This is a genomic window from Kitasatospora sp. NPDC094028 (genome assembly GCF_049543595.1).
Lineage (GTDB): Bacteria > Actinomycetota > Actinomycetes > Streptomycetales > Streptomycetaceae > Kitasatospora.
The window spans coordinates 1-57,671 of the sequence record NZ_JBMVFA010000010.1 but is presented as its reverse complement, the minus strand read 5'-3'; the positions used below and the strand labels follow the sequence as shown (position 1 = coordinate 57,671).

General features: G+C 73.4%; 41 protein-coding genes, 1 tRNA gene and 1 pseudogene (1 of these 43 running past the window's edge). 14 read left to right on the top strand and 29 right to left on the bottom strand.

Translation table 11 applies throughout. The annotated features are described in order from the left end of the window. The 11 genes from prmC to ACPC54_RS17295 all read right to left on the bottom strand — a co-directional run. Nucleotides 1-395 carry the 5' end (the start) of a peptide chain release factor N(5)-glutamine methyltransferase gene (prmC, locus tag ACPC54_RS17345; protein WP_498965662.1) on the bottom strand. Its footprint begins 472 nt before the window's first position, so the window shows 395 of its 867 coding nt (coding positions 1-395); the start codon lies at nt 393-395; its stop codon lies off the left edge, out of view. Between the two features lie 61 nt (nt 396-456). Next, nucleotides 457-1,533 (bottom strand): peptide chain release factor 1, encoded by a 1,077-nt coding sequence (gene prfA, locus ACPC54_RS17340; RefSeq protein ID WP_498965661.1) that lies wholly within the window; start codon nt 1,531-1,533, stop codon nt 457-459. Nucleotides 1,534-1,699: 166 nt separating this feature from the next. Beyond that, nucleotides 1,700-1,921, bottom strand: coding sequence for a 50S ribosomal protein L31 (gene rpmE, locus ACPC54_RS17335; RefSeq protein WP_329489607.1), 222 nt, complete (start codon nt 1,919-1,921; stop codon nt 1,700-1,702). Nucleotides 1,922-2,059: 138 nt separating this feature from the next. Next, on the bottom strand, nt 2,060-3,160 hold the full coding sequence (locus ACPC54_RS17330) for an LCP family protein (RefSeq protein ID WP_498965660.1): 1,101 nt from the start codon (nt 3,158-3,160) through the stop codon (nt 2,060-2,062). Between the two features lie 139 nt (nt 3,161-3,299). Further along, entirely contained in the window at nt 3,300-5,411 is a 2,112-nt protein-coding gene (rho, locus tag ACPC54_RS17325; RefSeq protein WP_498965659.1) for a transcription termination factor Rho, read from the bottom strand. Between the two features lie 581 nt (nt 5,412-5,992). Further along, on the bottom strand, nt 5,993-6,931 hold the full coding sequence (gene thrB, locus ACPC54_RS17320; protein ID WP_498965658.1) for a homoserine kinase: 939 nt from the start codon (nt 6,929-6,931) through the stop codon (nt 5,993-5,995). A gap of 366 nt (nt 6,932-7,297) precedes the next feature. Then, nucleotides 7,298-8,395: a threonine synthase gene (gene thrC / locus ACPC54_RS17315; protein ID WP_498965657.1), complete on the bottom strand. Its 1,098-nt coding sequence runs from the start codon at nt 8,393-8,395 to the stop codon at nt 7,298-7,300. 9 nt (nt 8,396-8,404) lie between these two features. Beyond that, the gene (locus tag ACPC54_RS17310; RefSeq protein ID WP_498965656.1) at nt 8,405-9,697 is read right to left on the bottom strand and encodes a homoserine dehydrogenase; all 1,293 of its coding nucleotides are present in this window, start codon (nt 9,695-9,697) and stop codon (nt 8,405-8,407) included. A gap of 137 nt (nt 9,698-9,834) precedes the next feature. After that, nucleotides 9,835-11,226, bottom strand: a complete 1,392-nt coding sequence (gene lysA, locus ACPC54_RS17305) for a diaminopimelate decarboxylase (RefSeq protein ID WP_498965655.1) — start codon at nt 11,224-11,226, stop codon at nt 9,835-9,837. 165 nt (nt 11,227-11,391) lie between these two features. Beyond that, nucleotides 11,392-13,053, bottom strand: coding sequence for an arginine--tRNA ligase (argS, locus tag ACPC54_RS17300; protein ID WP_498965654.1), 1,662 nt, complete (start codon nt 13,051-13,053; stop codon nt 11,392-11,394). A gap of 84 nt (nt 13,054-13,137) precedes the next feature. Next, the gene (locus tag ACPC54_RS17295; RefSeq protein ID WP_498965847.1) at nt 13,138-13,554 is read right to left on the bottom strand and encodes a response regulator; all 417 of its coding nucleotides are present in this window, start codon (nt 13,552-13,554) and stop codon (nt 13,138-13,140) included. 214 nt (nt 13,555-13,768) lie between these two features. On the opposite strand from ACPC54_RS17295, the gene ACPC54_RS17290 reads away from it, so the two are divergent. After that, nucleotides 13,769-13,840, top strand: a tRNA-Arg gene (locus ACPC54_RS17290). A gap of 113 nt (nt 13,841-13,953) precedes the next feature. Here ACPC54_RS17290 and ACPC54_RS17285 read toward each other — a convergent pair. The 3 genes from ACPC54_RS17285 to ACPC54_RS17275 form a co-directional block, all read right to left on the bottom strand. Further along, a complete protein-coding gene (locus tag ACPC54_RS17285) occupies nt 13,954-14,949 on the bottom strand; it encodes a trypsin-like serine peptidase (RefSeq protein WP_498965653.1) in 996 nt (331 codons plus the stop codon). 174 nt (nt 14,950-15,123) lie between these two features. Continuing rightward, nucleotides 15,124-16,644: an MFS transporter gene (locus ACPC54_RS17280; RefSeq protein WP_498965846.1), complete on the bottom strand. Its 1,521-nt coding sequence runs from the start codon at nt 16,642-16,644 to the stop codon at nt 15,124-15,126. Between the two features lie 260 nt (nt 16,645-16,904). After that, the gene (locus ACPC54_RS17275) at nt 16,905-18,611 is read right to left on the bottom strand and encodes a DUF885 domain-containing protein (protein WP_498965652.1); all 1,707 of its coding nucleotides are present in this window, start codon (nt 18,609-18,611) and stop codon (nt 16,905-16,907) included. A 165-nt stretch (nt 18,612-18,776) separates the two neighbouring features. Here ACPC54_RS17275 and ACPC54_RS17270 point away from each other — a divergent pair, with 165 nt between their 5' ends. Further along, a complete protein-coding gene (locus ACPC54_RS17270) occupies nt 18,777-19,532 on the top strand; it encodes a TetR/AcrR family transcriptional regulator (protein WP_498965651.1) in 756 nt (251 codons plus the stop codon). A gap of 46 nt (nt 19,533-19,578) precedes the next feature. On the opposite strand, the gene ACPC54_RS17265 is transcribed toward ACPC54_RS17270, so the two are convergent. Then, the gene (locus ACPC54_RS17265; RefSeq protein ID WP_498965650.1) at nt 19,579-20,430 is read right to left on the bottom strand and encodes a fumarylacetoacetate hydrolase family protein; all 852 of its coding nucleotides are present in this window, start codon (nt 20,428-20,430) and stop codon (nt 19,579-19,581) included. A 247-nt stretch (nt 20,431-20,677) separates the two neighbouring features. On the opposite strand from ACPC54_RS17265, the gene ACPC54_RS17260 reads away from it, so the two are divergent. Then, on the top strand, nt 20,678-21,376 hold the full coding sequence (locus ACPC54_RS17260; RefSeq protein ID WP_498965649.1) for an MBL fold metallo-hydrolase: 699 nt from the start codon (nt 20,678-20,680) through the stop codon (nt 21,374-21,376). Here ACPC54_RS17260 and ACPC54_RS17255 read toward each other — a convergent pair. The 6 genes from ACPC54_RS17255 to ACPC54_RS17230 all read right to left on the bottom strand — a co-directional run bounded on the left by ACPC54_RS17255 (nt 21,332) and on the right by ACPC54_RS17230 (nt 27,143). After that, entirely contained in the window at nt 21,332-22,543 is a 1,212-nt protein-coding gene (locus tag ACPC54_RS17255; protein ID WP_498965648.1) for a serine/threonine-protein kinase, read from the bottom strand. The genes ACPC54_RS17260 and ACPC54_RS17255 overlap by 45 nt on opposite strands. Before the next feature lie 98 nt (nt 22,544-22,641). Further along, complete coding sequence (locus tag ACPC54_RS17250; RefSeq protein WP_498965647.1) at nt 22,642-23,631, bottom strand: ABC transporter substrate-binding protein; 990 nt, start codon at nt 23,629-23,631, stop codon at nt 22,642-22,644. A gap of 67 nt (nt 23,632-23,698) precedes the next feature. Beyond that, nucleotides 23,699-24,451 (bottom strand): amino acid ABC transporter ATP-binding protein, encoded by a 753-nt coding sequence (locus ACPC54_RS17245; RefSeq protein WP_498965845.1) that lies wholly within the window; start codon nt 24,449-24,451, stop codon nt 23,699-23,701. A gap of 62 nt (nt 24,452-24,513) precedes the next feature. Further along, complete coding sequence (locus ACPC54_RS17240; protein WP_498965646.1) at nt 24,514-25,545, bottom strand: amino acid ABC transporter permease; 1,032 nt, start codon at nt 25,543-25,545, stop codon at nt 24,514-24,516. A gap of 49 nt (nt 25,546-25,594) precedes the next feature. After that, nucleotides 25,595-26,545: an ABC transporter substrate-binding protein gene (locus ACPC54_RS17235; protein WP_498965645.1), complete on the bottom strand. Its 951-nt coding sequence runs from the start codon at nt 26,543-26,545 to the stop codon at nt 25,595-25,597. Nucleotides 26,546-26,555: 10 nt separating this feature from the next. Further along, nucleotides 26,556-27,143 (bottom strand): GNAT family N-acetyltransferase, encoded by a 588-nt coding sequence (locus ACPC54_RS17230; protein WP_498965644.1) that lies wholly within the window; start codon nt 27,141-27,143, stop codon nt 26,556-26,558. 680 nt (nt 27,144-27,823) lie between these two features. Here ACPC54_RS17230 and ACPC54_RS17225 point away from each other — a divergent pair. After that, entirely contained in the window at nt 27,824-28,795 is a 972-nt protein-coding gene (locus ACPC54_RS17225) for an amino acid ABC transporter permease (RefSeq protein WP_498965643.1), read from the top strand. Beyond that, nucleotides 28,792-30,717, top strand: a complete 1,926-nt coding sequence (locus ACPC54_RS17220; protein ID WP_498965642.1) for an FAD/NAD(P)-binding protein — start codon at nt 28,792-28,794, stop codon at nt 30,715-30,717. Before ACPC54_RS17225 ends, ACPC54_RS17220 begins: the two co-directional genes overlap by 4 nt. Nucleotides 30,718-30,729: 12 nt before the next feature. Here the strand turns inward: ACPC54_RS17220 and ACPC54_RS17215 are convergent, their stop codons facing one another. Together ACPC54_RS17215 and ACPC54_RS17210 are read right to left on the bottom strand one after the other, a co-directional pair. Further along, a complete protein-coding gene (locus ACPC54_RS17215; RefSeq protein WP_498965641.1) occupies nt 30,730-32,550 on the bottom strand; it encodes a serine/threonine-protein kinase in 1,821 nt (606 codons plus the stop codon). A 61-nt stretch (nt 32,551-32,611) separates the two neighbouring features. Then, nucleotides 32,612-34,474 carry a serine/threonine-protein kinase gene (locus tag ACPC54_RS17210; protein ID WP_498965640.1) on the bottom strand — a complete coding sequence of 621 codons (1,863 nt, stop codon included), beginning with the start codon at nt 34,472-34,474 and terminating at the stop codon, nt 32,612-32,614. 143 nt (nt 34,475-34,617) lie between these two features. On the opposite strand from ACPC54_RS17210, the gene ACPC54_RS17205 reads away from it, so the two are divergent. After that, nucleotides 34,618-36,903 carry an FdhF/YdeP family oxidoreductase gene (locus ACPC54_RS17205; protein WP_498965639.1) on the top strand — a complete coding sequence of 762 codons (2,286 nt, stop codon included), beginning with the start codon at nt 34,618-34,620 and terminating at the stop codon, nt 36,901-36,903. A 55-nt stretch (nt 36,904-36,958) separates the two neighbouring features. Here ACPC54_RS17205 and ACPC54_RS17200 read toward each other — a convergent pair whose 3' ends face one another. Then, the gene (locus tag ACPC54_RS17200; protein ID WP_498965638.1) at nt 36,959-38,488 is read right to left on the bottom strand and encodes a C40 family peptidase; all 1,530 of its coding nucleotides are present in this window, start codon (nt 38,486-38,488) and stop codon (nt 36,959-36,961) included. A 391-nt stretch (nt 38,489-38,879) separates the two neighbouring features. On the opposite strand from ACPC54_RS17200, the gene ACPC54_RS17195 reads away from it, so the two are divergent. Together ACPC54_RS17195 and ACPC54_RS17190 are read left to right on the top strand one after the other, a co-directional pair. After that, entirely contained in the window at nt 38,880-40,067 is a 1,188-nt protein-coding gene (locus tag ACPC54_RS17195) for an inorganic phosphate transporter (RefSeq protein ID WP_498965637.1), read from the top strand. A gap of 19 nt (nt 40,068-40,086) precedes the next feature. Continuing rightward, on the top strand, nt 40,087-40,332 hold the full coding sequence (locus ACPC54_RS17190; RefSeq protein WP_498965636.1) for a hypothetical protein: 246 nt from the start codon (nt 40,087-40,089) through the stop codon (nt 40,330-40,332). A gap of 75 nt (nt 40,333-40,407) precedes the next feature. Here ACPC54_RS17190 and ACPC54_RS17185 read toward each other — a convergent pair. Then, nucleotides 40,408-41,898, bottom strand: a pseudogene (locus tag ACPC54_RS17185) (MDR family MFS transporter); the annotation flags it as partial. Between the two features lie 248 nt (nt 41,899-42,146). Between ACPC54_RS17185 and ACPC54_RS17180 the strand changes: the two are divergent. Further along, nucleotides 42,147-43,196, top strand: coding sequence for an ABC transporter permease (locus ACPC54_RS17180; RefSeq protein ID WP_498965635.1), 1,050 nt, complete (start codon nt 42,147-42,149; stop codon nt 43,194-43,196). A gap of 41 nt (nt 43,197-43,237) precedes the next feature. On the opposite strand, the gene ACPC54_RS17175 is transcribed toward ACPC54_RS17180, so the two are convergent. The 4 genes from ACPC54_RS17175 to ACPC54_RS17160 all read right to left on the bottom strand — a co-directional run bounded on the left by ACPC54_RS17175 (nt 43,238) and on the right by ACPC54_RS17160 (nt 48,450). After that, nucleotides 43,238-44,479, bottom strand: coding sequence for an ROK family transcriptional regulator (locus ACPC54_RS17175; RefSeq protein WP_498965634.1), 1,242 nt, complete (start codon nt 44,477-44,479; stop codon nt 43,238-43,240). A gap of 36 nt (nt 44,480-44,515) precedes the next feature. Next, nucleotides 44,516-45,058: a GtrA family protein gene (locus ACPC54_RS17170; protein WP_498965633.1), complete on the bottom strand. Its 543-nt coding sequence runs from the start codon at nt 45,056-45,058 to the stop codon at nt 44,516-44,518. A 48-nt stretch (nt 45,059-45,106) separates the two neighbouring features. Next, entirely contained in the window at nt 45,107-47,503 is a 2,397-nt protein-coding gene (gene lon / locus ACPC54_RS17165) for an endopeptidase La (protein ID WP_498965632.1), read from the bottom strand. 161 nt (nt 47,504-47,664) lie between these two features. Beyond that, on the bottom strand, nt 47,665-48,450 hold the full coding sequence (locus tag ACPC54_RS17160; RefSeq protein WP_498965631.1) for a rhomboid-like protein: 786 nt from the start codon (nt 48,448-48,450) through the stop codon (nt 47,665-47,667). Between the two features lie 567 nt (nt 48,451-49,017). Here ACPC54_RS17160 and ACPC54_RS17155 point away from each other — a divergent pair. From ACPC54_RS17155 to ACPC54_RS17135, 5 genes are all read left to right on the top strand, one after another. Further along, a complete protein-coding gene (locus ACPC54_RS17155; RefSeq protein ID WP_167352983.1) occupies nt 49,018-49,755 on the top strand; it encodes a response regulator transcription factor in 738 nt (245 codons plus the stop codon). Nucleotides 49,756-49,836: 81 nt separating this feature from the next. Then, on the top strand, nt 49,837-50,967 hold the full coding sequence (locus tag ACPC54_RS17150) for a sensor histidine kinase (RefSeq protein WP_498965630.1): 1,131 nt from the start codon (nt 49,837-49,839) through the stop codon (nt 50,965-50,967). 310 nt (nt 50,968-51,277) lie between these two features. After that, entirely contained in the window at nt 51,278-55,030 is a 3,753-nt protein-coding gene (locus ACPC54_RS17145) for a multifunctional oxoglutarate decarboxylase/oxoglutarate dehydrogenase thiamine pyrophosphate-binding subunit/dihydrolipoyllysine-residue succinyltransferase subunit (RefSeq protein WP_498965629.1), read from the top strand. 270 nt (nt 55,031-55,300) lie between these two features. Beyond that, a complete protein-coding gene (locus tag ACPC54_RS17140) occupies nt 55,301-57,271 on the top strand; it encodes a serine/threonine protein kinase (RefSeq protein ID WP_498965628.1) in 1,971 nt (656 codons plus the stop codon). A gap of 46 nt (nt 57,272-57,317) precedes the next feature. Further along, nucleotides 57,318-57,497 carry a DUF6104 family protein gene (locus ACPC54_RS17135; RefSeq protein ID WP_030235677.1) on the top strand — a complete coding sequence of 60 codons (180 nt, stop codon included), beginning with the start codon at nt 57,318-57,320 and terminating at the stop codon, nt 57,495-57,497. Nucleotides 57,498-57,671 lie beyond the last annotated feature (174 nt).

Here is a 57,671-nt window from a genome sequence, read left to right as displayed (position 1 = left end):
TCCTGGGCGAGCGCGAGCGCGATGGCGCCGGAGCCGGAGCACAGGTCGACGACCAGCGGCTCGGCCACGTCCATCTCGCGCACCGCCTCTATGGCCCACTCGACGACCGTCTCGGTCTCCGGCCGGGGCACGAACACCCCGGGGCCGACCGCGAGTTCGAGGTAGCGGAAGAACGCCCGCCCGGTGATGTGCTGCAGCGGCTCGCGCGCCTCGCGGCGGGAGACGGCCTCCCAGTAGCGGGCGTCGAAGTCCGCGTCCTTCACGGTGTGCAGCTGGCTGCGCTTGACGTTGTGGACGTAGGCGGCGAGTTCCTCCGCGTCGAAGCGCGGCGACGGCACGCCGGCCGCGGCCAACCGCTGGGTGGCCTGGGCCACCTCGGCGAGCAGCAGGTTCATCCGTACGACCTCTTGTTTCTGCGCTCCGGCTTCGGACGTGTCGGGCTGGGGCGCGCCGGTCTCAGTTCTGTTGGGCCGCGGCGAGCTTGGCCGCGGCGTCCGCGTCGACGCAGGACTGGATCACCGCGTTCAGGTCGCCGTCCAGGACCTGGTCCAGGTTGTACGACTTGAACCCCGTGCGGTGGTCCGAGATGCGGTTCTCCGGGTAGTTGTACGTCCGGATGCGCTCGGAGCGGTCCACCGTGCGGACCTGGCTGCGACGCGCGTCCGAGGCCTCGCGCTCGGCCTCCTCCTGCGCGGCGGCCAGCAGCCGCGAACGCAGGATGCGCATCGCCTGCTCCTTGTTCTGCAGCTGGCTCTTCTCGTTCTGGCAGGACGCCACGATACCGGTCGGCAGGTGGGTGATCCGGACCGCCGAGTCCGTGGTGTTGACCGACTGGCCGCCGGGGCCCGAGGAGCGGTAGACGTCGATCCGCAGGTCGTTGGCGAGGATCTCGACCTCGACCTCCTCCGCCTCGGGGGTGACCAGCACGCCCGCCGCGGAGGTGTGGATGCGGCCCTGCGACTCGGTGGCGGGGACGCGCTGCACGCGGTGCACGCCGCCCTCGTACTTCAGCCGGGCCCAGACGCCCTGGCCGGGCTCGCTGCTGCCCTTGGTCTTCACGGCCACCGAGACGTCCTTGTAGCCGCCGAGGTCGGACTCGTTGGAGTCGATGATCTCGGTCTTCCAGCCGATCCGCTCGGCGAAGCGCAGGTACATCCGGAGCAGGTCGCCGGCGAACAGCGCGGACTCCTCGCCGCCCTCGCCCGCCTTGATCTCCAGGATGACGTCCTTGTCGTCGCTCGGGTCGCGCGGGACGAGCAGCAGCCGCAGTTCCTCGGTCAGCTCCTCGCGGCGCGCCTCGGAGTCCTTCACCTCGGAAATGAACTCCGGGTCCTCCGCGGCGAGTTCGCGCGCGGCCTCGATGTCCTCGCCGGCCTGCCGCCACTCCCGGTAGACCCGGGTGATCGGGGTCAGCTCGGCGTAGCGCTTGGCCAGCTTGCGGGCGTTGGCCTGGTCGGCGTGGACGGACGGGTCTGCCAGCCTCTTCTCGAGGTCGGCGTGCTCGACGAGGAGCTCTTCGACTGCCTCGAACATGGGGTGGCCTTCTTCCCGGGGGCTCGGAACGTGCGGATGGGGAACGTACGGGGCTGGGAGCGCGCGCGGGGCGCGCGGGGGCGGCGTCGGGGGGACGCGAACGGCGCCGGTCCCCAGCGCCCCCGGAACGAGTACGGGGACGCCGGGAACCGGCGCCGAGGGAGCGCTAGGCCTTCGCGCTGTGCTGCTTGCCGAAGCGGGCCTCGAAGCGGGCGACGCGGCCGCCGGTGTCGAGGATCTTCTGCTTGCCGGTGTAGAACGGGTGGCACTGCGAGCAGACCTCGGCGCGGATCTCGCCACTGGTCTCGGTCGAGCGGGTGGTGAACTCGGCGCCGCAGGTGCAGGTCACGTGCGTGACCACGTACTCGGGGTGAACGTTGGGCTTCAAGGGGTTCTCCTAGGTTTCGGGAGGGCACCGGGTCGGCGGCTGGAATGCCGCTCGTGAACCGGGACCGACGAACCAGTCTGCCAGGACCGGCCGCATCTTCCCAAACCGGGTCGGGTCCGCGGGTATTCCTGGCCCCGCTCAGCGCCCGGCGCCGGCGGTCGGCGAGGCGGTCGGGGCGGCGGTCGGGGCGGCCTGCGCCGGGTTCTCCGGCTGGGCGGAGACGACGGACTGCGGGATCGGCTGGTCGGCCTTGAGCGCCGCCCACACCTGCCCGGCCTGCGGCTGCTGCTCGACCACCCGGTTGGGGTCGCTGGGAGCGGTGACCACCGGCAGGGTGACCATGCTCAGCCGGTCCGGCCCGATCCCCTTGAGTTCCTGCACCAGCCCGACCAGGGAGTTGACCGAGCCGAGCGCGGAGTCGGTGGTGATGCTCTTGGTCACGGTGTCGCCGAGCGTCCACGCCTTGACCGGGTTGGTGAACAGTCCCGCTCCCCCGGCCTGCTTGAGCAGCGACTTGACCATCTGCTTCTGCAGCTCGATCCGGCCGAGGTCGCTGCCGTCGCCGACGCCGTGCCGGGTGCGGACGAAGGCCAGTGCCTGCTGGCCGTTCAGGTGGTGCTCGCCGGGCGGCAGGTCCAGGCCGCTGTCCTTGTCGTGGATGGCCACCGTGGTGGTCACGGTGGCCCCGCCTATCGCGTCGACGACCCGGGCGAAGCCGGCGAAGTCGATCTGCACGTAGTGGTCCATCCGCAGCCCGGTGAGCTGTTCGGTGGTCTTGACCGCGCAAGCCGCGCCGCCGACCTCGAAGGCGCTGTTGTACATCGCGCGCTTCATCGCCGGGACGGCCTTGCCGCTCGGGTCGGTGCAGTCCGGCCGGTTGACCAGGGTGTCGCGCGGGATCGAGACGACCGAGGCCCGGCTGTGGTCCTGGCTGACGTGCACCACCATCGCGGTGTCCGAGCGGGCGCTGTCGCCGGTGTCGCCGCCGGCCAGGCTCCCGTTGTCCCCGGACCGCGAGTCGGAGCCCAGGACGAGGATGTTGAAGGAGCCGTCGGTGGCGGCCGGCGGCCGGGCGTCGCCGAGCCGCTCGTCGATGTCGACGGTCTTGATGTTGCCGTTCAGCCGGACATACGCGTACACGGCCGCTCCGGCGCCCAGGACGACGAGCGCGACGAACGCGCAGGCGGCCACCCGCAGGACCTTGCGGCGGCGGCTGGGAGTGCTCTTGTGCTCGGCCATACGGTCCAGAATAAATCGGACAAGTAGCCGGAAAAGCCCAAAGTCGTCCCGATCGTGAAACAGTGCCCGGCCGGACGCACCGAACCCCGGACCGCTCGCGCGATCCGGGGTTCGGTGTCCGACAGCCGTCCGGCTACGGTCAGTCGCCGGAACCGGGGGTGGTCTTGGCGATCTGCATCAGGAACTCGGCGTTGCTCTTGGTCTGCTTCATCTTGTCCAGCAGCAGCTCGATCGCCTGCTGCGAGTCGAGCGCGTGCAGCACCCGGCGCAGCTTCCAGACGATGGCCAGCTCCTCGCTGCCGAGCAGGATCTCCTCCTTGCGGGTGCTGGAGGCGTCCACGTCGACGGCCGGGAAGATGCGCTTGTCCGAGAGCTTCCGGTCGAGCTTGAGCTCCATGTTGCCGGTGCCCTTGAACTCCTCGAAGATCACCTCGTCCATCCGCGAGCCGGTCTCGACCAGCGCGGTGGCCAGGATGGTCAGCGAGCCGCCGTTCTCGATGTTGCGCGCGGCACCGAAGAACTTCTTCGGCGGGTACAGCGCGGTCGAGTCGACACCACCGGACAGGATGCGGCCGGAGGCCGGCGCCGCCAGGTTGTAGGCGCGGCCCAGGCGGGTGATCGAGTCCAGCAGGATGACCACGTCGTGGCCCAGCTCGACCAGGCGCTTGGCGCGCTCGATGGCCAGCTCGGCGACGGTGGTGTGGTCCTCCGCCGGGCGGTCGAAGGTCGAGGAGATGACCTCGCCCTTCACCGACCGCTGCATGTCGGTGACCTCTTCCGGACGCTCGTCGACCAGGACGACCATCAGGTGGCACTCGGGGTTGTTGTGGGTGATCGCGTTGGCGACCGCCTGCAGCACCATGGTCTTGCCGGTCTTCGGCGGCGCGACGATCAGACCGCGCTGGCCCTTGCCGATCGGCGACACCAGGTCGATGATCCGGGTGGTCAGCACGCCCGGGTCGGTCTCCAGGCGCAGCCGCTCCTGCGGGTACAGCGGGGTCAGCTTGTTGAACTCGGGGCGGCCACGGCCGCTGTCCGGGTCCATGCCGTTGACGGAGTCCAGCCGCACCAGGGCGTTGAACTTCTCGCGGCGCTCGCCGTCGCGGGGCTGGCGCACCGCACCGGTGATGGCGTCACCCTTGCGCAGGCCGTTCTTGCGGACCTGGGCGAGCGAGACGTAGACGTCGTTCTGGCCCGGCAGGTAGCCGGAGGTGCGCACGAACGCGTAGTTGTCGAGGATGTCGAGGATGCCCGCGACCGGGATCAGGACGTCGTCCTCGCCGATCTGCGTCTCGACCGGACCGACGGCCTCGAAACCGTCACGGCCGCGACGGCCACGACGGTCGCGGTAGCGGCCGCGACGGCCACGGCGGCCCTCGCCGAACTCGTCGTCGTCGTAACCGCCCTGCTGGGCCTGCGGCTGCTGCTGCGCGGCCGGCTGGCCGGCCTCGCGGCGCTGCTGGCCGTCGCCCTGGCCGGCCTGCTGCTGGCCGCCCTGCTGGGTCTGGCGGTCGGCACGGTCGCGGCGGTTGCGGCGGTCACGGCGGGACTCGCGGCCCTCGCCGTCCTGACCGGCCTCGGCACCGTCCTGGCGCTCGGTGCGCTCGGCACGCTCGGTGCGCTCGCCGCGCTCACGGCGCTCGCGGCGGTCGCGGCGGGTCTCGCGACCCTCCTCGCGGCCCTCGAAGGCACGGGTCTCGGCCGGGCGGGCCTCGGCCTGCTTGGTCTCGGCGACCACGACGGCGGCGTCGGCAGCGGCGGCGGCCTCGGCGGTCGGGGCACCGGCGGCCGAGGTGGCACGGCGGCGGGGGCGCTCGGCACGGGCCGGCGCGGCGGTCTCGGCGGCGGCCTGGACCGGGATGTCGATCTGGGCGGCCTGCTGGGCCTGCGGCTCGGCGGCGGCCGGGGCCTCGGCGGCAGCGGCGGCGGCCTTGGTGCGGCGGGCCGGCTTCTCGGTGGCCTCGGCGTCCGCCTTCGCGGCGGTGCGCTTGGCGGCCGGGGCGCCACCGGCGGCGAGCAGCGGGTCCCCGCCGCTCTTCTCCTTGATGGTCTCGATCAGCTGGCTCTTGCGCATGCGTCCGGTACCGGTGATGCCCAGGTCCGCGGCGAGCTTCTGCAGCTCGGCCAGGACCATGCCGTCCAGGCCCGCGGCGGCACTGCGGCGGCGCCGCGCCGGGGCAGCGGGTGCGGCGGCTGCGTCGGACGCCTCTGCGTCCGGGCGCGCGCCCATCAGATCGGTGGAGTCGCTCACTAAGGGTCCTTCCCTGGAGCGGACGTCGGCCTGTCTGGCTCGGCGACCGGTTGTGCTGTCCTGACCAACGCTCGACTGCGTCGGTCCGAGGCGGTGATCCCCTCGAATGGCGGGAGCCCGTCGAGGGAGAGCTGGGAGGTGCGGTGCATGAAGCACGGTGGTGCTGAGTGGCGCGGTGGGCCGGTCGAGTGTCGACCTCCCCTGAGGGCGTTGCGCCCCCACGCTGCCTGTGAATCCCGGGCCCCCGTCGCGTGACGGTGGCCCGCGCTCCGCCCGTCCTGGCCTCCAGTGGGGAGGCCGCGGGTGGGAGTCAGGTGCCGTCACGGCTTCGGGATGCGGCCGCATGTCGCGCAGGCAGGCTGCGTACGCGCTGCGGTGGGCTCCCGGAGAATCGTCGCCCCGGACATCGCCTGGACTCCACGGCAGTGGAGTGCTGGGATCGGGACGCGGCGCACCGAGCCCCGGAGGGCACCTGGTGCAGCAATGAGGTTAACACTACCGACCCCCTCAGACATTCCCCGGCCTTGCCCTTGCCAATCGTGTCCGGACGGCCCGGCTCGCGCCGGGTCGAGACCAGCTGGTCAGACGTCCAGCGGGAGCACGGTGGCCCCGGCGCGGTCGACGTTCAGCCGGTGCGCGGCGAACGTCGGGTCGCCGCCGTGGCCGTGGTGCCCGGCGAAGGAGAGCACCTTGTCGGCGCCGGCCTCGTCGGTGAGCGCGAGGACGGTCGGGCCGGCCCCGGAGATGACCGCCGGGACGCCCTCCGCGCGCAGCGCGCCGACCAGGGCCGCGCTGTCCGGCATCGCGGAGGAGCGGTAGTCCTGGTGCAACCGGTCCTCGGTGGCGGCGAGCAGCAGCTCGGGGCGCCTGGTCAGCGCCTCCACGAGCAGCGCGGAACGGCCGGCGTTGGCGGCGGCGTCGGCCAGCGGGACGGTCTTCGGCAGCAGGCCGCGGGCGGTCTCGGTGAGCACCGCGCCGGCCGGGACGAACACCACCGGGACGACCTGCTCGGAGGGCTCCAGCGCGATCGCCCTGGCCGTCTCCTCCTCGGTCCACGCGATGGTGAAGTTGCCGCGCAGGCAGGCCGCGACGTTGTCCGGGTGGCCCTCCAGCTCGGAGGCGAGGGCCAAAAGCGCGTCGTCGTCGAGCGCGGTCGGGCCGCCGATGGTGACGGCCCGGGCGGCCACGATGCCGGCGCAGATCGCGGCGGACGAGGAGCCCAGGCCACGGCCGTGCGGTATCCGGTTGGCGCAGACCACTTCGAGGCCGCGTGGCTGCCCGCCGAGACGGTCGAAGGCGGCCCGCATCGAGCGGACCAGCAGGTGGCGCTCGTCGCGCGGCAGCGTCTCGGCGCCCTCCCCGGCGATGTCGACGGCGAGTCCGGAGTCGGCGACCCGGACGACCACGTCGTCGTACAGACCCAGCGCGAGCCCGAAGGCGTCGAAGCCAGGGCCGAGGTTGGCGCTGGTCGCGGGAACCCTGACCCGGACGGCGGCGGCACGGAACGCAGGACCGGCCATGCGGTGGACTCTCCTGGGGAAATCGGGCGGCGCGGAGCGCGTCGTCAGGTGCGAGGGTGGGGATGGAGCCGCAGGCCCCCTCGGGGGCGGGCGGTCACGGTCGTCGGCGCGGCCCCTGTGAGGCCGAGCCCGGGGCAAGTGCCAGACGGCCGGAGCCAGACTATCGAAGAGAGGTTCCCCAGTGGTACACCCCGTGGGCCTTCGATCTGGTGTGTTGCCGCTTCTGGCCGGAATGCGCCCAGAAATCGGATCGGAATGCGCGACCGAATTGACACAAAAGTGTCAGCGGAGAACGTCGACGGGTCGACCCCCGAAAGGGTCGACCCGTCGAACCGTCAGTCCCCGTACGGGGTGGGGGGAAGACGGTCAGTCGAGCAGGCCGAGGCGCTGCGCGGCGGCCTCCGGGTCGACCGGGACGACCTGCGGCTGCGGCGCGCCGGCCACCGCCCAGTCCGGGTCCTTGAGTCCGTTGCCGGTCACGGTGCAGACGATCCGCTGGCCCGGGTCGACCAGGCCGGCCTCCGCCTTGGCCAGCAGGCCGGCCACCGAGGCGGCCGAGGCGGGCTCCACGAAGACGCCCTCCTGCGAGGCCAACAGCCGGTAGGCGGACAGGATCTGACGGTCCGTAACCTTGTCGATGAGGCCGCCGGACTCGTCCCGCGCGGCGAGCGCGAAGTCCCAGGAGGCCGGGTTGCCGATCCGGATCGCGGTGGCGATGGTCTGCGGCTGCAGCACCGGGGCGCCGTCCACGATCGGGGCCGAGCCCGCGGCCTGGAAGCCCCACATCCGCGGGGTGCGGGTGGCCATCCGGTCGGTGGCGTACTCGCGGTAGCCCTTCCAGTAGGCGGTGATGTTGCCCGCGTTGCCGACCGGCAGGACGTGGATGTCCGGGGCGTCGCCGAGCATGTCCACGATTTCGAAGGCGGCGGTCTTCTGACCCTCGATCCGCACCGGGTTCACCGAGTTGACCAGCGCCACCGGGTACTTCTCGGACAGTTCGCGGGCGAGCGTCAGGCAGTCGTCGAAGTTCCCGTCGACCTGCAGGATCTTCGCGCCGTGCACCAGCGCCTGGCCCATCTTGCCGAGGGCGATCTTGCCCTGCGGCACGAGCACCGCGGAGACCATCCCGGCGCGCACCGCGTACGCGGCGGCGGAGGCCGAAGTGTTGCCGGTGGACGCGCAGATGACGGCCTGCGCGCCCTCCTCCTTGGCCTTCGAGATGGCCATCGTCATCCCGCGGTCCTTGAAGGAGCCGGTCGGGTTGGCGCCCTCGACCTTGAGGTAGACCTCGCAGCCGGTGCGCTCGGACAGGACCTGGGCGGGGACGAGCGGCGTACCGCCCTCCAGCAGGGTGACCACCGGGGTGGCCGCGGTGACCGGCAGGCGGTCCCGGTACTCCTCGATCAGGCCGCGCCACTGGTGGGTGTGCGCGCCTCGGACGACGTTCTCGGCAACGGCGTTCATGGCTGTTCCTTATTCCCCTTCGACCCGCATGATGCTGGCCACGTCCCGCACGCTGTCCAGCGCGCGGAGCTTGTCGACCGTCGCCGACAGCGCGGCGTCGGTGGCGCGGTGGGTGACCACGACGAGCGAGGCGTCGCCGTCGCGGCCCTGCTGGCGCACGGTGTCGATGGACACGCCGTGCTCGGCGAAGACGGACGCCACCTGGGCGAGCACGCCCGCGCGGTCGTCCACGTCCAGGCTGACGTGGTAGCGGGTGACGACCTCGCCCATCGGCTTGGCCGGCAGCCGGGTGTACACCGAGTCGCCGGGGCCGGTGGCGCCCGCCAGCTTGTTGCGGCAGACCGCGACCAGGTCGCCGAGCACCGCGGAGGCGGTCGGCGAGCCGCCCGCGCCCGGGCCGTAGAACATCAGCCGGCCGGCCGCCTCGGCCTCGACGAACACCGCGTTGTACGCCTCGCGGACGGAGGCCAGCGGGTGCGAGAGCGGGATCATCGCCGGGTGGACCCGGGCGGTGACCGACTCGCCGTCCTTCGCCCGCTCGCAGATCGCGAGCAGTTTGACCACGCAGCCCATCTCCTTGGCCGAGGCGATGTCCGCGGCGGTCACCTCGGTGATGCCCTCGCGGTACACGTCCGCGGCGGTCACCTTGGTGTGGAAGGCGATGCCGGCCAGGATGGCGGCCTTGGCGGCGGCGTCGAAGCCCTCCACGTCGGCGGTCGGGTCAGCCTCGGCGTAACCGAGCGCGGTGGCCTCCTCCAGCGCCTCCGAGTAGCCGGCGCCACTGGTGTCCATCTTGTCGAGGATGAAGTTGGTGGTGCCGTTGACGATGCCCAGCACCCGGTCGACCTTGTCCCCGGCCAGCGACTCGCGCAGCGGGCGCAGCAGCGGGATCGCACCCGCGACCGCGGCCTCGTAGTACAGGTCCACCCCGGCCTCGGCGGCCACGGCGTGCAGCTCGGTGCCGTCCTGGGCGAGCAGCGCCTTGTTCGCGCTGACCACCGAGGCGCCCTGCTTGAAGGCGGACAGGATCAGGGACTTGGACGGCTCGATGCCGCCCACCACCTCGACCACGACGTCGATGTCGCCCCGGTTGATCAGGGCCTCGGCGTCGGTGGTGATCAGGTGCTCGGGCACGCCGGGGCGGACCCGGCCGGCCCGGCGGACCGCGATCCCGGCGAGCTCGACCGGAGCGCCGATGCGAGCCGTGAGGTCGTCGGCCGTCGTCGTCATGATGCGCGCCACCTCGGAGCCCACCACACCACAACCCAGCAACGCCACCTTCAGCGGGCGCGTACGCATCATCCGACTCCGCTCTGCATTCATCGTGCTTCGGTGTTTCCGGCGGATTTTCGGGGCCGCCGGAAACTTCGGTCCGTACCAGTCTCGGGGACTTTCCGCACCGATCTACGGTCGTTCCATGATCTGAGACGAGAATTTCGTCATCCGATATCCAGGCGCAGGAGATCCTCCTCCGTCTCGCGCCGGACGATCACCCGGGCCGCGCCGCCCTCGACGGCGACCACGGGGGGCTTGAGGGCGTGGTTGTAGTTGCTCGCCATCGAGCGGCAGTAGGCTCCGGTGGCGGGCACCGCGATCAGGTCGCCGGCGGCCAGATCGGCCGGCAGGAAGGCGTCCCGGACGACGATGTCGCCGGACTCGCAGTGCTTGCCGACCACCCGGACCAGCATCGGCTCGGCCGCGCTGGTGCGCGAAACCAGCGCCACCGAGTACTCGGCGTCGTACAGCGCGGTGCGGATGTTGTCCGACATCCCGCCGTCCACGCTGACGTAGGTGCGCAGGCCCTCCAGCGGCTTCACGGTGCCGACCTCGTACAGCGTGAACATGGTCGGGCCGACGATCGCCCGGCCCGGCTCCACGCTCAGCCGGGGGACGGCCAGGCCCGCGCCGGCGCACTCGCGGCGGACGATCTCGGCCAGCGCGGCCGCGATCTCGGCCGGTTCGCGCGGGTCGTCCTCGCTGGTGTAGGCGATGCCGAGGCCGCCGCCGAGGTCGATCTCGGGCAGCTCGACGCCGTGCTCGTCGCGGATCCCGGCCAGCAGGCCGACCACCCGGCGGGCGGCCACCTCGAAGCCCGCCATGTCGAAGATCTGCGAGCCGATGTGCGAGTGGATGCCGCGCAGCTCCAGGCTGTCGTGGCCGAGCACCCGGCGCACCGCCTCGGCGGCCGCTCCCCCGCTCAGCGACAGCCCGAACTTCTGGTCCTCGTGCGCCGTGGCGATGAACTCGTGGGTGTGCGCCTCGACGCCCACGGTGATCCGGATCAGCACCTGCTGGCGCACGCCCTGCCGGGCGGCGATCGCGGCCAGGCGCTCGATCTCCTGGTAGGAGTCGACCACGATGTGGCCGACGCCGGTCTTCACCGCGTGCTCCAGCTCGTCCGCCGACTTGTTGTTGCCGTGCAGCGCGATCCGCTCCGGCGGCATCCCGGCCGCCAGCGCCACCGCCAACTCGCCGGTGCTGCACACGTCGAGGTTCAGGCCCTCCTCGAACAGCCAGCGCACGACCGCCTTGGACAGGAACGCCTTGCCCGCGTAGTAGACGTCCGCCTCGGTGCCGAAGGCCTCCCGCCAGGCGCGGGCCCGGGAGCGGAAGTCCTCCTCGTCCAGCACGTAGGCCGGGGTGCCGAACTCGGCCGCCAGCCGCTTGACGTCGACGCCGCCGACGACGGCCACGCCCTCGCCGTCGCGGGTGACGGTGCGCGACCAGACCTTGGGGTCCAGCGCGTTCAGGTCGGCCGGCGGGGCCTGGTAGTGCCCCTCGGGCAGGACGTCGCCGTGCCGGGGGCCTGCGGGGTGTGCGGAACGACTCATGCGGCCACCTCGCTACGCTCGGCGGGGCATTCGCCACACGCGGCTCTCATGATTCGCTCGCTTCGCTCGCTCATGCTGGGCTTGTCCTTCGAGACCTATGGCGAGGGGCGGCGACGGTCACCGTTGACCGTCAGCCGCCCCCCGCAGTGCGCTTGGGGGTGGTTCCTACATCCGCTCGGGCGCCGACACGCCCAGGAGCGTCAGGCCGTTGGCGACGACCGTGCGCGTCGCGTCGGCCAGCCAGAGGCGGGCGCGCGTGAGGTCCGTGACCTCCTCGTCGCCGCGCGGGAGGATCCGGCAGTTGTCGTAGAAGCGGTGGTACTTGGCGGCCAGCTCCTCCAGGTACACGGCGACGCGGTGCGGCTCGCGCAGCTCGCCGGCCGAGGCCAGGACGCGGGGGAACTCGCCGAGGTGGCCGAGCAGGTCGGACTCCCACTCGGTGCTCAGCAGCTCCGGTTTGAAGTCCTCGGCCGCGCCGCGCGTGATGCCCTGCTCGTCGGCGTTGCGCTGGACGGCGCACATCCGCGAGTGGGCGTACTGGACGTAGTAGACCCGGTTCTCGTTGGTCTGGCTGGTCAGGATGTTGATGTCCAGCGTGATCGTCGAGTCCGTGGACGAGCGCGCCAGGGTGTAGCGGGCGGCGTCGACGCCGATCCACTCGACCACGTCGTCGATCGTGATGATGTTGCCGGCCCGCTTGGACATGCGGACCTCTTCGCCGTCGCGAAGCATCTTCACGAACTGGCCGATCTTCACCTCGATGTTGTGGTTCATGTCGTCGCCCGCGCAGGCCGAGATGGCCTTGAGGCGGTTGACGTAGCCGTGGTGGTCGGCGCCCAGCATGTAGAGCGCGACCTCGGCGCCGCGGTCCCGCTTGGACAGGTAGTACGCGGCGTCGGCGGCGAAGTAGGTCTTGTCGCCGTCCGCCTTGATCAGGACGCGGTCCTTGTCGTCCCCGAAGTCGGTGGTGCGCAGGAAGACCGCGCCGTCCTGCTCGAAGACGTGGCCCTGCTCGCGCAGCCGGTCGATGGCCTTCTCGACGGCGCCGGAGTCGTGCAGCGTCTTCTCGGAGAACCAGACGTCGAAGTGGGTGCCGAACTCGTCCATCGAGCGCTTGATCTCGGACACCATGAGCTTCAGGCCCTCGGTGCGGAAGACCTGCAGCTGCTCGTCCTCGGGCAGGTCGAGCACGCCGGGGATCGCGTCGGTGAGCGCCTTGGCGATGTCGACGATGTACTCGCCGACGTAGCCGCCCTCGGGCACCTCGCGGCCGTTCGCGGCGGCCTGCAGCGAGGCGGCGAACTTGGTGATCTGCACGCCGGCGTCGTTGAGGTAGTACTCGGTGGTGACGTCGGCGCCGGAGGCCCGCAGGACGCGGGCCAGCGAGTCGCCGACCGCCGCCCAGCGGACGCCGCCGATGTGGATCGGGCCGGTCGGGTTGGCGGAGACGAACTCCAGGTTGATCTTCAGGCCCTTGAGGGCCTCGTTGCGGCCGTAGGCCTCGCCCGCCTCGACGATGGTGCGCGCGAGCGCGCCGGCGGTGGCGGTGTCCAGGGTGATGTTCAGGAAGCCCGGACCGGCGATGTCGACCTTGGCGACGCCGGTGATCCCTCGCAGGCGGTCGGCCAGCAGCTCCGCGATGGCTCGCGGCGGCTTGCCGGCCGCCTTGGCGAGCTGGAGGGCCACGTTCGTCGCGTAGTCGCCGTGGTCCCGGTTCTTGGGCCGCTCGACCGTCACGTGCTCGGGCACGGCGACGGTCAGCTCGCCCGCCTCGACGGCGGCGCTCACTGCGGCCAGGACTGCCTGGGAAAGGTCTGCGGGGGTCACGACGCCAAGCGTAGGCGAGACGGGGTACCCGCCCGCCACCCGGTTTACCCGTTGAGACGGCGCCGCGCCGCCCCGCCCGGGTTGTCAGCCGCGATCCGTGCGCTCCGTTCGCTCAGGGCGAAACCCGCCGGAGCCCTCCGGCCGCATCAGCCGCCGGACCAGCGCCACCAGATCGGCCGGGTCGAAGGGCTTGCCGAGGTAGCCGTCCACGCCGACCGTCTCCCCGAGGTCCAGGTCCGCCGGGGTGCAGGCGCTGACGATCGCGATCGGCAGCCCGCGGGTGTCCGGGGTCGCGCGCAGCCGGGCCGCCGTCCGCAGGCCGTCCAGCCGCGGCATCACCACGTCCAGCGTGATCACGTCGGGCTTCACCCGGCGGACGACCTCCAGGCACTCGGCACCGTCGGTCGCGGTCACCACCTCGAAGCCTTCGAGCTCCAGGTTGACCCTGATCAGCTGGCGGATCACCTCGCTGTCGTCCACCACGAGGACCCGCCCGGACACTCCCGACACCTCACCGAGGGTATCGGCGGGCCCGCCGCCCCGTCCGGCCTTTGGGCACTTCTGCCTCCCGCCGCCCGCCCCGACGATCTTCCGGCCGCCCCGAGTGGATCTCCCGGCCCCGCTGACTGGATCTTCTGGAAGCCGTGCACGGAGCACGGCCGGAGCCTGGTAGTGTTCTCAACGTCGGAAGCGCGAGCGGACGACAGGCCAACAGGCCCCCGTAGCTCAGGGGATAGAGCACCGCCCTCCGGAGGCGGGTGCGTAGGTTCGAATCCTACCGGGGGCACTTCGCAGCAGGTGCAACCGAGGCCCAGATCAGTGGAGTCGATCCACGGATCTGGGCCTTCTTCGTGTTCCGGGGCCGGTCGCGCGACGACCCGCCCGGCCGGCCGTCGCGGATCAGGCCTTGCCCTCGACCTCGGAGTAGAGGGACGCGATGGTGTGGTCGAAGTACGCGCTGTACGAGATGTCGTCGCTCTCGCCGCCCTGCTGGTAGCCGCCGATCGCGCCGACCACGTCGCCGGTGGCGGTGTTGATCCACGGGCCGCCGCTGGTGCCGGCCGGGTAGGCCGGACAGTGCACGACCCGCTGGTAGGTGCTCTGCTGGTCGGTGGAGTTGGTGCAGAGGCTCGGCTCCTCCGAGTCGCCCGGGTAGCCGTAGAGCCGGACGGTCGCGCTGAACGGCTCGTCGGTGCCGAGCTTGTTGCCGCCGACCACGTCCTCGACCTTGCGGCCGCCGTCGTTGGGGGCGGTCTCCAGGATCGCGTAGTCCTCGTCCACGTCGCCCTTCTGGGACCAGTCGGCGGTGGTGTGGATCGCGGTGACCTTCCAGGTGCCGTACGGGGCGTTGCCGTCCCGGTAGCCGGGGGCGAAGACGACGCCGTCGGTGCTGGTGAGGCAGTGCGCGGCGGTCAGCAGCAGGTTGTGGGTGGGGCTGTGCAGCACGCTGGCGGTGCAGAAGTGGTTGCCGGCCGCGACCGAGCCCTGGAACAGCGCGCCCACGGTGGAGATCTCGGGGGCGTCGCCGGGGGCGGTGGCGGTGGTCCCCATGACGACGCCCCGCCGGCTGGGGGTGCCGGTCGGGGCGGTGCTCGGGGTGTCGGTGGCGCTCGGGGTGTCGGTCGGCGTCGGGGCGGCTCCGGTCGGGGTCGCCGTGGGGCTCGGGGTCGCCGCCGGGGTGGAGACCGGCGCGGGCTGGGCCGGCGGCGCGCTGCTCGGCGCGGTGGTGAGCGCGGGCCGGGCGCTGCGGGCCGCCTTCCCGGCGGCCGACGCGTCGTTCAGGCTGAGCCCGTGGGTGCCGACGACGACCGCGGCGACGGCGGCGGCCGACAGGGCGGTGAGCAGGGTCGGGGCCAGCACGCGGCGGCTCGCCTTCTTACGGCGGTGCTGACCCATGGCCTTGCTCTCCTGTCGTCGAACGGTGGAGGTACCGGTCACTGACTATGACGCGTTCGACTGCAAAGGTTGTTACTCGCGCCTTGGAGAGTCATGAGAAAAACGTCACCCGGCCCCGGGTAAGCGTATCGACCCCGCCCCGAACGGGGTCGACACGTCTTCCAACCCGGGCTTTCAGCCTGCCCGTTGGTGATCCGATGGGGCGGCGGGGGCCTTGCCGGTCGGCTGCCCGTCCACCGCGGCGGCCTGGGGCCGGTGCGTCGCGGCGACCTCGGCCGGTTCGACGGCCTCGGTCGGCGGGGCGGCCCCGCCGGGGACGGTGGTGGCCTCTCCGGGGGCCGGCCGGTGGTCGATCATCAGGAAGGCGACCAGGGCCGCCAGGAACAGCACACCCATCGCCACCCAGGTCGCGACCACGTAGCCGTGCACCGCGCCCTGGGCCCGGACGGCGGGGTCGCTCGCGAGCCGGGTGGCCAGCCAGCTCGCGGTGGCGCTCGCGGCGATCGTGTTCAGCAGTGCCGTGCCGATCGAACCGCCCACCTGTTGGGCCGAGTTGATGGTGGCCGAGGCCGCGCCGGCCTCGTTCGGGGCGACCCCGAGGGTGGCCAGGCTCATCGCCGGCATGAACACCAGGCCCATCCCGAAGCCGATCAGCAGCACGGAGGGCAGCACCATCGCGGCCCACGGGCTGTCCACCTTCATCTGGGTCAGCCAGGCCATGCCCGCGCCGGCCAGCAGCAGCCCGGGGGCGATCAGGTTCCGGGACGGCACCCTGGTCATCAGCCGGGCCGCGACGCCGGTCGAACTCACGATGATGGCGGCCGTCATGGGCAGGAACGAGACACCCGAGACCACGGGCGAGAAGTGCTTGATCGCCTGCATGTAGTAGGTGAGGAACAGGAACAGGCCGAACATGCCGACCATGGCCAGGCCCACCGAGAGCGCGCCGCCGCCGCGGTTGCGGTCGGCCACGATGTGGGTCGGCAGCAGCGGGTGCGAGGAACGCTTCTCGACCAGGAGGAACACTCCGAGCAGCGCCACTCCCAGCAGCAGCGAGCCGATCACCAGGCCGTCTCCCCAGCCCCGGGCCACGGCCTCGGAGGTGCCGAAGACGATGGCCAGCAGACCGCCGCAGCCGAGCAGCGCCCCTGGCAGGTCGAGCTTGATCCGGCGCCCCTTGGCGATGTGGTCGCGGTTGAGCACCCGGAACGCGGCGAAGGCGGTGGCCACCGCGATCGGGGTGTTCACGAACAGGCACCAGCGCCAGTTCAGGTACTCGGTGAGCAGGCCGCCGGCGATGAAGCCGATCGCGGCGCCGCCGCCGGCGATCGCGCCGAAGATGCCGAAGGCCGTACTGCGCTCCTTCGGGTCGGTGAAGGTGGTGGAGAGCAGCCCCAGCGCGGAGGGGGCGAGGACGGCGCCGAACCCGCCCTGCAGGGCGCGGGCGCCGAAGAGCATGGCCGGGCTGGCCGCCGCGCCGCCGAGGGCGGAGGCGAGGGCGAAGCCCAGGAGGCCGATGGTGAACACGCGCTTGCGGCCGAAGAGGTCGCCGAGGCGCCCGCCGAGCAGCAGCAGGCCGCCGAAGGCGAGCGTGTAGGCGGTGATCACCCACTGCCGGTCCGCGTCCGAGATCCCGAGATCCCGCTGGGCGGACGGCAGGGCGATGTTCACGATGGTGATGTCGAGGACGATCATGAGCTGGGCGATGGCGATGACGGCCAGCGCCCACCAGCGGCGACGATCCGCGTTCTCATGACCGGTGGCGGGTTGCGCAGACACTGGTCGAGCCTTCCGTTGGGGGCGGAGAGGTCACGCAGTCGCCTTCCAGTCGACTACCGTCCCGAACGAATCGCAAGGAAAGACCTTGCCAAATCGACCTTTATCGGACAAAAGGACCAGGCCCTGGGACTTCCGGCGGAGGTCCCGGGCCCGGCCCCACGGCCGGCTCTTCCGCGTCAGAGCGCGGACAGCTCCGCGACCAGGTCGTCCAGCCCCAGCGAGCCCTGCGACAGCGCCGCCATGTGCCAGGCCTTGAGGTCGAACTCCGCGCCGCGCGCCTCGTGCGCCGCCCGCGCCGCCGCCCGGCCGCGCAGCCAGGCGCGCTCGCCGAGCTTGTAGCCGATCGCCTGGCCGGGCAGGCCCAGGTAGCGGACCAGCTCGCTGTCCAGGAAGTCCGAGGACAGGCCGCAGTACAGGCCGAAGAACTCGCGGGCGTGGTCCGGGGCGACCGGCTCGCCCGGGCGGTACGGGGAGTCCGCGGGGAAGTCCAGGCCGGCGTGCATGCCGATGTCGACGATCACCCGCAGCGCGCGCATCATCTGCGCGTTGAGGTAGCCGAGGCGGTGGCCCGGGTCGGTGAGGTAGCCGAGCTCGTCCATCAGGCGCTCGGCGTACAGCGCCCAGCCCTCCATGTTGGCGCTGACCCCGCCCAGGGTCACCTGGTACGTGGAGAGCCGGTCGGCGACGTACACCCACTGCGCGAGCTGCAGGTGGTGGCCCGGGACGCCCTCGTGGTACCAGGTCGAGACGAGGTCCCAGACCGGGAAGCGCTCCTCGCCGAGCACCGGCAGCCAGGTCCGCCCGGGGCGGCTGAAGTCCAGCGACGGCTGGGTGTAGTACGGCGCGGCGGCGCTGCCGGGCGGGGCGATCCGGGACTCGACCCGGGTGATCGGCTCGGCCAGGTCGAAGTGGGTGCCCTGGAGGTCGCGGATCGCCTGGTCCATCAGGCCCTGCAGGTACTCGCGGGCGGCGTCGGAGCCCTCGATGGCCGGGCCGTCCGACTCCAGCCACTTCATCGCGGCCATCGGGCCGACGCCCGGGCGGACCTTCTCCGCCTCGGCCTCCATCTGCGCGCGCAGGTCGTGGAACTCGCTCCAGGCCCAGGCGTAGGCCTCGTCCAGGTCGAGGTCGGCGCCGGTCCAGTAGCGGACGAAGCGGCCGTAGCGCTCCCGGCCGACCGGGTCCGGGGTGTCGGCGGCGGCCGGCCCGTACACGTCGCGCAGCCAGTCGCGCAGCGCGGCCAGCGCCTCGGCGGCGGCCACCGCGTGGCCGTCCAGCTCGGCCCGCAGGGCCTGCGGCGCGTCCTCGACGAACGTCCCGAACCAGCCGCCGGGGACCTCGCCGTCCAGCCAGTCGCCGAACTGCCCGACCACCGTGGTGACCTGGCGCGGGCCGGAGAGCAGGCCGCGCTCGATGCCCTCGGCCAGGGTCTGCCGGTACTGCTCCAGCGCCACCGGCACCCGGGCCAGCCGGCCGGCGACCACCCGCCACTCGGCCTCGGTGTCGGTGGCCATCAGCGTGAAGCACTCCCGCACGTTGTGCACCGGGGAGCCGAGGTTGCGCAGCGAGCGGTAGTCCTCGCCCGCGTCGTGGACGGCGAGTTCGGCGGTCAGCCGCTCGCGCAGCAGCCGGGCGCAACGGCGCTCGGCCTCGTCCTCGACGGCGCCGTCCCGCTCGGCCTCGTCCAGCCGGGCGAGGGTGCGGCGGCCGAGCTCGGCCAGCTTCGCGGAGCCGGCCGGGGAGAGGTCGGGCAGCCGGTCGTCCTCGGGGTTGACGCCGAGGTAGACCGCGATCAGCGGGTCCAGTTCGGCGAGTTCGCGGACGTAGTCGTCGGCGATGCGGCGCGGAGTGGTGCCGCCGGACGTGATCAGTTCTTCAGCCATTCGCACATCATCGCGTGGCCTCCGACGATTGCAAGACCCCGGCGATCACGAGCGGTGACCGGTCCGAGTCCGACCGGGGTCTGCCCCACCGCGCCCGCACCCCCTGCGGAAACGACCGTGCGAGGACAGGACCGGATCGGCCCGATGCCCATTACGCTGACGGCCATGGAAGCCCGCCCCACCACGGCAGACGACCCGACCACCGCCCCGCCCGCGCCCGAGCCGCGCCCGCGGCGCACCGGCTACCGGCGGCTGCCGGTCCAGCAGCGCCGCGAACAGCTGATCACCGTCGCGCTGGAGCTGTTCGCCTCCCGCCCGCCGGAGGAGGTCGGCCTGGACGACGTCGCCGAGGCCGCCGGGGCGTCCCGCCCGCTGGTCTACCGCTACTTCGCGGGCGGCAAGCAGCAGCTGTACGAGGCCGCGCTGCGCACCGCGGCGGACGAGCTGACCAGCCGCTTCACCGTGTCGGCGACGGGCACGCCGTCCGAACAGCTGGCGACCGTCCTGGACGGCTACTTCGCCTTCGTGGCCGAGCACGACGCCGGCTACTCGGCGCTGCTGCGCGGCGGTTCGGTCGTGGAGACGGCCCGCACCTCGGCGATCGTCGACGACGTCCGGCGGGTGGCGCTCCGGCGGACCCTGCGCCACCTGGGGGTCCGGGAGGCCGGGCCGCGGCTGACGCTGCTGGTGCGCTCGTGGATCGCGGTGGTCGAGGGCGCGTCGCTGAGCTGGCTGGACGAGGGGCGCGCGCTGCCTGTGGAGGAGCTGCGCGACTGGCTGGTGGACCAGTTCACCGCGATGGCGGCGGCGACGGCGCTGCACGACCCGCAGACGGCGGAGGTGCTGGCGGCGGTGCTGGCGCTGGAGGGCCCGCAGGCGGAGCGGGCCGGGCGGCTGCGCGTGGCGCTGGGCGGTTCGTAGCCGCGGGGTCTCCCGACCCCCGTGCCAAGGGTCGGGACGGCCCGGGCTACGCCTTGCCGAGCACCTGGCGCTGCCGGCCGAGGCCGTCGACCTCGATCTCGACGACGTCACCGGGGGCGAGGAACGGCGTGCCGGGACGGCCCAGGGTGACCCCGGCCGGGGTGCCGGTGATGACCACGTCGCCGGGGTCGAGCACCATGAAGTGGCTGACGTAGCGGACGAGTTCCAGCACCGGGAAGATCATCTGCGCGGTGCTGCCGTCCTGCCGCAGCTCGCCGTTGACCCACAGCCGCAGTGCCAGGGCCTGCGGGTCGGCCACCTCGTCGGCGGTGACCAGCCAGGGCCCGAGCGGGGTGAAGGTCTCCGCCGACTTGCCCTTGTCCCACTGGCCGCCGCGCTCGAACTGGAAGGCCCGCTCGGTGACGTCGTTGGCGATCGTGTAGCCGGCGATCACCCCGGCCGCCTCGGCGTGCGAGTCCAGGTAGCGGGCGGTGCGGCCGATCACGACGGCCAGCTCGGCCTCGTAGTCGGTCTTCTCGCCGCCGCGCGGCACCAGCACCTCGTCGTACGGGCCGACCACGGTGTTGGCCGGCTTGAGGAAGACCATCGGCTCGGCCGGGATCGCGGCGCCGGCCTCGGCGGCGTGGTCGCGGTAGTTGAGCCCGATGCCGACCACCTTGCCCGGCCGGGCGACCGGGGCGCCCACCCGCAGGCCGTCCAGGTCCACCACCGGCAGCAGGCCGGCGGCGGCGTCCCGCGCCAGCCCGGCGGCGTCCAGTCCGGACAGGAAGGCCCCGTCGAGGTCGCGGGCCCGTCCGGACAGGTCGTACGCGGTACCGTCCTCGCCCAGCAGGACCGGGCGCTCGGCGCCCTGCGGTCCGACGCGGAGGAGCTTCATCGATCCGTCACCAGCCTTTCGTCGCGGCTCACCGGGGCGGCGGGGCGCCGCTCCGGGGTCCGGTGACGAGGTATACCAACCGTCCAGGGCGGCGGACCAGACCGTCCCGATGGGCGAAATCCTCCCGACTCGCCGCCTGCGGGGCGCGGGCGAATCGGCCGCCCGCACGGTTGACAGCCCTCCGGCCCGGGCTTCGCCGTGGGCGAATCGACGCCCGCGCCGGCTCCTGAGGCGTGATCATCCGGTCATGGAGATCACCCGGGTACGCGAAGAACTGCACATGATCACGCTGGAATTCGGCGCCGCCTACCTGTGGCGGGACGAGCACGGGCTCACCCTCGTCGACACCGGCATCGCCGGCTCGGCGGGCCCGATCGAGCAGGCCGTCCGCAGCATCGGGCTGGACCCGGCCGCGCTGCGCCGGATCGTGCTCACCCACCACCACGAGGACCACACCGGCTCCGCCGCCGAACTCGCCCGCCGCTGGTCCGCCGAGGTCGTCGCGCACCGGCTGGACGCCCCGGTGATCCGGCGCGAGCAGCCGCCCGCGCCGCCGGTGCTCAGCCCGTTCGAGCAGCAGCTGTGGGACGGGCTGCCGCCGATACCGCCCGCCGAGCCCTGCCCGGTGCACCGCGAGGTCCAGGACGGCGACGTGCTGGACATCGGCGGCGGCGCGGTGGTCGTGCACGTGCCCGGGCACACCGACGGCAGCATCGCGCTGCACCTGCCCGGGCCCGGCGTGCTGTTCACCGGCGACATCGCCTCCAACGTGCAGGGGATGACCAGGCCCGGGGTGTTCCACACCGACCCGGCCCGGGCCCTGGAGTCCTTCCGCCGGCTGGCCGGACTCCCGGTGGAGACGGCCGTGTTCGGGCACGGCGACCCGATCGCCGCGGGTGCCTCAGCCGCGCTGCGCGGCGCCGCCGAGCAGGCCGGACAGCTGTAGTCCCCAGGGGGCGCCGGCGCCGTCGCGGGCCACCACCCGCTGCCAGCGCGCGAGGTCGCGCTCGGCGTCGGCGCGGGCCGCCGGGTGAGCGGCCAGGGCGGGCAGCAGCTCCTGCAGCAGGGCGACGGCGGCGCCGGGCCGGCCGTCCCGGGCCAGCCAGAGGGCCAGGTCGTGGCAGGTGCGCAGGGTGCGCGGGTCGGCGGCGCCGCAGATCCGGGCCAGGTCGGGCAGCAGCGCGGTGAGGGTCTCGACGGCCCGCCCGAACGCGCCCTCCTCGCCGTACCGCCAGGCCCGGTCGGCGTCGAGGCGCAGCTCCTCGGCGGTCCGGTCGCCGGCGCCGAGCATGCCCGGCCGGACCGTCCGCAGCCGGGCCCGTACCTCGGCGGCCGTGGCGGGCCGGTCGGCCGGGTCCTTGGCGAGCAGCTGGGCGGTCAGGTCGGCCAGCGCCGGGTCGACGCTGCGCAGCCGGGGCGGGACCTCGGTCGCGTGCTTGGTCATGTAGCCGAGGGGCGTGTCGGCGCGGAACGGGAGCCGGCCGGCGCAGACCTCGAACAGCATGATGCCGAGGGCGTACAGGTCGGCCCGGCCGTCCACCGCGCCGTCCGCCCAGCACTCGGGTGCCAGATAGGGCACCGTGCCGACGACGCTGCCGCTGGAGGTGAGCCGGGGACCGGTCTGGCTGAGCAGCCGGGCGATGCCGAAGTCCACCACCTTGACCCGGCGGTCGCCGTCGATCATCACGTTCCCGGGCTTGATGTCCCGGTGGACGACGCCGCCCAGGTGCGCCGCGTCCAGTGCCTTGCAGACCTGGCCCATCCACTTGAGCGCGAGCCCGTGCTCCGGGCGCTCCCGCTTGAGGATCGCGGACAGCGCCTCGCCGCGGACCAACTCCATCACCAGGTAGTGGGTCTCCCCGGCGCCGTCCGGGACCCTCCCGTAGTCGTGCACGGCGGCGATGTGCGGATTGGAGAGACTGCTCGCCGTCCGGGCCTCGCGGACGAACCGTTCCACCGCCTCCTGGTCGGCGGCATGCTCGGCGAGCAGCACCTTCACCGCGACCTGCCGGTCGAGCACCACGTCGCTCGCCTGCCACACCGCACCGTAGCTGCCCCGCCCCAGCGGGTTCTCCAGCCGGTACCGGCCGCCGAGCAGGTCCCCCTGCCGCATCTGCGCTCCCCCAACCCGACCGTCTCCGCCCGGCGTTCGCCGGGCGGGGTCACGATAGCGGCGGCCGGGGACGAACGGGTGAACGAGCCTGCGGCGGTTCAGGGTTGTTGCTTGGGCAGGCCCTGCGGGTTGAGTTCGGAGGTCGGGACGGCCTCGCCCTCCAGCCCCCAGCGCCTGAGCACCTGCGCGTACGTGCCGTTCCTGATCACCTCGTTCAGCGCCTGCTGCAGCGCCGGGACCAGCCCGTTGTCCTTCTTCGTGGTGGCCGCGATCTTGCCCTGGACGGCCGCGCCGCCGCCCGAGTAGGTGCCGACGACCTCGGTCTCGCCGGTCTGCGCGGCGTGGAAGGCGAGGCTGGGGTTGGGGCCGACGTAGGCCTCGATCCGGCCGGAGGAGAGCGCCAGGTAGAACTCGGTGCCCTGGAAGTACTTGATGTCGATGGGCTTGCGCCCGGCCTTGGTGTTCTCCTCGCTCCAGGCGAGCAGCAGCTTCTCCTGGTTGGTGCCGGAGGAGACGCCGACCGTCCGCCCGGCCAGGTCGGCGGCGCCGGTGACCTTGAGGCCGCTGCCCTTCTTCGCCTCGAAGCCGAGGACGTCCAGCCGGTAGGTGGCGAAGTCGTACTTCTCCTTGCGCGCCTCGGTGACGGTGATGTTGGACAGGCCGACGTCGTACTTGCCGCTGTCCAGACCGACGAAGATGTTCTCCCAGGACACCGAGTCGAACTCGACCTTGAGGCCGAGCACGTCGGCGACCAGCGAGGCGATGTCCGGCTCCACGCCGATGACGGTCTTGTCGTCGTTCGCGAAGAAGTCCAGCGGCGGGGTGGTGCCGATCGAGTCGACGACGGTCAGCGTGCCCCTGCGGCGGATCTCCTCCGGCACCAGCGCCGCGATCGCGTCGACCTTCGGGGTGGTCACCCGGTCCTGGTTCGGCGTCAGGTTCACCACGGTCCCGTTCGGCGCGGTGCTGCCGCGGGCCGGGGCGAGGTCCGCCGCGGCGCCCGTGGCACCGCTGCCGCAGCCGGCCAGGACGAGGGCGGCGGCGACGGCGCCGGCGGCGGTCACGAGGGCGCGACGGGATAGGGACATGGCTCGGAACTCCTGCTCGGTGAGGTGCGGGGGGGGGGTGACGGGGGGTGCGGGGGGGTGGGGGTGGTCAGAGGACCTTGGCCAGGAAGGCCCGGGTGCGCTCGTGTCGCGGCCGGTCCAGCACCTCGGCCGGCGGGCCCTGCTCGACGACCACGCCGCCGTCCATGAACACCACGGTGTCGGCGACCTCGCGGGCGAAGCCGATCTCGTGGGTGACCACGATCATCGTGGTGCCGCTGCGGGCCAGGTCCTTGAGCACGTCCAGGACCTCGCCGACCAGCTCGGGGTCGAGCGCCGAGGTCGGCTCGTCGAACAGCAGCACCTTCGGCTCCAGGGCCAGCGCCCGGGCGATCGCCACCCGCTGCTGCTGCCCGCCGGACAGCTGGCGGGGGTAGGCGGCGGCCTTGTCGGCCAGCCCGACCCGCTCCAGCAGCGCCAGCGCCGCCGCCCTGGCCTCGGCCTTCGGCCGGCGCAGCGCGGCCACCGGCGCCTCGACCAGGTTCTCCAGCACGGTCAGGTGCGGGAACAGGTTGAAGTTCTGGAACACGAAGCCGATGCCGGTGCGCTGGCGCAGCACCTCGCGCTCCTTGAGCTCGTACAGCTTGTCGCCGGAGCGCCGGTAGCCGATCAGCTCGCCGTCGATCGCGACGTGGCCGCGGTCGAGCTTCTCCAGGTGGTTGATCGTCCGAAGCAGCGTGGACTTGCCGGAGCCGGACGGGCCGAGCACCACCGTCACCGAGCCGGCCGGGACGTCCAGGTCGACGCCGCGCAGCACCTCCAGCGGGCCGTAGCTCTTGTGCAGGCCGCGCACCCGGACCATCGGGGCGGCCCCGCCGGACGGGGTGGTCGTGGCGGTCGTGTCGGTCGTGGCGGTCGTCGCGGTCACGGCTGTCCTCCGGAGGTGCGGGTGCGCGGGGTCTTCGGTACGGCCGCCCGCAGCCGCTGCCACGGGGAGGGCGGCGGGGTGCGCTCGGCGCCGCGGGCGAAGTGGCGCTCGACGTAGTACTGGACGACCGACAGCAGCGTGGTCAGCAGCACGTACCAGACGGTGGCGACCATCAGCAGCGGCACCACCCGCCCCGTCCGGCCGTAGATCACCTGCGCCTGGTAGAACAGCTCGCCGATCGCCATCACGTAGACCACCGAGGTGCCCTTGAGCAGCGAGACCACCTCGTTGGCGGCGGCCGGCAGGATGCCGCGCATGGCCTGCGGCAGCACGATCCGCCAGGCCTGCCGCCGGCGCGGGATGCCCAGCGCGGCGGCGGCCTCCCGCTGGCCGGCGTCCACCGCGAGGATGCCGCCACGGATGATCTCGGCGGCGAACGCGGCCTGGTGCAGGCCGAGCCCGAGCACGGCCGCGCCGAGCGCGCTCAGCACGCCGACCGTCTCGACCTCCCCGAAGGTCGGCCCGAACGGGATGCCGACGCCGAACCGCCGGTAGAGGTAGGAGAGGTTGAACCAGAACACCAGCTGGACGATCAGCGGGATCGAGCGGAACACCCACACGTACGCCCAGGCGATGGTCCGCAGGATCGCGCTGCGGGACAGCCGCATCGCGGCCACGGCGGCGCCCAGCAGGAAGCCCAGGAGGGTGCCGTAGGCGGTGAGTTCGAGGGTGCGGCCGACCGCCTGGAGGATCACGTCGGCGGTGAAGTAGGCCCGGAAGGTGGGCCAGTCCCATGCGGGGTTGGTGGCGAGGCCGTGGGCGAACTGGAGCAGCAGGACGAGGGCGGTGATCCCGGCCGCCCAGCGCCACGGGTGGCGGGCGGGGACGGTCCGCAGGCCGTCCAGCTCGGCGAGGTCGAGGGCGGGGTCAAGGGCGGGGGCGGGGCCGGGGGCGGGGACGGGGGCGGGGCCGGGGCCGTCAGGTCTGGGACGGGTCGGGGGTGCGGTGGCTTCGGTGGTGACGGTCATCGGGAGGTCTCCTTCGACGGGTGCTCGGGCGTCACGGGCGCCGCGGCGGTCACGGGTGCTCGGGCGGGCTGATCTGCGACTCCTTGATCGCCGAGTCGGCGACCCCCCACTTCGCGAGGATCCGCTGGTACGTCCCGTCCTTGATCAGCTGGTTGACGGCCGCCTGGAAGGCCGGGGTGAGCTTCGAGCCCTTCTTGAAGGCGAAGCCGACGTCCAGCCGGTGGAACTCGCCGAGGAACCTGGTCCCGGACGCCTCCTGCGCGGCCTGGTGGCGCAGGCCGTTGATGGTCGACATCTCGACGTCGATCCGCCCCTGCCGGAGGCCGGTCAGCAGGGCGCCGGACTCGCTGAACGCCTTGACCTCGTACGGCTTCTTCCCGGCGTCGGTGCAGACGTTCCGGTGGCTGTTGAGGGTGGTCTCGAAGGTGGTGCCGGCGCCGGTGCCGATGGTCAGGCCGCACAGCTGCACCAGGTCGGTGACGGGTTGGAGCGCGGTGTCGTCCTTCTTCACCGCGAAGCCCTGGCCGTCGTCGATGTAGGTGACGAAGTCGATGGTCCTCAGCCGGGCGGTGGTGACCCCGAAGTTGCCGGTGCCGACGTCGAACTTGCCGCTGTCCAGGGCGGGCAGGATGGTCTCGAAGGCGGCGTCCTCGCGCTGCACGGTCAGGCCGAGCACCCTGGCCACGGCATCGGTGAAGTCCACGTCGATCCCGGCGGGCTTCCTGGTGGCCGGGTCGGGATAGAAGGCGGTGGGCGGCACCCCGAAGGAGGAGCCGAAGCGGATCGTGCCGGCGGCGCGGACGTCCTCGGGCAGCAGCGCGGCCGCGGCCTCCGACTTCGCGACCCCGGAGACGACGTCCTGCGCGGCGGGGTCGGCGGCCCCGCTCGCGCCGGCCGTGCCGGCGATCTTCGGGTCGGAGCCGCAGCCGGCCAGCGCCAGGACCGGCAGCAGGGCGGCGGCGGCCACGAAGGTGCGGCGGCGGGCGGTGGTGGTTCTCACGGGGGGCCTTTCAGTGGGTTCCGGGCGGTGCGGGTGGTGCGGGCGGCGCCTGCCCGGGCCCGGCCGGCGCGGCGGGCAGCGGCTTCTCGAAGGGCAGCGGCCCGATGGTCAGCGGGTCGGCGGCGAGGTCGAACAGCGGCGTGTAGCCGGCCGCCAGGTAGAGGCCCCTGGCCTCGGGCTGGCGCGGCCCGGTCGTCAGGTGGATCCGGGTGTAGCCGGCGGCCGCCGCCGTGCGCTCCAGCTCGGCCAGCACCCGGCGGGCGAGGCCGCGGCGCCGGTGGGCGGAGTGCGTCCACATCCGTTTCACCTCGGCGGTGCGGGCGTCGTAGCGCTTGTACGCGCCGCCGGCCACCGGTTCGCCGTCCTCCAGCAGGAGCAGCAGCACCCCGCCGTGCGGTTCGGCGAAGGCCTCCGCGGGGTAGCGGGTCAGCTCCTGCCGCGCGTCGGGCCCGTACCGGCGGACGTACTCCTCGGCGAGTTCGCGCAGCAGCGGCTCGACCAGCGGGTCGTCCAGGGCGACCCGGCGGAACTCCGGGCCGCGGGGAGCGGCCTGCGGGCCGTCGCCGGTGGCGGCGCGGCCGAGGACTTCGACGGGCATGGCGGAACCTTTCGGGGCAGGCCTGCGGGGCGGGCCTGCGGGCAGGCCGGAGGCGCTCGCGGCACGGGCGGCCGGGGAGCACGGGGGCGTGGGGGCGCGGAGGCGTGGCGGGACGCGGAGGGCGGGAGGCGGAGGGCGGGAGGCGGGCGCGGAGCTACCCGGGTGAGGGGACGCGACGGGGGCGGCGGAACTGCCGGAGCGCAGCGCGAAGCCGTCGACGGACAAGGGGATCCGACGTCACGTCAGCAGGGGCGGGGCGGGCCGAGGGAGGCACCCCGGGGAGAGCGGGCCGGGCGGGCGGCCCGTCGCCGGTTCAGCCGCGACAGGCCGCCGACCACACCCGACCGAAGTCGATGTGGTCGCGGGTGACCAGGGGCTGCTGGGCGTTCATGGGCTCAAGTTGAGCAGTCGGCCGAGTGGTACGTCAACCATCCATCGTTGCCGCACTGTTGCGATCTCTTGTCGCCTTTCCGGCCCCGCCGGGCGGCCCGGTCGCCGCCCTTGACAGCCGCCGATCGCACCCGCGTACGATCGGCGGCGGAGCGCAGTGTGCAAGCGCACCGGCCGCGTTGAGGGACGCCGGCCGGCGCGGGGCCCGTACGTGACGACCACCCGTACGTCCTCCGACCCCACCCGCCCGCACCCCTTGCCCGCCTCCACTCCCGCCAGGAGCCTCCGCCATGGCCACGCCGCCGGCCGTCCTGCCCGCACCCTCCGTCCGCAAGCCCCCACCCGCCCCGGCCGAGCCCCGGATCGTCCCCCGCCGCAAGCCCGGCCAGTGGGCCGCCGCGGCCGTCGCGCTGTCGCTGGCCGCGATGGCCGCCGCCTCGGTGGTCCGCAACGACGCCTTCCAGTGGGGCGTGGTCGCCGACTGGTTCACCGCCCGCTCGGTGCTGAACGGCCTCGCCCTGACCCTGTGGCTGACCGCCCTGACGCTCACCCTCGGCTTCCTCCTCGGCACCGTGCTCGCCACCATGCGGCTGTCCGCCAACCCGGTCCTGCGCACGCTGAGCTGGGGCTACATCTGGGTCTTCCGCTCCACCCCGCCGCTGGTGCAGCTGCTGTTCTTCTTCAACATCGGCGCGCTCTACCCGACGCTGGGCCTCGGCATCCCGTTCGGGCCCGAGTTCGTCACCGTGAAGACGGTCAACCTGATCGGCCCCACCCTGACCGCCGTCATCGGCCTCACCCTGCTGGAGTCCGCGTACGCCGCCGAGGTGATCCGCGGCGGCATCCTGTCCGTCGACCGCGGCCAGCTGGAGGCCGCCGCCGCGCTCGGGCTCGGCCGGTGGCGGGTGCTGCGCCGGATCGTGGTGCCGCAGGCGATGCGGGCGATCGTGCCGAGCGCCGGGAACATGCTGATCGGCGCGCTCAAGGGCACCAGCATCGTCAGCGTGCTGGCCGTCTCCGATCTGCTCTACTCGGTGCAGCTGGTCTACCTGCAGTCGTACCAGGTGATCCCGATGCTGGTGGTCGCCACCCTCTGGTACCTGGTGGTCACCACCGTGCTGTCCATCGGCCAGTACTACGTGGAGCGGCACTTCGCCAGGGGCGCGACCCGGGACGGCCTGCCGCCCACCCCGCCGCAACGCGCCCGCGCGGCCGTGCGCGCCGCCGCCCGCGCCGCCGTCCACCGGGCGGCGCGGTCATGACGGCGCTGGTGATCGTCGGTGCCGGCCCGCGCGGCACCGGACTGCTGGAGCGGATCGCCGCCAACGCCGCCGAACTCCTGCCCGCCGACCGGCCGTTGGCGATCCACCTGGTCGACCCGTACCCGCCCGGCGCGGGCCGGGTGTGGCGCCGGGAGCAGTCCGCGCTGCTGCGGATGAACTCGATGGCCGAGGACGTCACGATGTTCACCGACGAACGCTCCACCCTGGACGGCCCGGTCCGCCCCGGCCCCTCGCTCGCCGAATGGGCCCGCCGGCCCGAGGAGTTCGCGCCGTACCGGGAGGTCGACGACCCGGCCGTCCGGGCCGAGCTGCGCGCCCTCGCGCCCACCGACTTCCCCACCCGGCGGGCCCAGAGCGCCTACCTGGACTGGGTGTTCCGCCGCGCCGTCGCCGACCTGCCGCCGCACGTCACGGTCACCGTCCACCGCGACACCGCCCGCCGGATCGACGGCCCGGCGGACGGCCCGCAGACCGTCCACCTCACCGACCGGACGCTCACCGCTGACCATGTCGCGCTCACCCTCGGCCACCTCGACTCCGCCCCGCACCCGCGCCACGCCGCCGACGCCGAGTTCGCCGCCCGGCACGGCCGCTTCCACCTGCCGCCCGCCTACTCCGCCGACGTGGCGGGCGAGTTGGCGGCGATCGCCCCCGGCGAGCAGGTGGTGCTGCGCGGCCTGGGCCTGGCCGCCGTCGACCTGGTCGCGCTGCTCACCGAGGGCCGCGGCGGCCGCTTCGAGCCGACCGGCGACGGGCCCGCCCTGCGCTACCGCCCGTCCGGCCGCGAACCGGTGCTGCACCTCGGCTCGCGGCGCGGCGTGCCCTACCACGCCAAGACCGGCTACCGGCTGCAGGGCCCGCCGGCGCCGCTCCCCCGGTACTTCGACGCGGCCGCCGTCGACGCGGCGCTCGCCGCCCCCGGACCGCTCCGACTGCGGCGCGACCTCTGGCCGTTGATGGCCAAGGAGGTCGCCTTCGGGCACTACCACGAGCTGTTCCACGCCCACCCCGAGCGCACCGCCCTGCCCTGGCCCGCGTTCCTGGCCCGGTACGACCGCTGCGCCTGGTACTCCCCCGAGCGCGCCGCCCTGGTCGCCGAGGCCGTGCCCGACCCGGCCGACCGGATCGACTTCGAACGGCTCGACCAGCCGCTGGCCGGCCTCGCCCTCGGCTCCACCGAGGAACTGCAGGCCCACCTGCGGGCGTACGTCGCCGCCGACGCCGATCGCCGCGCCGACCCCGCGCACAGCGCCGACCTCGGCGCCTTCCTCGCCCTGCTCTCGCTGTTCGGCCAGCTCCCCCGGGTGGTCGCGAGCGGCCGGCTCACCGCCCGCTCGGTCGCCGAGGAGGTGGACGGCTGGTTCTCCGGCTACTTCAACTCCCTCGCCTCCGGCCCGCCCGGCTTCCGGCTGCGCCAGCTGCTCGCGCTCTCCGAGGCCGGGGTGGTGCGCTTCCTCGGCGCGGGCGTCCGGGTCGACCGGGACGAGGCCACCGGCAGCTGGCGGGCCCGCGGCGCCACCGTGCCCGGCCACACCGTCACCGCCACCGCGCTGATCGAGGGGTACCTGCCCCAGCACGCGCTGCACCGCACCCTCGACCCGGTGCTGCGCGAACTGCACCGCGCCGGGCGGCTGGTGGAGGAGCTGCTGGCCGACCGGGAGCACACCCACCGCTCCGGTCTGGTCGGCATCTCCCCCGCCGACGGCCGGCTGCTCGACCCGGCCCTGGGCGGCGCCCCGCACCCGCGGCGCACCGCGCTCGGCCCGCACACCAGCCTGCGCACGGCGGCCGCCTTCGCCCGCCCGCGCACCGACGCCCCGGCCTTCCGCCAGAACGACGCCGCCGCCCGGGCCCTGCTGCGGTCCCTGGCCGCGCTCCCCGCGGAGGTGCTGGCGGCATGACCGGAGCGTGTCCTACGGCTCCTGCGGCCCGAAGACCTCCTCCACCAGGTCCGCGTCCGAAACGAAGCCCGGCGCCGCCACCACCCGGTCCACGACACCCTTGACGCCCGTCCCGCGCCGCAGCGCGCGGGCCGCCGCCCGGCCGGGCTCCCCGCCGGCGCGGACCTGCCGGACCAGCCGCTCCGCCTCGACCCGGTCGAGCCGCATCCGCCAGCCACGGACGACCTCGTTCGCGCTCCGGTGCGCCCGGGTCCGCTGCCGGCAGTCCGCCAGGTCGGCGCGGGCCCGCGCGGTGCGTTCGTCCTGCTCGCCGAAGGCCGTGACGAGCTGCGGCAGCAGTTCGGTCAGCTGGAGCACGGCGCCGTGGAAGTCGCCGCGCCGGGCCAGGCACGCCGCGAGGTCGTGCCAGGCCTGCAGGACGAGCGGGCCGTGCGGCCCCCAGGCCAGCCTCAGCACGGGCAGCAGCTCGGTCAGCAGCCGGATCGCGGTGACCGGCTCGCCGCCCTCCCGGACGAGCCGGGTCACCTCGTAGCGCGCCTCCAGCGTGCGGGAGTCGGTCGGCCCGAACGCCGAGCGCAGGTCGTCCGCCAGCTCCCGCAGTTCCCGGACGGCCTCCGCCGCCCGGCCGGCCCGGCCGAGCTGCGCGGCGAGCTCCCGCCGGGCGGCGACCACGTCCGGGTCGGCCGGGCCGAGCACCGGCAGGCCGCCGTCGATCGCCGCCCCGAGCCGGCGCGCCACCTCGGCCGGGTCCTCGGCCGGCACGGCCGGGCCGGCCTCCAGCAGCCGGGCCCGGAGGACCGCCCGGTCCTCGACGGGCCCCTGCGGCAGGCCGGCCCGGTCCGCGCGGTCGGGCCGCGCCGGCTCGTCCAGCACCAGCGGGGCCCGCCCCACCGGCCGCAGCTTCGGCTCCCGCACGTAGCCGGCCTGGCCGCGCCGCCGGGCGGGCGCGAGCGGCGCGGTGCGGGCCCGGGTGGTGGAGCGCAGCGGCCGGGGCACCGGCCGCCCCTCCGCCAGGTCGGCGAGCCGCCCGGTGACCGCCCGGGCGTCGGCCGGCCGCTCGGCCGGGTCCTTCGCGAGCAGTTCGGCGACCAGGGCGGGCAGGTGCTCCGGCAGCCCGTACCGGGCCGGGTCCAGGGCCGGGGGCGGCTCGTTGAGGTGCTGGTACATCAGCACCGGGGTCGAGTCGCCGTTGAACGGCCGCGCCCCGGTGAGGAGTTCGACCAGCAGGCAGCCGAGCGCGTACAGGTCGGCCCGGCCGTCCACCCGGCCTCCGGTCCACCGCTCGGGCGCCATGTACGGCGGACTGCCGATGACCGTGCCGACCGTGGTCAGCCCGCCCGCGCCGGTGTCCAGCTGGGCGATGCCGAAGTCCAGCACCTTCAGGTGCCCGTCCCCGGCGATCATGACGTTGTCCGGCTTGATGTCGCGGTGCACCACGCCCGCGTCGTGCGCCGCGGCCAGCGCCTCGCCGATCTCCCGCGCCCAGCGCAGGCTGAGCGCCGGCGCGGGCACGCCCTCGCGCAGCACCGCGGTCAGGGTGCGGCCGGCGAGCAGCTCCATCACCAGGAAGGTGACGTCCTCGCCCTCGGCCTCGCCGTGGCCGAGGTCGTACACGGTGACGATGTGCGGGTGCGACAGGTTGCCCGCCGCGGACGCCTCCCGGGCGAAGCGCAGCGCCGCCTTGGCCTGGTCGCCGTCGTCGTGCCGGATGAGCTTGACGGCCACCGGCCGGTGCATCCGGGTGTCCTCGGCCCGCCACACCACCCCGAAGCCGCCCTGCCCCAGCTTCTCCTGGAGCTCGTACCGACCGTCCAGGACGTCCCCGACCCGCACCCGCGCCTCCCCCGTTCTCCGGCCACGCCGGACTCCACGACCCTCGGACTCCGCGAGACCCTCAGGGGCCGAAGATCTCCGCCACCAGGTCCTCGTCCGAGACGAAGTCCGGGGCGTCGAACACCACGTCCGCGACGCCCTTCAGGCCGACGCCACGCTCGAGCGCCTCCACGCAGTCCTGGCCCTCCCGGTCGGTGCCGAAGTCCCAGACCCGCAGCCGGCGGACCAGCACCAGCGCCTCCATCGGGCTGATCCTCGGCGCCTTGCGGCGCTGCCCGGGCAGGCCCTTGCGGCCGGCCTGGGCGAGCCGCTGCTGGTAGCCGGCCAGGTCCTGCCAGGCCTGGACGGTGCTCGGGTGGCGCTCGCCGAGGGCGCGGGCCAGGTCGGGCAGCAACGCGTGCAGCTGGATGACGGCGCCCTGCAGGTCGCCCCGGTTGGCCTGGTGGAGGGCGAGGTCGTGCCGGGCCTTCAGCACCCGGGAGTCCTGCGGGCCCCAGGCGGCGTGCAGGTCGGGCAGCAGCTCGGTCAGCAGCCGGATCGCGGTGACCTCGGCGCCGTTCTCGCCGATGCACCACACCAGGTGGTAGCGGGCGCCGAGGGTGTCCGGGTCGGTGGGGCCGAGCGCCGTGCGCATGTCCTCGACCACGGTGGACAGCAGCCGGATCGCGCCGTCCACGTCCCCGGCCCGGCTGAGGTACCAGGTGAAGTCCCGCCAGGCGCACAGGGTGTCGCGGTCGGCGGCGCCGAGCGCGGTCACGCACTCCTGCGCGACCGCCTGCAGCTGGATCGCCGACTCGCCCGCGGTCGGCGCCCGGAAGGCGGCCGAGCGCCGCTCGCGCAGCCGGGCCCGGACGGCGTCGTCGGGCGCGGCGGCCACCACCGGCGGCGTGGTCAGCGGGGACAGCACCTGCGAGGCCCCCGGCACGGGCGGCGCGGACGGCGGCGTGGACGGCACCGGCGGCGCGGACGGCGGGACGACGGGTGGGACGACGGGCGGCGCGGACGGCGGCGCGGACGGCACCGGCGGTGCCACCGCCCCCGGCCGGTCCAGCACGGTCGGCACCGGCCCCGGCCCCCCGGCGGCGCCCCCGCGCCAGTCGGCCAGCTCGGCGAGCCGCCGCTCGACCGTCCGGGCGTCGGCCGGCCGCTCGGCCGGGTCCTTGGCCAGCAGCTCCGCGACCAGCCCGGCCACCTGCGGCGGCAGCCCGAACTGCGCCGGATCCAGCGCCGGCGGCGGCTCGTTGAGGTGCTGGTACATCAGCACCGGCGTCGAGTCCCCGGCGAACGGCCGTGCCCCGGTGAAGAGTTCGACCAGCACGCAGCCGAGCGCGTACAGGTCGGCCCGCCCGTCCACTCGCCCGCCGGTCCACCGCTCGGGCGCCATGTACGCCGGGCTGCCGACGATCGTCCCGGTGGTGGTCAGCCCGCCCGCGCCGGTGTCCAGCTGGGCGATGCCGAAGTCCAGCACCTTCAGGTGCCCGGCGTCGGTGATCATGATGTTGTCGGGCTTGATGTCGCGGTGCACCATGTCCGCGTCGTGCGCGGCCGCGAGCGCGGCGCAGATCTCCCGCCCCCAGCGCAGGCTGAGCGCCGGCTCGGGCACGCCGTCGCGCAGCACCTCGGTCAGGGTGCGCCCGGCGAGCAGCTCCATCACCAGGAAGGTGACCTGCCGGTCGCCGAGTTCGCCCTGCCCGAGGTCGTGCACGGTGACGATGTGCGGGTGCGACAGGTTGCCCGCCGCGCAGGCCTCGCGGACGAACCGCAGCGCAGCCTTGGCCTGGTCCCCGCCGTGGTGCCCGATGACCTTGACCGCCACCGGCCGCATCATCCGGGTGTCCTGGGCCCGCCACACCACCCCGAAGCCGCCCTGGCCCAGCTTCTCCCGCAGTTCGTACCGGCCGTCGAGGACGTCGCCTACCCGCATGCGTCCCTCCCCCATCCGCTGTGACGCACAGACTCTACCGACGCCCGCGACCGCCCCTCCCGGGGGCGTCGCCCAGGTGGAAGGATGGGCAGCGAGCCCCCGTGAGGACGCGGCGGGCCCGGCAGACTCCGAGGAGCGCAGTCATGGCCAAGCAGGCCCCGCAGAGCGACCCGGTGCAGGACGCCCCCGAGGTGTCCGCGCCCAAGCACTCGGCCGTCGGCCTGCCCGCGGTCGGCCACACCGTGCGGATGGCCGCCGAGCAGATGGGCGCCCGCCGCGCCGTCTCCACCCTGCTCAAGGTGAACCAGCACAGCGGCTTCGACTGCCCCGGCTGCGCCTGGCCCGAGCCGGACAAGCCGCACGCCGTGGAGTTCTGCGAGAACGGCGCCAAGGCCGTCGCCGAGGAGGCCACCGAGCGCCGGATCCGGGCCGACTTCTTCGCCGCCCACCCGGTCGCCGAGCTCGCCGAGCGCTCCGGCTACTGGCTCGGCCAGCAGGGCCGGCTCACCCAGCCGATGCTGCTCGACGAGGGCGCCACCCACTACACCCCGGTCTCCTGGGACGACGCCTTCGCGCTGATCGCCGAGGAGCTGCGCGCCCTGGACACCCCGGACGCCGCCGCCTTCTACACCTCCGGCCGCACCAGCAACGAGGCCGCGTTCGCCTACCAGCTGTTCGCCCGCCGGCTGGGCACCAACAACCTGCCGGACTGCTCCAACATGTGCCACGAGTCGTCCGGTTCGGCGCTCACCGAGACGCTCGGCGTCGGCAAGGGCAGCGTCAGCCTGCAGGACCTCTACCAGGCCGACCTGATCATCGTGGCCGGCCAGAACCCGGGCACCAACCACCCCCGGATGCTCGCCGCGCTGGAGCGCGCCAAGCGGGCCGGCGCCACCATCGTCAGCGTGAACCCGCTGCCGGAGGCGGGCCTGGAGCGGTTCAAGAACCCGCAGAACGTCCGCGGCGTGGTCGGCAACGGCACCAAGCTGACCGACCTGTTCCTGCAGATCCGCCTCGGCGGGGACCTGGCGCTGTTCCGCGCGGTCAACCGGATGATCCTGGAGCGGGACGGCGTCGACCGCGCCTTCGTCGCCGAACACTGCCACGGCTTCGAGGAGTTCGAGGCGCAGGCGCTGAAGACCGACCGCGACGAGGTGCTGGCCGCGACCGGCCTGCCCTGGGAGCAGATCGAGGAGCTGGGCCGGCTGGTCCTCGCCTCGCAGAAGGTCATCGTCTGCTGGGCGATGGGCCTCACCCAGCACAAGCACTCGGTGCCGACCATCCGCGAGGTGGTCAACTTCCTGCTGCTGCGCGGCAACGTCGGCCGCCCCGGCGCCGGGGTCTGCCCGGTGCGCGGGCACAGCAACGTCCAGGGCGACCGGACGATGGGCATCTTCGAGCGGCCCAGCGCCGCCTTCCTGGACGCGCTGGGCGCCGAGTTCGACTTCGAGCCGCCGCGCGCGCACGGCCACGACGCGGTGGACACCATCCGCGCGATGCGGGACGGCCGGGTCAAGGTGTTCCTCGCGATGGGCGGCAACTTCGTCGCGGCCACCCCGGACACCGACGTCACCGAGGCGGCGATGCGCCGCTGCCGGCTGACCGTCCACGTCTCCACCAAGCTCAACCGCTCGCACCTGGTCACCGGCGCCCGCGCCCTGATCCTGCCCACCCTGGGCCGCACCGACCGGGACACCACCGCGGCCGGCGACCAGTTCGTCAGCGTCGAGGACTCGATGGGCCAGGTGCACGCCTCGCGCGGCCGGCTGCGCCCGCCCGCCGACGACCTGCACTCCGAGACCGCCATCGTCTGCCGGATCGCCCAGGCCGTCTTCGGCCCGGAGGACTCCGTGCCCTGGGCGGAGTTCGCGGCCGACTACGACACCCTGCGGGACCGGATCGCCCGCGTCGTCCCGGGCTTCGAGGACTACAACACCAAGCTCCACCGCCCCGGCGGCTTCACCCTCCCGCACGGCCCGCGCGACTCCCGCACCTTCCCCACCGCGACGGGCAAGGCCAACTTCACGGTCAACCCGCTGACCGCCCCCGAGGTCCCGCCGGGCCGCCTGCTGCTGCAGACGCTGCGCTCGCACGACCAGTACAACACCACCATCTACGGCCTCGACGACCGCTACCGCGGCATCAAGGGCGGCCGCCGGGTGGTCCTGGTCAACCCGGCCGACGCCGCCGAACTCGGCCTCACCGAGGGCGGGTACACCGACCTGGTCAGCGAGTGGACGGACGGCAGCGAGCGCCGCGCCCCGCACTTCCGGGTCGTCCACTACCCGGTCGCCCGCGGCGGCGCGGCGGCCTACTACCCGGAGACCAACGTCCTGGTGCCGCTGGACTCCACGGCGGACATCAGCAACACGCCCACCTCCAAGGCCGTCGTCATCCGCTTCGAGCCCGACTCCGGCCCGGTCGCCTGACCGCGGACGCGGGAAGGCCGCCCGGTCCTCCGGGCGGCCTTCCCGTCGTTGCGGCCTACTTCGTCGGCGTGCCCAGCGGCAGCGTCGCGGTGGCGCTGCCCGGGGCCGAGGCCGTCCCGGTGCCGCTCGGCGTCGTCCCCGGAGTGCCGGTGCCGGTGCCGGTCGGGGTCGGCGTGGCCGGCGTCCCCGTCCCGGACGGCGTACCGGTCCCGGAGGGCGTCCCGGTGCCGGACGGCGTGCCGGTGGGCGTCCCGGTCGGGGTCTGGGTCCCGGTGCCGGACGGCGTGCCGGTGGGCGTGCCCGGCCCGGTGGGCGTGCCGGTCGGCGTCCCGGTCGGAGCGGGCGTGCCGGTGGGCGTGCCGGGGGCGGTCGGGGTGCCGGTCGCGGGCTGGCCCGGAGCGGGGGCGGCCGGGGTCGCCGGGCTGGGCGCGATCGGCGTGACGGCGTCCCAGCCGGTGGGCAGGTCCGGCACCTTCCAGGCGCCGCCCGCGTCGTCCGCCGTGCCGTCCGGGTCCGGCCGGACGGCCCCGAGGATCGCCATCGAGCCGATCGGCGAGACCTTGATGTACGCCCCGGGCCGGGGCGCCTGCACGATCAGCCCGCCGCCGATGTACATCCCGACGTGCGAGGCGTCCTGGAAGTAGACGACCAGGTCGCCGGGCCGCAGCTGGTTCAGCGGGACGTGCGGCAGCTGCGCCCACTGCTCCTGGCTGGTGCGCGGGATCGGCCGGCCGGCGTGCAGCCAGGCCTGCGAGGTGAGGCCGGAGCAGTCGTAGGAGCCCGGGCCGGTGCCGCCCCACAGGTACGGCTTGCCGAGCTGCGCGAGCGCGAAGGCGACGGCCGCGCGCCCCTGCACCGAGGGGGTGCGCTCCCCCTTGCCGAGCGCGCCGGAGGCGAGGAAGGCCAGCTGGGCCTCGTCGGCCTTGGCCTTCTCCAGCTGCTCCAGCTCGCCGCGCTGCGCGCCGGTGAGCGAGGCGACCATCGTCTCGACGGCGGCGAGGTCGGCGGCGGCCTTGGCCTTGGCGGCGTCCTGCTGGGTGACCAGGGTCTTGGAGGTGTTCAGCGCCTCCTCGGTCTGCTTCTTCAGTCCGTCGAGGGTGTCGCGGTCGCCCTTGAGCTTGTCCAGGAACTCCGACTGCGAGCGGCTGGCCGCTCTGAGCAGCTCGGCTATGGTGACCGCCTCGTACGGGTCCTTGGAGAGCAGGAGTTCGGCGTAGGCGGAGGCGCTGCCGTTGCGGTACTGGGCGGCGGCCAGCTGGGAGGCGAGGTCGGTGCCGGCGTCGACCTGCTTCTGCTGGCGGTCGAGCCTGCCCTGGAGGTCGGTGAGCGCGGTCTGCTGCTCGGCCACCTTGGCGACGGCGCCGTTGTACTGCTCGGTGGCCTTCTCGGCGCTCTGGTAGAGCTCGTGCAGCCGGTCGAGCATCGGGCCGAGGGTGGCCTTGGCGGCGGCCAGCGGGTCCTGGGCGGTGACGGACGCGCCCGGGTCGGGGGCGGCCCAGGCGCCCTGGGCGCCCAGCGGGAGCGCGAGCGCGGCGGCCGCGAGGGCCGCTCCGCAGCGCAGCGCCGCCCGTACCCAGGGGCGCACGCCCGTCGATTCCGCGCGCCGGTCAGCCCCACGCTGTGCAGCCCCGCCCATGGTTGGTCCTCCCGGCCCCGAACCTTCTGCATCCCCCGGGCTCCCCGGTTGCCGCAGATCCTCCCACGGGTTACTCACCGGAAACAGAGCCCGTGCCGACCGCCGGGTTAATTCTCGGTTCGAAATGTGAGACAAGTCTCTTTAAACCTGATCGAACCTGGACGATCCGGGTCAAAGTCCAGCTCAACACGCCGATGGACACCCCTGCGAAAGCCCAGGGACACCGCCGGGCAACCATGGGAACCACGATTCCCGTCCTAGTTCACCTTCCGTTCACCCAGCAGACCTACCGTCACGGCGACACCAACGTCCGTGCGACAACTACGACGATTGTTTGGGTATGGAACACATCTCGTTCCTGGTGGCCGTTGTGATCATCACGGCGCTCGCCTTCGACTTCACCAACGGGTTCCACGACACCGCCAACGCGGCCGCCACCGCGATCGCGACCGGGGCCCTTCGTCCGAAGGTCGCGGTCACCATCGCGGCCCTCCTCAACTTCGCGGGTGCGTTCCTGTCCGTGAAGGTCGCCACGACCATTTCCGGCGGCATCGTCAACGAGAAGGCCGGCGTCCACCCCGAGATCATCTTCGCGGCACTGGCCGGCGCGATCCTGTGGAACCTGCTGACCTGGCTGCGCGGCCTGCCGTCGAGCTCCTCGCACGCGCTGTACGGCGGCCTGATCGGCGCCACGATCGTCGGCGTCGGCATGAACGGCGTCAACTTCGACACCGTGATCACCAAGATCATCATCCCGGCGGTCGCCTCCCCCCTCGTCGCCGGCCTCGCCTCCTGGGGCGCCACCAAGCTGGCCTACGCGATCACCCGCAAGGGCAACGCGGCGGCCACCGACAAGGGCTTCAGGACCGGCCAGGTGTTCTCCTCCTCGCTGATCTCGCTCGCGCACGGCACCAACGACGCCCAGAAGACGATGGGCATCATCACCCTGACCCTGGTCTCGGTCGGCGCCCTGCCGCACGGCGCGCTGCCGCCCACCTGGGTGATCGTCTCGGCCGGCGCCGCGATCGCGCTCGGCACCTACATGGGCGGCTGGCGGATCATCCGCTCGATGGGCAAGGGCCTGACGGACATCAAGCCGCTGCAGGGCTTCGCCTCCGAGTCGGCCGTCTCGACCGTCATCCTGACCTCCTCGCACATGGGCTTCGGCCTCTCCACCACCCAGGTCTGCACCGGCGGCATCATGGGCGCCGGCCTCGGCGGCCCGAAGCCGGAGCTGCGCTGGAGCATGGTCCGCCGCATGGTCTACACCTGGGGCCTGACCCTCCCGGCCGCCGCACTGGTCTCCGGCGGCGCCGCGCTGCTGGCCCAGCAGGGCACCTGGGGCGTCGTCCTGGTGGGCGCCGCGCTGGTGGCCGGCTCGGTCGCGATGTGGCTGCTCTCCCGCCGCCAGCCGGTCAGCGCGGACAACGTCAACGACGTCACCGAGGTCACCCCGGTCGAGCTCGCGCCGGCCGGCACCACCCTCGCGAACACCCCCACCCCCGCCTCGACCACGGTCGCGGCCTGAGCGCCGAGGAGTCCTCACCATGCACATCAAGTGGAACGCCCTCGCCCAGACCGCCGGCGTCAGCTTCGGCGTCACCGTCGCCGTGGTCTCGGTCTTCGCGCTCGGCATCCTGGCCCTGTCCCGCCGCGAGGCCGCGCTGAGCGCCCGCGAGGCCGACGGCGCCCAGGGCGCCGCCAGGCCCGCCCTGCTGGCCGGCGCGTACGCCTGCTTCGCGCTGTGCGCGGCGGCCGTGGTCTACGGCCTGGTGCTGATCGCCGCGCCGTAGCGGACCGGAACGCCGAACGGGCCGGGGAGTGCACACCGCACTCCCCGGCCCGTTCGCGTACCCGCGGTGGGCTCAGCCCTGGCTGGTCCGCAGGGCCGTCTCCCGGATGAACAGCACCGTGACGAAGGCCAGCAGCGCGAACGGCGCGGCGACCAGGAACACCACGCCGACGCCGTGGCCGAAGGCGTCCGTGACCAGCGGGACGATCGGCGCGGGCAGCTTGTGCAGGTCCGGGATGCCCCCGCCGCCGGGCGCGTGCCCGGCCGGGACGTGCGCGGCCGCCAGGTTCTCCGCCAGGTAGTGGGTCACCTTGTTGTTCATCAGCGCGCCGAGCGCGGAGACGCCCATCGCGCCGCCCATGGTGCGGAAGAAGGTGACCACCGAGCTGGCCGCGCCGAGCTCGTGGCGCGGCACGGTGTTCTGCACCGCGAGCACCAGGTTCTGCATGGTCAGGCCCAGGCCGATGCCGGTGATCGCCATGTAGACGGACAGCAGGGTGTAGTCGGTGTCGACCCGGACGGTGCCCAGCAGCCCGAAGCCGATCGCGAGCAGCGCGGTGCCGGAGACCAGGTAGGCCTTCCACTTGCCGTACTTGGTGATCAGCCGGCCGGCGACGGTGGAGGACACCGCCAGGCCGAGGATCATCGGCAGGGTCATCAGGCCGGCCATGGTCGGGGACTTGTCCCGGGCCAGCTGGAAGTACTGGCCGAGGAAGGTGGTCGCGCCGTACATCCCGACGCCGACCAGCACGCTGGCCAGCGCGGCCAGGGTGACGGTGCGGTGCCGGAAGAGGTCTGGCGGGATGATCGGCTCGGCGGCGCGGCGCTCGACCACGACGGCCAGCGCGCCCAGCAGCAGGCCGCCGCCGACCATCGCGGCGGTCTGCCAGGACAGCCAGGCGTAGTTCTTGCCGGCCAGGGTGATCCAGATCATCAGCAGGCTGACGGCGCCGGTGATGGTCAGCGCGCCCAGGTGGTCGATCTTCACCCGGCGCTTGACCACCGGCAGCTTCAGGGTGCGCTGGACGACCAGGATCGCGGCGATCGCGAACGGGATGCCGACGTAGAAGCACCAGCGCCAGCCCAGCCAGGAGGTGTCCACAATGACGCCGCCGATCAGCGGGCCGCCGATGGTGGCGAGGGCGAAGACCGCGCCGAAGTAACCGCTGTAGCGGCCGCGCTCGCGCGGCGGGACCATCGCGGCCAGGCAGATCTGGCCGAGCGCGACGACGCCGCCGGCGCCGATGCCCTGCAGGGCGCGGCAGGCGATCAGCTGACCGGTGTTCTGGGAGAGGCCGGCCAGCGCGGAGGCGCCGATGTAGATCGCCAGGCCGATCTGCAGCAGCAGCTTCTTGCTGGCGAGGTCGGAGAGCTTGCCCCAGATCGGGGTGGAGGCGGTCAGCGTGAGCAGGGCCGCGGTGATCACCCAGGTGTACGCGGACTGGCCGCCGTGCAGGTCGGTGAGGATGTGCGGCAGGGCGTTGGAGACGACGGTCGACGAGAGCACGGCCACGAAGGTGCCGAGCAGCAGGCCGGACAGCGCCTCCATCACCTGCCGGTGCGTCATCGGTCGGTCGTCGACGGCTGCGGGGGTACCGGTCGGGGCCTCAGTGGTCACGGTCATCCGAGTCCTTAGAAATTTGTTGTCTAACGCAACCATATGCCTGGATGGTTGACTTAGGCAACTTTCTTCAAGGCCAAGCAAAGACCGGTCGTGACCGGCGGCCGGGCCCGGATGTGGCGCGGAGAGTGCGACAAGCGAACTACTTCATGGTATTAAGTATCCGTTTTCCCCCGATACGCAAGGAGATGTGGATGGCCGCCCCGGGGCAGGGTTTCGTCGCCGAACTGAGGAGCGCGGTCACCCCGCGCGCGGCACTGCTCGTGATCGGCGTGCTGCTGCTGCAGCTCGGCTTCATCACCTCGTACGTGGGGGCGCTGCACCACCCGGCCCCGCACGAGCTGTCGATCGCGGTGGTGGCCCCGCCGCAGGTCACGCCCAAGCTGGTGGCCGCGCTGGAGGGCGTGCCGAACGACGCCGTCAAGCCCGTCACCGCGCCGGACGCCGAGACGGCGACCCAGCAGATCAAGGACCAGAAGATCTACGCGGCGCTGGTCGTGAACCCGACCGGCACCGAGGACACCCTGCTGGTCGGCAACGCCCGCGGCACCTCCGCCGCCAAGGCCGCCGAGAGCATCACCACCGCGCTGGACAAGGCCCAGGGCCGCACGGTCGCCGTCCAGGACGTCCTGCCGCTGGCCAAGGGCGACACCAACGGCCTGTCCTCGTTCTACCTGGTCATCGGCTGGTGCGTCGGCGGCTACCTGGTCGCCTCGATCCTCGGCATCAGCGCCGGCTCCAAGCCCGCCAACGTCCACCGCCTGCTGATCCGCCTCGGCGTCCTGGCGCTGTACTCGGTGGTCGCCGGCCTCGGCGGCACGGTCATCGCCGGGCCGGTCCTGGACGCGCTGCCCGGCTCGGTCCTCTCCCTGACCGCGATCGGCGCCCTGGTGGTGTTCACGGTCGGCGCCTTCACCATGGCGCTGCAGTGCCTGTTCGACATCCTCGGCATCGGCATCGCTGTGCTGATCTTCGTGGTGCTGGGCAACCCGAGCGCCGGCGGCGTCTACCCGGCCCCGATGATGCCGCCGTTCTGGCGGGCGATCGGCTCGCTGCTGCCGAACGGCGCCGGCACCAGCGCCACCAAGTCGATCGCCTACTTCGGCTCCACCAACCTGGGCATGCCGATCCTGGTGCTCGTGCTCTGGGCCCTGGTCGGCATCGGCGTCGCTCTGCTGGCCGTGCTGCGCGGCCCGCGCTCCGGCGGACGCGAGCTGGTCAAGGAGACCGCCGAGGCGGCCTGACCCACGGCCCCCGAGCCCCCGGACCGTACGGTTCCGGGGGCTCAGCCCTCCCCGGGCCCGTCCGCCGGCCCGGCCACCGCCAGCGGCCCGGGATCGGCGACGATCGCCCGCACCACCCCCACCGCGGCCCCCAGCAGCGGCCCGCGGCGGCCCAGCCGGGAGACCGTCAGCCGCTCCTCCGCCCACGGCCGGACCGTCACCCGGGCGGCCAGCTCGGCCCGCAGGGCCGGCAGCAGCCAGGGCGCCAGCCGGGCGTAGCCGCCGCCCAGCACCACCGCGGCCGGGTCCAGCAGGTTGACCGCCCCGGCGGCGGCGATGCCCAGCGCCCGGGCGGCCCCGGCCAGGGCCGCCCGGGCCGCGGGGTCCCCGGCCGTCGCCTGTTCGGCGACCAGCGTCACCCAGTCCCCGCGGGCGCCGGTCAGCCGGGCCGCCCGCAGCACCGCGGCCTCGCCCGCGTACTGCTCCAGGCAGCCGCGCGCGCCGCAGGCGCAGCGGAGCCCGTCCGGGTGCACCGGCACGTGGCCGAACTCGCCCGCGTAGCCGCGGGCCCCACGCAGCAGCCGGCCGCCGACCACGATCGCGGCGCCGACCCCGGCCTCGGCGGAGACGTACAGGAAGTCCTCCGGGCCTTCGCCCAGCCAGCGTTCGGCGAGCCCGCCGAGGTTGGCCTCGTTGTCCGCGTCGACCGGCAGGTCGGCCAGGTCGCCGCCGGCCGCGCGCAGGGCGGGGCGCAGCTCGGCGGCCAGCGGGACGTCCTGCCAGCCGAGGTTCGCGGCCCGCTGCAGCAGCCCGTCCGCGCCGACCAGGCCGGGCACGGCGAGGGTCAGCCCGGCCGGGCGCAGGCCGGCCTCGGCGACGGCCGCGTGCAGCAGGTCGGCGAGGTCGGCCATGACGGCGGCGGGCCGGCGGCCCTGGTTGCGGATCTCCAGGCGGCGCCAGGCGCGGACCTCGCCGCGCAGGTCGACCACGCAGGCGCCGAGGTGCCGCACGCCGATCTCGGCGCCGAGCCCGGCGGGGCCGTCCGGATCGAGCCCGAGCGCGGTGCCGGGGCGGCCGACCTTGCCGCTGGGCGCGGCCGGGCCCTCCTCGACGACCAGGCCCGCGGCGATCAGCTGCTCGGCCAGGGAGGAGACCGCGGCCCTGGTCAGCCCGGTCTCGGCGGCGACCTCGGCGCGCGAGCGCGGGGCGCGGGCGATCACACCGAGCACCAGGGCCAGGTTGGCCCGGCGCATCCCCTGCTGGCTGGCGGGCCCGGCCCGGAAGCCGTCCGGTTCCCCGCGCATCGCGTTCACCTCGTGCTTCTTCGCCTACGGCGCCGGCTACGGCGCATCCTGCGGCACCTCGGGTGCAGCGTAACCGGCTTCGGTGCCGGTCGGCGTGCTGGTCGGCGCGCTGGTGAAGACCCAGCGCTGGATCGCCCAGAACCGGAACAGCATCGCGACGAAGGTGCCGACCACCATGCCGCTGAGGAAGTCGGCGACCTCCTGGGCGAGCGGGCCGACGTACGGCTCGCGCAGGTCCAGCAGGTAGCGGGAGACGGCCAGCGGCAGGTCGTTGACGGCGATGGCGACCGCGCTGACCAGCGCGAACAGCAGCGGCTCGCGCCGACGCCCGCAGGCCCGGAAGGCCCACCGCCGGTTCAGCACGTACGAGACGACGGTGCCGATCACGGTGGCCACGGTCAGCGCGATCACCGGTCTGTGCTCCAGCACGGTGAACTTCAGCTCGAAGTCGATCACCATGGTGAGCGCGAAGCAGAAGCCGCCGACCAGCAGGAACTTCACCAGTCGGCGGTGCCGCACCAGGGCCGGGCGGAGCCGCTCCGGCACCCGGGCCAGGGCGCGCTGCGTGGGGGACGGCACCTCCGCAGTCTCACACGCGGAGGTGCCGTCGGCCTCCCGGCCGGTCGGTCAGGCGGCCGCGACCAGTACCTCGGCCGGCTCCAGCGCCAGCTCCAGCACCTCCCGCACGTCCGCCACCGGGTGGACGGTGAGCCGCTCCAGCACCTCGGCCGGGACGTCGTCCAGGTCGGCCTCGTTGCGCTTGGGGATGATCACCGTGGTGACGCCGGCCCGGTCGGCGGCGAGCAGCTTCTGCTTCACCCCGCCGATCGGCAGCACCCGCCCGGTGAGCGACACCTCGCCGGTCATCGCGACGTCGGTGCGGACCTTGCGGCCGGAGAGCAGCGAGGCCAGCGCCGTGGTCATGGTGATGCCAGCGCTCGGCCCGTCCTTGGGGACGGCCCCGGCCGGGACGTGCAGGTGCACGCCGCGGTCGCGCAGCGAGGTGACCGGCAGCTCCAGTTCGGCGCCGCGCGAGCGCAGGTAGGAGAGCGCGATGTGCGCGGACTCCTTCATCACGTCGCCGAGCTGCCCGGTGAGGGTGAGCCCGGTGCCGCCCGTCTCGGCGTCGGCGAGCGAGGCCTCGATGTAGAGGACGTCGCCGCCGGCACCGGTGACGGCCAGGCCGGTGGCCACGCCGGGGACGGCGGTGCGCCGCTCGGCGGGCTCCTGGGCGGCCTCCGGCACGTGGTGCGGCCGGCCGATCAGGGCGCGCAGGTCCTCCGCGCCGACCGTGACGGGCAGCTCGCGCTCGCCCAGCTCGGCCTGTGCGGCGATCTTGCGCAGCACCCGGGCGATCGAGCGCTCCAGGTTCCGGACGCCGGCCTCCCGGGTGTACTCCCCGGCGAGCCGGCGCAGCGCCGCCTCGTCGACGCCGACCTGCTCGCCGCCGAGGCCGGCCTTCTCCAGCTGGCGCGGGAGCAGGTGGTCGCGGGCGATGACGACCTTCTCGTCCTCGGTGTAGCCGTCGAGCCGGACCAGCTCCATCCGGTCGAGCAGCGGCTCGGGGATGGCCTCCAGCACGTTGGCGGTGGCGAGGAAGACGACGTCGGAGAGGTCGAGCTCGACCTCCAGGTAGTGGTCCCGGAAGGTGTGGTTCTGGGCCGGGTCCAGCACCTCCAGCAGGGCGGCGGCCGGGTCGCCCCGGTAGTCGGAGCCGACCTTGTCGATCTCGTCGAGCAGGACGACCGGGTTCATCGAGCCGGCCTCCTTGATCGCCCGCACCAGCCGGCCGGGCAGCGCGCCGACGTAGGTGCGCCGGTGGCCGCGGATCTCCGCCTCGTCCCGGACGCCGCCGAGCGCGACCCGGACGAACTTGCGGCCCATGGCGTGGGCCACCGACTCGCCGAGCGAGGTCTTGCCGACCCCGGGGGGCCCGACCAGGGCCAGCACGGCTCCCCCTCGCCGGCCGCCGACGAGCCCGAGCCCCTGGTCGGCCCGGCGCTTGCGGACGGCCAGGTACTCGACGATCCGCTCCTTCACGTCGGCCAGGCCGGCGTGGTCGGCGTCCAGGACGGCCCGGGCGCCGGCGATGTCGTAGGCGTCCTCGGTGCGCTCGTTCCAGGGCAGCTCCAGGACGGTGTCCAGCCAGGTGCGGATCCAGGAGCCCTCGGGGCTCTGGTCGGACGAGCGCTCCAGCTTGTCGACCTCCTTGAGCGCGGCCTCCCGCACCTTCTCGGGCAGGTCGGCAGCCTCGACCCGGGCGCGGTAGTCGCCCTCCTCGTCGGCGGGGTCGCCGTTGAGCTCGGCCAGCTCCTTGCGGACGGCCTCCAGCTGGCGGCGGAGCAGGAACTCCTTCTGCTGCTTGGCCACGCCCTCCTCGACGTCCTTGCGGATGGTGTCGTTGACCTCCTCCTCCGCGAGGTGGTCGCGCAGCAGGGTGAGCGCGTACTCCAGTCGGGCGACCTGGTCGGCCTCCAGCAGCACCTTGAGCTTCTGCTCGGCGGTGGCGAAGGGCGCGTAGCCGATGTTGTCGGCGAGCTCGCCGACGCCCTCGATCTGCGCGACCCGGTCGACGATCTGCCAGGCGCCGCGCTTGCGCAGCCACTGGGTGGACAGCGCCTTGTACTCCTTGACCAGCTCGGCGGCCCGACCGGCGACCGGGGTGCCGACCGAGGACTCCTTGAACGGCGTGGTCTCCACCCAGAGGGCGGCGCCGGGACCGGTGGTGCCGGCGCCGATCCGGACCCGTCGCACGGCGCGCACCAGCGCCGCCGGGTCGCCGTCGGCCAGCCGGCCGACCTGCTCCACGGTGGCCAGCGTGCCCGCCGCCGCGTACGAGCCGTCCACCCGCGGGACCAGCAGGACCTGCGGCTTGCCGGGGCCGGTGGCCGCGGCGCGGGCGGCCTCGACGGCGGCGCGCACCTCGGTGTCCTTCAGGTCCAGCGGGACGACCATGCCCGGCAGGACGACCTCGTCGTCGAGCGGCAGGACGGGCAGGGTGAGCGGTGTGGACGTCGATGCCATGATCTCTCCCCAGTCAGTGAACTTGAGTCGACCTGACTAAAGGCTTCTCGGCCCGCGGATGTTCCCACCACCTTGTTCGCCGTGAGCGAACGCTTCGAACCCCGGAAGGCCGCTCGGACCCCCCTCCGGGCGCCCCCGTCAAAAACCGGCGGGCGGGGCGGTCAACGCGCGGCCGGCACCCCGGTCGTCCCGGGTCCGGCGGCGACCCCGGCGGCCCGCGCGGCCACCCGGCGGGGCCTCGGCCGGCGCCGCTCGACCCCGCGCAGCCAGCGCCACAGCGCCACCCCGGCGAGCACCGCCGCCGGGTGCCCGACGGCGGTGACCACGTCCTTCTCGGCGGCGATCTGCTCGGCGATCATCAGCCCGACCGCGCCCAGCGCGAGCACCCGGCCGCGCCGGGACAGCAGGCCGGACACCGCTCCCAGACAGGCCAGCACGCCGTAGCTGACCCCGATGTCCAGCCGGTCCATCACCGCCGGGTCCATCCGCCCGGTCTCCACCGCGACGAACACGACGCCCTGCGAGAGCAACGTGGCCACGACGTGCCCGACCGCGAACACCGCGGCCGCCCGGGCCGGGCCGACCCGGCGCTCCAGCGGCGCCAGGGTGAAGGCGAAACCCCACAGGTAGGGCATCCAGACCTCGCCGGCCACCCAGAAACCGCTCAGCACAAGAGCACGCAAAGGGTGCTGCAGGAGGTTGTGCCCGTCCGAACTGGACGCCCCCTGGAGGCGTTGCACGAGTTCCGGGTCGGCGAGTTTCGCGAAGGTCGTGGTGAGGCCGACGACCGCGAGGTACCCGAGCGTGAAGGGATTGCGCCGGGGCGTCGGAACCCGTTCCAGCAGCCAGTCGAGGACTCCGGTGCGCAGCCCGTACCGGAGCATTCCGTACGGCACGCCCGCGGGCGGAGGGCCCTGCCGTCCGGCCTCCTGCCGCAGTCCCGCCATGCCGCCTCCGCTCCACGCCCGCAGCCACCGAGTCCCTCGCGCAGTGCCCAACGTACCGGCGGGCACGGAGGATTCCGCTTGTCGGGTGCCGACGCGACCACGTTACGTCGAGGTTCTGAGAGGCAACTGAGAAAAGCCCGTGAAGACCGGCCCGGAGTCAACGGCTCCGAATAGCCGGAATTGGTCCGGACCTAGTTCCGATTGACCCGTCAGTAGCGGCTCTGACCGGGGACTCAACGTGAACTGGACCGCATACGTACCGTTACGCAGTGAAAATTCGCCGGGTAAGGTATCGGCCCGTGCCCACCCCTGCGGTGGGCCCGCGGGCGGCCCGACAAGCCGGCCCGCGGGCCGGAAACATCCGGTCCACCTGCCGGAAAGCATCCGCTGTCCGTACGCTGCGGAGTGCGTGGGAGAACAGCGGGCGGCGACCATCCGCCCGCACCGCTCCCGATCGCGCGGCGGGACGGCGGACCCGGCACAGTCCACGACGGAACAAGACTACGAGCGGAGCCCCGCCATCCCCACAGGTGGCCGGCCCGCAGCCCTGGGGGCGGTGGCGTGACCGTGACAGAAATTCAGCAGGACCACCACAACACCGGCGGCACGGTGAGCAGCCAGCGCAGAGTGCTGGTGGTGGAGGACGAGCCCACGATCGCCGAGTCGATCGCGGCCCGACTGGGCGCGGAGGGCTTCAAGGTCGCCGTGGCCCACGACGGGCCGGGCGCGGTGGACGGCTTCCACACCTGGCAGCCGGACCTGGTCGTCCTCGACATCATGCTGCCCGGCTTCGACGGCCTGGAGGTGTGCCGCCGCATCCAGGCCCAGCGGCCGGTACCGGTACTGATGCTGACCGCCCGCGACGACGAGACGGACCTGCTGGTCGGCCTCGGCGTCGGTGCGGACGACTACATGACGAAGCCGTTCTCGATGCGCGAACTCGCCGCCCGGGTCAACGTGCTGCTGCGCCGCGTCGAGCGCGCCCAGCAGGCGGCCCGCACGCCCGCGCTCGGCAGCCTGCGCTTCGGCGAACTGGAGATCGACCACGTGCAGCGCCGGGTGCGGCTCGCCTCGGGCGACGTCCACCTGACGCCGACCGAGTTCGACCTGCTCGCCTGCCTGGCGGCCCAGCCGCGCGCGGTGCTCACCCGCGAGCAGCTGCTGGCCGAGGTGTGGGACTGGACCGACGCGTCCGGCACCCGCACCGTCGACAGCCACGTCAAGGCACTGCGGCGCAAGATCGGCGCCAGCTGGATCCGCACCGTCCACGGCGTCGGATACGCACTGGAGGCCCCGCTCTCCTAGCGGCGGACCTCGGGCGACGGGCCACCGGGGGGCCCGTGTCCCGAACACCGCCGTGCGGGCACGCGGGGATCACAGGACCCCATGACCTTTCCACAGCAACGCAACGGCGACGCCGAGGCCGAGCGCCCGCAGACGCTCGCGGCCCGCGCCGCCCGCCGGGTCTGGGCCGACATCCGGCCGCTCGACCCGGTCCGCTCGATCAAGGGCAAACTCGCCCTGCTGGTGATCGTCTCCGTCTTCCTGGCCACCGGGATGGTGGTCGTGGCGATCCAGTCCGCGACCCAGATCCGGATCATCATGGTCTTCTCCATGATCGCCTCACTGCTGTTCATGCAGTTCCTCGCGCACGGGCTGGCCGCGCCGCTGCGCGAGATGACGGCCGCCGCCCGGGCGATGGCCTCCGGCGACTACAGCCGCCGGGTCGAGGTGGGCTCGCGCGACGAGATCGGCGAGCTGGCGGCCGCCTTCAACGCCATGGCGGCCGATCTCCAGGCCGCCGACCAGCACCGCCGCGAGATCGTCGCCAACGTCTCGCACGAACTGCGCACGCCCATCGCCGCGCTGCGCGCCGTGCTGGAGAACGTGGTGGACGGCGTGGTCCAGCCGAACCCCGCGACCCTGGAGGCCGCGCTGGAGCAGACCGAGCGGCTCGGCCGCCTGGTCACCCACCTGCTGGACCTCTCCAAGATCGACGACGGCGTGGTCGACCTGGACCTGCGCCCCTTCGAGGTGCGGGAGTTCCTGGACGGCGTGCTGCGCGGCGTCACCGTGGACGGCGCGACGGCCGGCGGGGCGTTCTCCCGGCGCGGCGACGTCCGACTGGCCCTGGAGGTCAGCCCGGCCGGCCTGACCGGCGTGGCGGACCCGGAGCGGCTCCACCAGGTGGTCGCCAACCTGGTCGACAACGCCTGCAAGCACTCCCCGCCCGGCGGCACCGTGACCGTGCGCGCCCGGCCGGACGGCGAGGACGGCGCACTGCTGCTGGAGGTCCAGGACGAGGGCCCGGGCATCCCGGCGGCCGACCGTACGAGGGTCTTCGAGCGGTTCAGCCGCAGCGGCACCGCGACGGCCTCCGGGCCGGGCTCGGACGGCGGCACCGGGCTGGGCCTGGCCATCGCCCGCTGGGCGGTGGACCTGCACGGCGGGCGGATCGCGGTGGCGGAGTCGCCGAAGGGCTGCCGGATCGAGGTCCGGCTGCCGGGACAGCGCTGAGCGGCGCCGAACGGCGTGCGGCCGGGGATGGTTCGACCGCACTCCGTTTGTCACAGAACCGACACAGACGCATACGAAGATCGTGAAGGCATTCGATCGGGGCTATGTCCGTTTTTGTCCCGATTTGCGGGCCGGTCGCTTCCCCTCAGATCCGGCTTTCTAACGCAGTTTTTCGGCCAAATCCCAGGTCAGGACTGTGATCTGGGCGACGCCTGGGGCCCGGGGACTGCGCGATCACTGGTCAGGGGCGTAGCCTTAATCCCCGCTGTCCAAACATCCCAAAAGGAAGCGGAAGAGGGCGGTTGCCGCCGTGTCGCCACAGTCCCCAGAGACCCCCAACAGCTCGGCAAGCTCCACTGGCTTCGGCCCCAATGAGTGGCTCGTCGACGAGATCTACCAGCAGTACCTCCAGGACCCGAACTCGGTCGACCGAGCCTGGTGGGACTTTTTCGCCGACTACAAGCCCGGTACCGAGGTGACCCCAGTGACCCAGGCCGCGACCCAGGCCGGCCCGACGCCGACCCCTGCCGCTGCCCCCGCGCCCGCCGCTGCTGCTCCGGCCGCACCCGCCCCCGCCGCGCCGGCCGCCCCGGCCCCCGCGGCGCCGGCCCCGGTTGCCGCCCCGCTCGCCGCCGCGCCCGCCGCGCCCCCGGCCCCGAAGGCCGCCGCCCCGGCGCCGGCCCCGGCCGCCGCCGCTGCCGGCCCCGAGCTGGTCCCGCTGCGCGGCCCGGCGAAGGCCGTCGCCACCAACATGGACGCCTCGCTGGAGGTGCCGACCGCGACCTCGGTCCGCGCCGTCCCGGCGAAGCTGTTGATCGACAACCGCATCGTCATCAACAACCACCTGCAGCGCGCCCGCGGCGGCAAGGTCTCCTTCACCCACCTGATCGGTTACGCCCTGGTCCAGGCCATCAAGGCCTCCCCGGGCATGAACCACAGCTACAAGGTGGAGGGCGGCAAGTCCTTCCTGGTCAAGCCGGAGCACATCAACCTCGGCCTGGCCATCGACCTGGTCAAGCCGAACGGCGACCGCCAGCTCGTCGTCGCGGCCATCAAGAAGGCCGAGACGCTCGACTTCTTCGGCTTCTGGCAGGCCTACGAGGACATCGTCCGCCGGGCCCGCGCCAACAAGCTGACCATGGACGACTTCACCGGCGTCACGGTCTCGCTGACCAACCCCGGCGGCATCGGCACCGTGCACTCCGTGCCGCGCCTGATGCAGAACCAGGGCACCATCGTCGGCGTCGGCGCCATGGAGTACCCGGCCGAGTTCCAGGGCTCCGCCCCGGAGACCCTGTCCCGCCTGGGCGTCTCCAAGATCATGACGCTGACCTCGACCTACGACCACCGCGTCATCCAGGGCGCGGCGTCCGGCGAGTTCCTGCGCGAGATCCACCGCCTGCTGCTCGGCGAGAACGGCTTCTACGACGAGATCTTCGAGTCGCTGCGGATCCCGTACGAGCCGGTCCGCTGGGCCACCGACGTCGCCACCACCCACGACGACGAGGTCAACAAGACCGCCCGCGTCATGGAGCTCATCCACGCGTACCGCGTGCGCGGCCACCTGATGGCCGACACCGACCCGCTGGAGTACAAGCAGCGCAAGCACCCCGACCTGGACGTCGTCCAGCACGGCCTCACCCTGTGGGACCTGGAGCGCGAGTTCGCGGTCGGCGGCTTCGGCGGCCAGAAGATGATGAAGCTCCGCGACATCCTCGGCCTGCTGCGCAACACGTACTGCCGCACCGTCGGCGTCGAGTACATGCACATCCAGGACCCGAAGCAGCGCAAGTGGCTGCAGGAGCGCCTGGAGAAGCCGTACACCAAGCCCGAGCGCGAGGAGCAGCTGCGGATCCTCCGCCGCCTGAACTCCGCCGAGGCCTTCGAGACCTTCCTGCAGACCAAGTACGTCGGGCAGAAGCGGTTCTCGCTGGAGGGCGGCGAGTCCCTCATCCCGCTGCTGGACGCCACCATCGACGCCGCCGCGGAGCACCGCCTCGACGAGGCCGTCATCGGCATGGCCCACCGCGGCCGCCTGAACGTGCTGGCCAACATCGTCGGCAAGCCGTACGGCAAGATCTTCGGCGAGTTCGAGGGCAACCTCGACCCGAAGTCGATGCACGGCTCCGGCGACGTCAAGTACCACCTGGGCGCCGAGGGCACCTTCACCGGCCTGGACGGGGAGACCATCAAGGTCTCGCTCGCCGCGAACCCCTCCCACCTGGAGACGGTCGACCCGGTCGTCGAGGGCATCGTCCGCGCCAAGCAGGATGTGCTGGACCAGGGCGGCACCACCTTCCCGGTGCTCCCGATCCAGGTCCACGGCGACGCGGCCTTCGCCGGCCAGGGCGTCGTCGCGGAGACCCTGAACATGTCGCAGCTGCGCGGCTACCGCACCGGCGGCACGATCCACCTCGTGGTGAACAACCAGGTCGGCTTCACCGCCGCCCCGGCGTCCTCGCGCTCGTCGATGTACTGCACCGACGTGGCCCGCATGATCGAGGCGCCGATCTTCCACGTGAACGGCGACGACCCGGAGGCCGTGGTCCGCGTCGCGCGGCTCGCCTTCGAGTTCCGCCAGGCGTTCCACAAGGACGTCGTCATCGACCTCATCTGCTACCGCCGCCGCGGTCACAACGAGGCCGACAACCCGTCGTTCACCCAGCCGCTGATGTACGACCTGATCGACAAGAAGCGCTCGGTGCGCAAGCTGTACACCGAGGGCCTGATCGGTCGCGGCGACATCACCATGGAAGAGGCGGAGCAGGCGCTCCAGGACTTCCAGGGCCAGCTGGAGAAGGTCTTCGCCGAGGTCCGCGACGCGGCCCAGGCGCCGGCCGGCGCCGCCGCCGGCAAGCCGGTCGCCGACTTCCCGGTCTCCATCCAGACCGGCATCTCCCAGGAGATGGTCAAGCGGATCGCCGCCTCGCAGGTCAACCTGCCGGACTGGCTGACCGTCCACCCCCGCCTGCTGCCGCAGCTGCAGCGCCGGGCCGGCTCGGTCGAGGACAACACCATCGACTGGGCGATGGGCGAGACCCTCGCCATCGGCTCGCTGCTCATGGAGGGCCACCCGGTCCGCCTGGCCGGCCAGGACAGCCGCCGCGGCACCTTCGGCCAGCGGCACGCCGTCCTGATCGACCGCAACACCGGCGAGGACTACACCCCGCTGCAGTACCTGACCGAGGACCAGGCCCGCTACACCGTCTACGACAGCCTGCTGTCGGAGTACGCGGCCATGGGCTTCGAGTACGGCTACTCGCTGACCCGCCCGAACGCGCTGGTCATGTGGGAGGCGCAGTTCGGCGACTTCGTCAACGGCGCGCAGACCATGGTGGACGAGTACATCGCCTCCGCCGAGCAGAAGTGGGGCCAGCACTCCGGCGTCACCCTGCTGCTGCCGCACGGCTACGAGGGCCAGGGACCGGACCACTCGTCCGCCCGCCCGGAGCGCTTCCTCCAGCTGTGCGCGCAGGACAACATGACGGTCGCCATGCCGACCCTGCCGTCGAACTACTTCCACCTGCTGCGCTGGCAGGCGCACAACCCGCACCACAAGCCGCTGGTCGTCTTCACCCCGAAGTCGATGCTGCGTCTGAAGGCCGCGGCGAGTGCGACCGAGGAGTTCCTGTCCGGCTCGTTCCGCCCGGTCATCGGCGACACCACCGTCGACCCGGCGCAGGTGCGCAAGGTCGTCATCACCTCCGGCAAGTTCTACTACGACCTGGAGGCGGCCCGGACGGAGCGCGGTATCACCGACACCGCCATCGTCCGGATGGAGCGGCTCTACCCGCTGCCGGTGGCCGAGCTCCAGGAGGAGCTGGCCCGCTACGGCGAGAACGTCCAGTTCATCTGGGCGCAGGAGGAGCCGGCCAACCAGGGTGCCTGGCCGTTCATCGCGATGAACCTGGTCGACCACCTGCAGGTCGTGATCGGCCGCACCGGCGGCGACGCCCGTCTGCGCCGCGTCGCCCGCACGGCCTCCTCGGCCCCCGCGGTCGGCTCGGCCAAGCGCCACGCCGCCGAGCAGGCGGCCCTGGTGGACGAGGTCTTCTCGATCTGAGCGCTCCGAGCGCCCTGAGGCCCCGCGCCTGAGGCACGTCCGACGCCCGCGGCCCCCGCCCTCCCTTCCCGGGAGGACGGGGGCCGCGGGCGTTCCCGGTTGACGGGTCCGCGTCCGCGCTGTTCACGGTTGTGCAACCAATGCGCATCCCCGGTGCGCGCGGTCCTGACGGATCGATAGGTTATGCCTCGCCAGATCGCCGCCCCGCGCCCGTCCTCGCGCGCCGCCCGCGGCCCCGGCAGACCTCACCGCACTCCCAGGGGGATCCAGATGACCGCCGACAGCCCGTCCGACGCCGGCAACCTCCCACCGGTCTTCCAGCCGCTCCTCCCGGACGACCCCCGGGAGGTCGGCGGCTACCGGCTGTACGCCCGGCTCGGCGCCGGGGGCATGGGCCGGGTCTACCTCTCGTACACCCCGGGCGGACGCCCGGTCGCGCTCAAGGTGGTGCGCCCGGAGTTCGCCGAGGACGGCGAGTTCCGCCGCCGCTTCGCCCAGGAGGTCACCAACGCCCAGCGCATCCACGGCCTCTACACCGCCCAGGTGATCGACTCCGGCGGCCTGGACTCGGACGCCCCCTGGCTGGTCACCGCGTACGTCCCCGGCCCGTCGCTGCAGCAGGTGGTGCGCGAGCACGGCGCGCTGCCGGTCCGCACCGTGCTGCTGCTGATGGGCGGCATCGCCGAGGCGCTGCAGGCCATCCACAGCGTCGAGGTGGTCCACCGCGACCTCAAGCCCGCCAACGTGCTGGTCGCCGGGGACGGCCCGCGGGTGATCGACTTCGGCATCGCCCGGGCCGCCGACGCCACCGCGCTGACCGGCACCGGCTACCGGATCGGCTCCCCCGCCTTCATGTCCCCCGAGCAGGCCCAGGGCCGGCCCGTCACCCCGGCCACCGACGTCTTCGCGCTCGGCGCGCTGGCCGCGTACGTGGCCGGCGGCAGCGCGCCGTTCGGCGACGGCCCGGACACCGCGGTGCTCTACCGGGTGGTGCACGAGGAGGCGGACCTCACGGCCGTCCCGGCCGACCTGCGCGAGCTGGTCCAGCGCTGCCTGGCGAAGTCCCCCGAGGACCGACCGAAGCCCGCCGAGATCATCGAGGTGGCCCGCAACCACCCGGAGGTCGGCGGCCAGCTGCGGTTCGGCGAGGACTGGCTGCCGCGCCAGGTCAACACCGAGATCACCCGCCGCTCGGACCTGCCGAAGAGCCCGGCGACCCCGGTGCCCGCCGCCCCCACGGCGCCGCCGGCCCCGGCCACGCCCCCGCCGCCGGCCGCCGCGCCCGCCCGGCCGACCCACCCGGCCACCGTGGCCGCCCCGCCGCAGCCGCCCGTCGTCCCGCAGCCCGCCACCCCGCCGCCCGGCTTCGCACCGCCGCCGCTCGGCGCGTACGGCGCCCCGCAGCCGGCCACCGAGGCGCCCACCGCGCCGGTGCTGTCCAGCCCGCCGACCGTCCGGATGCGGCAGCCGGAGCCGCCGTCCTACGACACCCCGCCGCCCGGCCCGGTCGTCGCCGGCGCCCCGACGCCCGAGCCGGAGCCCAAGGCCAGGAAGGGCGGCGTGTCCTGGAAGGTGCTGCTCACCGTCGCCCTGGTGATGGCGGTCGGCGGCACGGTCGGCGGCGTCGTGCTGATGAAGAAGCTGGACGACGGCAAGAAGAGCGACGACAAGTCGGTCGGCGCGCCCGCCGCGCCCCAGAGCCCGAGCCCGACCCCGGAGCAGACGACCTCCGCCCCCAGCCCCACCGGGCCCTCGGCCGGCCCGGTGACGGCCGCCCCCTCGAAGTCCGGCCAGAGCACCGTCTCGGCCCCCGCCCGGCCGACCGGCTACACGCTGATCCTGGACAAGAAGTCGCTGTCGATCCCCGGCGCCGAGTACAGCAGCGACACCTACCGGATCGACCTGGACGCGGGCACCGTGGTGCCGCACTCCGGCGAACTCAAGTGGGGCTTCGGGGTGGCCAACAACGGCAGCGGCAGCAAGGCCAACTCCTTCACCAGCTACGGGGACGACAGGTCGGACTTCGCGGTGATCACCGAGCCGACCGCCACCGCCGAGCAGTGCGCCGCCGCGATCGACTCGCGGCCCGACAGCGACCTGTCGTACAACCGGGTCGCCCCCGGCCGCCTGCTGTGCATCCGCGACCGGGTCACCCGCAACGTCGCCATCGCGGTGATCGAGCAGGCCGACCCGACCACCGGGGCCGCCAAGGCCACCTTCAGCACCTGGCGGGCCAACTGACCCGACTATCCTGACCAGGTCACCCCCCATCCGACCGGAGCGAACCGTGTACTTCACCGACCGAGGCATCGAGGAGCTGGAGAGCCGGCGCGGCGACGAGGAGGTCACCTTCGAGTGGCTGGCCGAGCGCCTGCGCGAGTTCGTCGACCTCAACCCGGACTTCGAGATCCCGGTCGAGCGGCTGGCCACCTGGCTGGCCCGGCTCGACGACGAGGACGACGAGTGACCCGGTGACGGCCGTGCGAAGGGCCCGGGAGGCAACCGCCTCCCGGGCCCTTCGCGTGTCCCCGGACGGGCGGCGCCCCCTAGGAGCTGTTGAAGGTTCGGATCATGTGGTTGACGTCAGGCGTTTCAACCACATGATCGATCCGCGAAGGTGCAGGCCAGCCGTGTAGCTCTC

Coding starts and splice junctions, on each gene's coding strand:
- prfA (WP_498965661.1), bottom strand. CDS start 1,533: ATGTTCGAGGCAGTCGAAGAGCTCCTCGTCGAGCACGCCGACCTCGAG.
- ACPC54_RS17330 (WP_498965660.1), bottom strand. CDS start 3,160: ATGGCCGAGCACAAGAGCACTCCCAGCCGCCGCCGCAAGGTCCTGCGG.
- thrB (WP_498965658.1), bottom strand. CDS start 6,931: ATGGCCGGTCCTGCGTTCCGTGCCGCCGCCGTCCGGGTCAGGGTTCCC.
- thrC (WP_498965657.1), bottom strand. CDS start 8,395: ATGAACGCCGTTGCCGAGAACGTCGTCCGAGGCGCGCACACCCACCAG.
- ACPC54_RS17310 (WP_498965656.1), bottom strand. CDS start 9,697: ATGATGCGTACGCGCCCGCTGAAGGTGGCGTTGCTGGGTTGTGGTGTG.
- lysA (WP_498965655.1), bottom strand. CDS start 11,226: ATGAGTCGTTCCGCACACCCCGCAGGCCCCCGGCACGGCGACGTCCTG.
- ACPC54_RS17285 (WP_498965653.1), bottom strand. CDS start 14,949: ATGGGTCAGCACCGCCGTAAGAAGGCGAGCCGCCGCGTGCTGGCCCCG.
- ACPC54_RS17280 (WP_498965846.1), bottom strand. CDS start 16,644: ATGATCGTCCTCGACATCACCATCGTGAACATCGCCCTGCCGTCCGCC.
- ACPC54_RS17275 (WP_498965652.1), bottom strand. CDS start 18,611: ATGGCTGAAGAACTGATCACGTCCGGCGGCACCACTCCGCGCCGCATC.
- ACPC54_RS17270 (WP_498965651.1), top strand. CDS start 18,777: ATGGAAGCCCGCCCCACCACGGCAGACGACCCGACCACCGCCCCGCCC.
- ACPC54_RS17265 (WP_498965650.1), bottom strand. CDS start 20,430: ATGAAGCTCCTCCGCGTCGGACCGCAGGGCGCCGAGCGCCCGGTCCTG.
- ACPC54_RS17260 (WP_498965649.1), top strand. CDS start 20,678: ATGGAGATCACCCGGGTACGCGAAGAACTGCACATGATCACGCTGGAA.
- ACPC54_RS17255 (WP_498965648.1), bottom strand. CDS start 22,543: ATGCGGCAGGGGGACCTGCTCGGCGGCCGGTACCGGCTGGAGAACCCG.
- ACPC54_RS17250 (WP_498965647.1), bottom strand. CDS start 23,631: ATGTCCCTATCCCGTCGCGCCCTCGTGACCGCCGCCGGCGCCGTCGCC.
- ACPC54_RS17245 (WP_498965845.1), bottom strand. CDS start 24,451: ATGGTCCGGGTGCGCGGCCTGCACAAGAGCTACGGCCCGCTGGAGGTG.
- ACPC54_RS17240 (WP_498965646.1), bottom strand. CDS start 25,545: ATGACCGTCACCACCGAAGCCACCGCACCCCCGACCCGTCCCAGACCT.
- ACPC54_RS17230 (WP_498965644.1), bottom strand. CDS start 27,143: ATGCCCGTCGAAGTCCTCGGCCGCGCCGCCACCGGCGACGGCCCGCAG.
- ACPC54_RS17225 (WP_498965643.1), top strand. CDS start 27,824: ATGGCCACGCCGCCGGCCGTCCTGCCCGCACCCTCCGTCCGCAAGCCC.
- ACPC54_RS17220 (WP_498965642.1), top strand. CDS start 28,792: ATGACGGCGCTGGTGATCGTCGGTGCCGGCCCGCGCGGCACCGGACTG.
- ACPC54_RS17210 (WP_498965640.1), bottom strand. CDS start 34,474: ATGCGGGTAGGCGACGTCCTCGACGGCCGGTACGAACTGCGGGAGAAG.
- ACPC54_RS17205 (WP_498965639.1), top strand. CDS start 34,618: ATGGCCAAGCAGGCCCCGCAGAGCGACCCGGTGCAGGACGCCCCCGAG.
- ACPC54_RS17195 (WP_498965637.1), top strand. CDS start 38,880: ATGGAACACATCTCGTTCCTGGTGGCCGTTGTGATCATCACGGCGCTC.
- ACPC54_RS17190 (WP_498965636.1), top strand. CDS start 40,087: ATGCACATCAAGTGGAACGCCCTCGCCCAGACCGCCGGCGTCAGCTTC.
- ACPC54_RS17180 (WP_498965635.1), top strand. CDS start 42,147: ATGGCCGCCCCGGGGCAGGGTTTCGTCGCCGAACTGAGGAGCGCGGTC.
- ACPC54_RS17175 (WP_498965634.1), bottom strand. CDS start 44,479: ATGCGCGGGGAACCGGACGGCTTCCGGGCCGGGCCCGCCAGCCAGCAG.
- lon (WP_498965632.1), bottom strand. CDS start 47,503: ATGGCATCGACGTCCACACCGCTCACCCTGCCCGTCCTGCCGCTCGAC.
- ACPC54_RS17160 (WP_498965631.1), bottom strand. CDS start 48,450: ATGGCGGGACTGCGGCAGGAGGCCGGACGGCAGGGCCCTCCGCCCGCG.
- ACPC54_RS17150 (WP_498965630.1), top strand. CDS start 49,837: ATGACCTTTCCACAGCAACGCAACGGCGACGCCGAGGCCGAGCGCCCG.
- ACPC54_RS17140 (WP_498965628.1), top strand. CDS start 55,301: ATGACCGCCGACAGCCCGTCCGACGCCGGCAACCTCCCACCGGTCTTC.